Origin of the sequence: Kitasatospora sp. NPDC085879, assembly GCF_040686255.1 — a bacterium.
In the GTDB taxonomy this organism is placed as follows: domain Bacteria; phylum Actinomycetota; class Actinomycetes; order Streptomycetales; family Streptomycetaceae; genus Kitasatospora.
This window is the reverse complement of record NZ_JBFBJZ010000002.1, coordinates 56343-111524: the sequence shown is the minus strand read 5'-3', so window position 1 is coordinate 111524 and position 55182 is coordinate 56343. Positions and strand designations below refer to the sequence as shown.

Genomic DNA, 55182 nt, shown 5'->3' with positions numbered 1-55182 from the left:
GTGGGGGCAGGCCGAGGAGGCGTACCGGCAGTCCGGACAGTACGGCTGCGACGCCCAGCCGGGGCTGGCACTGCTACGGCTGGCGCAGGGCCGGCCGGAGACGGCGGCGGGCGGTGTCCGGCGGGCTCTGGCCGAGGCGGCGGACCGGCCGGCCCGGGCCCGGCTGCTGCCCGCCCTGGTGGAGATCGCCCTCGCGATGGGCGATACGGCCGAGGCCCGGGCGGCGGTCGAGGAGCTCGCCGGTATCGCGGCGGCCTTCCGGCGGCCCGCCCTGGACGCGCAGGCGGCGCAGGCCCGGGCGGCGCTGCTGCTCGCCGAGCGGACGACGTCCGGGGCGTCGCCCGGGGTGGAGGCGGAGGCGCTGACGGAGGCCCGCCGGGCCTGGCGGCTGTGGCGGGACCTGGACGTGCCGTACGAGACGGCGCGGGCGCGGATGCTGGTGGCGCATGCCTGCCGGGCGCTGGGGGACGAGGACACGGCGGCGGTGGAGCTGGACGCGGCGACGGCCGGGTTCGCCCGGCTGGGCGCCGCGCCGGACCTGGCGCTGGCCGGGGCGGCGGCCGCGGAACGGGACGGCGGCGGGGGCCCGGGCCCGGTGGAGGCGCCCGCCGGGCTGACCCCGCGCGAGGTGGAGGTGCTGCGGCTGGTCGCGGAGGGCGGCACCAACCATGCGATCGCCCGGGAGCTGCACCTCAGCGAGAAGACGGTGGCCCGGCACATCAGCAACATCCTCGGCAAGCTGGATGCCGGCTCCCGTACGGCCGCCGCCGCGTACGCCTTCGAGCACGGCCTCGCCGGGGCCGGGGCCCGCACCCCGGACCGCTGACACCCGTCGGCCGCCTGCGCACAACTGCCCATCGGCGCGGCCCCGGAACACATGGTTCTGCCGATGTGCCGCCCCACCCCCGCGTCCTAGCGTCGGAGTACGGCGAACGGCGAACGGCCACGGAAGGCGGCGACGACCGTGACGGCGCAGGCGCAGGCCCCGGACGCACAGGCCCGGTCACTCGCACGGGCGGGCGGCGCGGCGACGGCCCTCGGGACGGCGCTGGCGGAGCGCGGCGAGCACGCGGCCGCCGAGCGCGCACTGCGGCGAGCGGTCCGCACCTGCACGGCCGCCTACGGCCCGGAGGATCCGCGGCTGGCAGTGCCGCTGCGGGCGCTCGGCGCGGTCTGTGCGGCCCGCGGCCGACTGGCCGAGGCGGAGGACCTGCTGAACCGGGTGCTGGCGCTGCTCGCACGACCGGGGGCGGAGAACGGAACGGAGGAGGAGTCATGAACGGGGAGCTTCACGAGACGGTGGTGATCGGCGCGGGGCAGGCGGGACTCTCCGTCGGCCATCATCTGGCGCGTCGCGGACGGGAGTTCGTGATCCTGGACGGCAACGACCGGATCGGTGACAACTGGCGCTCGCACTGGGACTCGCTGCGGCTGTACAGCCCGGCCCGCTACGACGGGCTGCCGGGCATGCGCTTCCCTGCGCCCGGCTGGTCGTTCCCCGGCAAGGACCAGGTGGCGGACTTCCTGGAGGCGTACGCGGAGCGGTTCCGGCTGCCGGTGCGCTCCGGCACGCGGGTGACCCGGGTGTCCCGCGCGGAGGGCGGCTACGCCGTGGACACCGACCACGGCCGGCTGCTGGCCGAGAACGTGGTGGTCGCCACCGGCACCTTCGGCCGCGGCCCGTACGTCCCGCCGTTCGCGCCGCAGCTCGATCCGCGGATCCTGCAGCTGCACTCCTCCGCCTACCACAACGAACGGCAGCTGCGGGACGGTCCGGTGCTGGTGGTCGGCGCCTCGCACTCGGGTGCGGACGTGGCGTACGAGGTGGCCGGGCGGCATCGGACGGTGCTCTGCGGTCGGGCGACCGGGCAGATCCCGGTCACCCTGGAGGCCCGGTCGACGCGGCTGGTGTTCCCGGTGCTGTGGCAGATCGCCGACCACGTGCTCACGATGGGCACGCCGCTGGGGCGGCGGATGCGCGACGAGGTCCGCTCGCACGGCGGCCCGCTGCTGCGGGTGCGGGCCGAGGACCTGGCGCGGGCCGGCGTGGAGCGGGTGCCGGAGCGGATGACCGGGGTGCGGGACGGGATGCCGGTGCTCGGCGACGACCGGGTGGTTGAGGTGGCCAACGTGGTCTGGTGCACCGGGTTCCGGCAGGACTTCGGCTGGATCGACCTGCCGGTGGCCGGCCCGGACGGCTGGCCGCTGGAGCACCGCGGCGTGGCCGACGACGCGCCCGGCCTGTACTTCTGCGGGCTGTCCTTCCAGCGGGCGTTCAGTTCGATGCTGGTCGGCGGTGCCGGCAAGGACGCCGCGATCGTGGCGAAGCACATCGCCGCCCGCGAGCGCCGGCTGCACCAGGCGGACCGCAGGGAGCACGTCCTGACCCCCGCCTGACGACCGTCCGGACGGGCTTGACGCGGAAGATACTAAGCGCGCATAGTATTCACATGAAGCAGCTCGCCACGGCGCAGACCGTCTCCACCGCCCACCCGTCCGCGTTCTTCGCCCGCTGGGCCGACATGGCCACCTGGCCGGAGTGGAACGCCGACACCGCCTGGGTCCGCCTCGACGGCCCCTTCGTGCAGGGCGCCACCGGGGTGCTCAAGCCCAAGGGCGGGCCGAAGGTGCCCTTCACCGTCGAGGTGCTCGTCCCCGGGCGGGAGTTCACCGACGTCTCCCGCCTGCTCGGCGCCCGGCTGACCTTCCGTCACCTCGTGGAGCGCACCGCGGAGGGCACCACCCTCGTCCGGGTCGACGTCACCCTCGCCGGCCCGCTCGCCCCGCTCTGGAACGCGATCCTCGGCAAGGACATCCGGGCCACCCTCCAGCAGGACCTCGACCGGCTCGCGGCGGTCGCCGAGAGCAAGGCGGAGGCCCGCGCATGAGGGCCTGGCTCGGCGTCGTCTGCCGCGACCACGTGCAGCGCGGCACCGGGCGGGGCATCGCCCAGCTCAACCACGGCCGCCGGGACGCCGTCGCCCGCCTGGGCGCCGGCGACTGGCTGGTCTACTACTCGCCCCGGACGAGTCTCACCGACGGGCGCCCGCTGCGCGCCTTCACCGCCATCGGCACCGTCGCCGACGAGGAGATCTGGCAGGCCGACGAGGGCGCCTTCAAGCCCTGGCGGCGGCGCGTCGACTACCTGCCCGGCACCGCCGAGGCGCCGCTCGCGCAGTTCGACGGCGCCCTCGACCTCACCGCCGCCCCGTACTGGGGGTACCGGCTGCGCCGCGGCCTGGTCGAGCTGACGGCGCACGACCTCGACCTCGTCCGGGCCGCTATGGTCACCGCATGACCGACCACCCGCCGCGCCTGGCCAGCGGCTTCACCGACGCCGACGAGAGCCCCGGCCTGCTGCTCTGGCAGGTCACCAACCGCTGGCAGGCCGCCCAGCGCGCCGCCCTCAAGCCGCACGGGCTGACCCACGTCCAGTTCGTGCTGCTCGCCTCGCTGAGCTGGCTGCAGGCGGACGGCCCGGTCACGCAGAAGCAGCTCGCCGACCACGCCGCCACCGATCCGATGATGACCTCTCAGGTGCTGCGCGCGCTGGAGTCCCGCGGCCTGCTCCACCGGCTGCCGCACCCGCACGACCGCCGCGCCCGCGCCCTCGCCGCGACCGACGAGGGCCGGGCGCTCGCCGACCGCGCCGTCGCCGCGGTCGAGGCCTGCGACCGCGCCTTCTTCGAACCGCTCGGCGAGGACGCCGGCACCTTCACCACCGCCCTGCGTTCGCTCCGCCGCGCCCCGGGGCCGACCGGGGAGTGACCCCGCGGCCCACCCGAAGAACCGGCCCGCACCGACGGGGTGTCGGAACGGCCACCGGTCAACGGGTGGCCGACGCCGAGGCGGCAGCCCCTCCGGGATCTCCGCCACCGGACCGCCGGACGCGGCGAGTTCGACGAGGTTCGGCGGGGTGCGGCAGTGGGTTCGGCCGCCGCGCGCACCGGCGCACCCCTACGGCGGGGCGTCGGCGGCGGCCCGTACGATCGGGGCATGCTCACGGTCGCCACCTGGAACGTCCTGCACCGCGTCCACGCGGAGAACTGGGACAGTGACGTCCTCGACCGCTGGCCCGAGGAGTCCGCGCGGATCGCCGCGGTGACCGCCCGGGTGGCCGGGCTGGCCGAGCGGGTGGTGGCGCTGCAGGAGGTCAGCGGCGACCAACTCGCCTCGCTCCACTCGGCGTTGCCCGCGAGCCGGAGCATTCGCACGCTCGACTACCCGCGCGTCCCGACGCCCCGCCGGATCCCCACCCGGCTGGCCGACCGCAGCGAGCACCTGGTGCTGCTGGTCGACGGGCCCGCCGAAGTGGTGGCCGCCGAGGCCTTCGCGGACGATCCCGGCAAGGGCCTGCTCGCCGTCCGCACGGCCGGCCTGCTGGTCGTCGCCACCCATGTGAGCACCGGCCCCCGACGCCCCGGCCAACTGGCCCGGCTGGCGCGGGTGGTGGCCGAGGCCCCGGAGCGCACGGCCGTGCTGCTGGGCGACTTCAACGCCGACCGGACGACCGTGACGGCCGAACTCGGCCCCGGCTTCGCCGTCGCCGAACTCCCGCCCGCGGCACCGCCGACCAGGCCCCGCGAGACGGGCGCGCCCAAGTCCCAGTGGATCGACCACGTGGTCGTCCACGGCATCGGCGGCCGCGGCGCGGTGGTCGACGACGTGGCGGGGCTCTCCGACCACAACCCCGTCCGCGCCGAGGTCGGTTAGCACGCCGCCGCGGAGAACGGCGCAGGAAGGACACCATGGCACCGCAGGACCCGGTGGCGGGCTTCTACGACGGCCTCGCCGCCGACTACCACCTGATCTACGCCGACTGGGACGCCGGCATCCGTCGGCAGGGCGCGGCCCTCGACGGCCTGCTCGCCGCACACCTCGGGCCCGGTCCGGCGGACGTCCTCGACTGCTCCTGCGGCATCGGCACCCAGGCGATCGGGCTCGCCCTGCGCGGCCACCGGGTGGTCGGCTCCGACCTCAGCGCGGCGGCCGCGGCCCGGGCGGCCCGCGAGGCCGCGGCGCGGAACACCGAGCTGCCGACCGCCGCCGCCGACATGCGCCGACTGCCGTTCGCCGTCGGCCGGTTCGACGCGGTCGTCAGCGCGGACAACTCCCTCCCCCACCTGCTGACCGCCGTGGACGTCAGCACCGCCCTCGGCGCCATGCGCCGGGTGCTCCGCCCCGGCGGGCTGCTGCTCGTCAGCACCCGCCCGTACGACGAACTGCGCCGCACCCGGCCCGCCGAGACGCCCCCGCGGGTCGTCGAGACGCCCGGCGGCCGGACGACCACCTTCCAGCGGTGGCACTGGCACGAGGACGGCGAGCACTACGACCTCGACATGGTGCAGGAGCGCAGCGGGCCGGACGGCGTCCGCACCGAGGTGCGGCGGGCCACCTACTGGGCGATCGGCCGGCAGCAGCTGACGGCGCTCGTGGCCGAGGCCGGGTTCGTCCGGCTGGTGTGGGCCGAGCCGGAGGAGAGCGGCTTCTTCCAGCCCGTGCTGACCGCCGTCGCACCGTGAGCCGACCGGGCGGCTCCGGGAGGTTTCGCCGCCGTCGAGGCGGTCAGACGCCGTGCAGGGACGGCCCGCGCTCCTGACCTGCGGGCCGCCCGTCGGCGTCCACGCACTCCGGCCGTGCGGCGGGACGCTGCCGCCGCACCGAGGATGGGGACCATGGCACAGCAGCGGGATCCGGCCGACGGCCGGGACGAGAGCCCGGAGGAGCGGGCCGACCGGCTCTGGGCGGAGCTGCTCCAGGAGGTGCGGATCGCGCAGACCGGCGCGCAGATCATGTTCGGCTTCCTGCTGACCGTGGTGTTCACCGAGCGCTTCACCACGCTGCACGGCTTCGACCGCGCCCTCTACGTCGCCGTCGTGACGCTGGGCGCGGTGGCCACCGGCACCCTGATGGCGCCGGTCTCCTACCACCGGCTGCTGGCCGGGCGGCACGTCAAGCCGCGCATGGTCGCCGCCGCCGGCCGCCTGGTCTCGCTCGGGGTGGCGCTCCTCGCGCTGAACGTCGGCGCGGCGCTCCTGCTACTGCTCAAGGTCGCCGGCCTCACCTGGGGTGCCTGGGCGATCGCGGGCGCCGTGATGGCCTGGTTCGCCCTCTGCTGGGTGCTCCTCCCGGTCACGCTGCTGCGCCGGTACGGCTCACGGGAGAGGTGAGTCGCACCGGCGGCGGGCCGGCCGGGCGCGGGCCGGGCTCAGGTGTCGCGCTCGGGCGGCTGCTCGGTGTCGCGGCCGTCCTGGTGGTGGCGGTCGAACCGGTCATGGCGGTGCGGCCAGTGCCAGTGGTGCCGCGGGCGGCGTTCGTGCCGCTCGTGCGGCCTGCGGAGCGTGTCGGCCGGCGGCCCGGGGTTCACCGGGACGGTGGCGGAACCGGGAGGATCGTGCGGGCGCAGCTCGGGCGGGCCCGGATTGACGGTCATGGCGGCCTCCTTCCCCCCTTCACTGTGCTCCTGCCCGGCCCTCGAAGCCACACAACCGGGGTGGTGTGCCCGGCGCCGGACCGGGCAGACGCCGGTCACGGGGCCGATCGGCTGCGGCCGGACCCCGGTGGAGGTGATCGGCCGTGCTGTCCACGACCGGCGGTCCCGGCCGGCCGCTGTCCAGAGTGTCCGCGCCGCTCCTGGCACTGCTGACCGCCCTGTTCGCGTTCTGGGCGGTGGCCGCCGGGGACGGCGACCCGGCGGGCCGCACCGTGCCGGCCTGTCCCGCCCTGGCCTTCGGCGCGCTCGCCGTCCTCGCGGCGGCGGACCTGCTGGTGCTCGGCCGCCGCGGACGCCGTCGGCGCGATCGGTGAGACGTGATCGGTGAGACGTGATCGGTGGGGACGTGATCGGGGGGAGCCGCCCGGTTTCGCACCGGGCGCCCGGTGGGACGGTCGGGGACGGCCCGGACCCGAGTACGGAGGAAGGTGGCCGAGATGACCGGTCTGCAGGGCAGGGCGGTGGCGTTCCTGGTGGCGCCCAAGGGCGCGGAGCAGCTCGAACTGGAATCGCCGTGGAACGCGGTGGAGCGGGCCGGCGGCACGCCGCGGCTGGTGTCCACCAAGGGCGGGACGGTTCGGGCGTTCCGGCACCTCGACCCGGCCGACACCTTCCGGGTGGACGCGGTGGTCGCGGATGTCACGGCGGCGGACTTCGACGCCCTCGTCCTGCCGGGCGGCGTCGCCAGCCCGGACTTCCTGCGGATGGACCCGCGGGCGGTCGGCTTCGTCCGCGGTTTCTTCGACCTGCGCAAACCGGTGGCGGTGATCTGCCACGGCCCGTGGACGCTGATCGAGGCGGACGCCGTCCGCGGCCGGACCCTCACCTCCTGGCCGAGCCTGCGCACCGACCTGCGGAACGCCGGCGCACACTGGGTCGACCGGGAGGTGGCGGTCTGCCACGACGGCCCCAACACGCTGGTCTCCAGCCGCAGGCCGGCCGACCTGCCCGCCTTCGAGCGCACCCTGCTGGACGAGTTCGCCCGCGCCCCCGCCCGCACCTGAGAGGCATCCGCTCGTGCTGCCGCCGTTCCGGCCGCGGGGGTTGGGGCGGGCGGCATGGGGTACGCGCCGGAACGGGGGGAGATCGGCGCCCCGGGCCGGCCGGCCTGGGGGGCTGCGGTCCGGCGCGAGCCGTCGGACCATGGACGGGGTGCCCGGCCGCCCGAGGCGTCCGGAGTTCGCCCCCGTGACAAGGAGGACGCCATGACCGTCCCCGTTCCACCGGGACCGGATGTCGGACCGATTCCCGACCCGGCTTCGCCCGTCCCTCCCCCGCCCGTCCCGGTGCCCCCGGTGCCGCCCGAGCCGGAACCGGTGCCCCCGGGTCCCGCTCCGGTGCCGCCGGACCCGCCCGTGCCGGGGCCGGACCCCGCTCCGCCGGACCTGGCCCGCCCGGGCGGTTCGGCGGGCCCGGCGAGAGGCCCGGGCCGGTGACGGGCGGGGTGCGCCCCCACCGGGTGCTGGAGGTGCCGACGGTGGGTGTGGAGGAGGAGTTCCTCCTGGTCGACCGGCACTCCCGGCTGCCCGCCGGTCGCGCGCCCGGCGTCGTCAAGGAGGCCTCGGACGTGCTCGGCGAGCGGGTCCAGACCGAGTTCTTCACCTCGCAGGCCGAGGTGTGCACCCGGCCCGCGCACGGCCTGGCGGAGCTGCGGGCCGATCTGGCGCATGCGCGGGCGGTGCTGCGGGAGGCCGCCGCGGGCGCGGACTGCCGGCCGGTCGGCACCGGGATGCCGGTGATGGTGGAGGAGCACCCGCCGTCGATCACCGACACGGCCCGCTACCGGCGGATCAGCGAGCATGTCGGCGCGGTCGCCACCAGCCCGGAGGGCCTGGTCTGCGGGTGCCATGTGCACATCGGGGTACCGTGCCGGGCCCGGGCGCTGGCGCTGAACAACCGGATGCGGCCGTGGCTGCCGGTCCTCCAGGCGCTGGCCGTGAACTCGCCGTTCAGCGCCGGCCGGGACACCGGCTACGCGAGCTGGCGGCACGCGTTCTACCGGCGCTGGCCGACGGTCGGCCCGGCGCCGTGGCTGGACGAGCCCGCGTACCGGGCGACGGTGGGCGGGCTGCTGGAGGCCGGGGTGATCCTGGACACCGCGATGCTCTACTGGTACTCGCGGCCGTCCGAGCACGTGCCGACCCTTGAGATCAGGGTGGCCGACACCAGCGCGGACGTGGACACCACGCTGCTGCTCGCCGCGCTCGTCCGCGGCCTCGCCACCACGATGCTGGCCGAGCTCCCCGAGGACCCGGACGCGGCGGACGCCGGCCCGCCGGGCGCGGACACCACTGCGATGATCGACGCCGCGCACTGGTCGGCCGCGCAGTCCGGCATCCACGGCAACGGGCCGGACCCGGTGACCGGGCGGATCGTGCCGATGCGCCTGCTGGTGGACCGGCTGGTCGAGCGGGCCCGGCCGGGGCTGGAGGCCGCCGGTGACCTGGGTACCGTCCGCCTGCTGCTGTCCGGCCTGTGCGCGGCCGGGACGGGCGCCGAGCGGCAGCGGGCCGCCTTCGCCCGGCGCGGCCGGTACGGCGACGTGGTGGACGAGCTCGCCGCACTGACGGCCGAGGCCTGACCGCTGCGCAGGGCCCGGCCGGGTCAGCCCCCGGCCGGGTCCTGCGGGTCGGCGCGGACGGCGATCAGGCAGGTGTCGTCGTCGGTGTCGGAGCGGCTCTGTGCGAGCAGCGCGTCGAGGTAGCCGCCGAGGTCGGGGCCGGGCGGGCCGGCCGCCGCGAGCAGCTGGCGCAGCGACTCCTCGTCGGCGGTGCCGCGGCGCTCCACCAGTCCGTCGGTGTACAGCAGCAGGACGTCACCGGGTTCCATCGGCACCGCCTGCTCCTCGTAGCGGGCGTCGGGGGCCGCACCGAGCAGCAGGCCGTGCGGCAGCGGCAGTACCCGGGGGCGGCCCGCGCGCAGCAGGACGGGGGGCGGGTGTCCTGCGCGGGCCCAGTGCAGGGTGCGGGTGCGCGGGTCGAAGCGGGCGCAGACCGCGGTGGCGGTGGCCGGTTCGGGCAGGGCGAGGGCGGTGTGGTTGAGCCACTCCAGCAGTCGGGCGGGGCCGGCGCCGGTGACGGCGAGTCCGCGCAGGGCGTTGCGCAGCGCGACCATGCCGGTGGCGGCCTCGATGCCGTGCCCGGCCAGGTCGCCGACGGTGAGCAGCGCGCCGCCGTCGGGCAGCGGCAGGATGTCGTACCAGTCGCCGCCGACCCGGTCGCTCTCGACGGCGGGCCGGTAGCGGACGGCGGCGTGCAGCCGGGCCCGGGCCAGCGGCGGCGGTTCGGGCGGCAGGATGGCCTCCTGGAGCCGCAGCGTGAGGCGGTGCCGCTGGGCGGCCTCGAGTTCGCTGTCGGCGAGGCGTTCCCTGGTGGCGGCGAGGGCGACCTCGGTGCGGTGGTGGTCGGAGACGTCCTGGCCGGCGCCGCGGACGAGGACCACCCGGCCGGCGGGGTCGGTGACGGGTTCGGCGACGACCCGGGCCCAGCGGGTGGGCCCGTCCGGCGGCAGCAGCCGGAAGACCGCGGAGGAGGCCCGGCCCTCCCGGAGGACGCCGTGGACGAGCCGCCGGACGGCGCGGCGGTCCTCGGGGTGGACGTGGGCGGCGAGGGCGGCCAGCGGCACGGGGGTGGCGTCGGGCGGCAGGCCGTGCAGGGCGAACATCCGCTCGTCCCACAGGACGTCGCCGGTGGCCAGGTCCTCCTCGAAGCCGCCGACCCGGGCGAGGCGCTGGGCGGAGTGGAGCAGGCCGACGAGTCGGGCGTCGGCGTCCTCGATCTGCCAGCTGACCAGCAGGTGGCCGTCGGTGGGGGCGGCGCCGATCCGGGCGACCACGGGCAGCCGGGACAGGTCGTCGGTGAGGAAGGTGAGCACGAAGCGTTCGCGGACGGGTTCGCCGGTGGCCAGCACGGCCAGCAGCCGGTCGAGCAGGCCGCGGGTGGCGGCGAGCGGGTAGGCCTCCAGCAGGGTGGCGCCCTCGACGCGGTGCCGGGGGCGGCCGGCCGGGTCGCGGAAGCGGCGGTTGGTGCGCAGGATGCGGAGGTCGGCGACCTCGCCGTCGCGGCCCTCGACCGGGGCGAGCAGCAGCGCCGGGTCGAGGACGGCCTCCAGGGCGGCCGTGTCGGCGGCCGACGGCTCGCCGCCGGCCGGGTCCGCGGGCGTGGTGTCGACGGTGACGGCGCAGACCTCGGCGAGGGCCCGTAGCCGGGTGCGTGCGGCCGCGGGCAGCGGGCGCGGGGGTTCGGCCCAACCGAGTTCGAGGGCGCCGAGCAGGCGGCCGCGGCGGCGGATGGGCAGGACGAGCCGGTGCGGGGCGGTGGCCCGGCCGACGGTGGGGACGTCGGTGGCGGCGGGGCCGTCCGCGGGCCACAGCCCGTGGTCGCTGCGGGCGGCGAGCCGGGCCGGGGTGTCGATGCCCGGCGGGACGTGCCGCCAGGCGCGGACGTCCTCGGGGTCGAGGCCGGACTGTCCGAGCAGCGTGAGGCCGCCGCCGGGGGCGGTGCCCCAGATGACGGCGGCGTCGGCGGCCAGCAGGTCGGCGGTCTGGTGGAGGACGGCGCGGGCGGCGGTGTCCGCGTCGGTGGGCGGCCGGGGCGGGTCGTCCCGGGTGTCGGCGGTGGGGACCTCGCCGAGGGCGCGGCCGGGGGTGACGGCCGCGCCGACGATCTCGGCGGCGAGCCCGCGGACGGTGACGCCCGCGTCGGCGGCGAGTTCGGCGAGCTGGGCGGCGGCGTCCGACGGCGGGCAGCGGAACCGTTCGGCGAGCATGCCGGTGGCGACCTCGACGACCGGGCGGGTGGCGAGGTGTTCGCGCAGGGAGTCGCGCTCGGCCTCCAGCCGTTTGGCAACCCGGGCCAGCCTGTCGGCCGGGCCCTGCGCGGCGGCGTGGTTCCCGGGTTCGGCGGGGCGGGGCCGCTCCATCGCGGTCAGCCGTCCAGCCAGTGCAGGATCCGGCCGAGCAGGTGCTCGGTGTCGACGGGCTTGGTGATGTAGTCGTCGGCACCGGCGGCGAGGCTGCGGGCCCGGTCCTCGGGCATCGCCTTCGCGGAGACGGCGATGATCGGGACGTCCGCCAGGCCGGCCTCCTTGCGGATGGCGGTGGTGGCGGCGTCGCCGTCCATCCCGGGCATCATCACGTCCATCAGGACGAGGGCGGTCTCGGGGTGGCCGCGCAGCACGTCGAGGCCGGTGCGGCCGTTGTCGGCGTGCAGGACGCGGGCGCCGTGGAGTTCGAGCATGCCTGTGACGGCGAAGACGTTCCGGGCGTCGTCGTCGACGACCAGGACGGTACGGCCGGCCAGCCGGGCGTGGTGCTCGGGCTGCCCGTCCTCGGGGGCGGCGCCGGGGGTGGCCGTCGCCGTCGTGATCCGCTCCCGGAGGTCGTCCAGCCCGACGGCGGGCTCGGGGAGGCCGGTCGTGTCCCGGGCGGGGCGGTCGGAGTGGCCGATGACCGGGGGCCCTTCGGCACGCAGCGCGTCGAGGACGGGCCGCAGCCGCTCGGCGGGCAGGTCGAGATCGACGACGGCGCACCGCCACGGGCCCTGGTCGAGCGCGGTGCGCAGTTCGCGGGCGTCCCGGACGGTGCGGATCTCGGCGGGCGGGTCGTGGCGGGCGGTGGCGCTGGCTGCGACGGCGGTCAGCAGGCCCGGCGGGTGCGCCTCCACGACGAGCAGCCGGGCGGGGCTCGGCGGCGCGGCCGGCAGCTGGCCGCCGGCCGCGGCGGCGGGCAGGTGGAGGGTGAAGCAGCTGCCCTCGCCGAGGGTGCTGCGGGAGGTGATGGTGCCGCCGAGCAGGTGGGCGAGTTCGCGGCTGATGGAGAGTCCGAGACCGGTGCCGCCGTAGCGGCGGCTGGTGGTGCCGTCGGCCTGCTGGAAGGCGCCGAAGATGGACCCCAGGTGCTGTTCGGCGATGCCGATGCCGGTGTCGCTGACCCGGAAGGCCAGGCTGCCGGGCGGTACGCCGCCGTCGGCGGCGCTCTCCTCCGCGGTGGAGGGTTCGATCCGCAGTGCGACCCGCCCGCTGTCGGTGAACTTCACCGCGTTGGAGAGCAGGTTGCGCAGGATCTGCCGCAGCCTCGCCTGGTCGGTTTGGAGCACGTCCGGCACGCCGGGCGCGGCGACCACCGTGAAGTCGAGGCGCTTCTGTCCGGCCAGCGGCCGGAACGTCGACTCGACGTAGTCGAGGAGTTCGCGCAGCGGGAAGTGCTCGACGTGGATGTCCATCTTCCCGGCCTCGACCTTGGAGAGGTCGAGGATGTCGTTGATCAGTTGCAGCAGGTCGGAGCCGGCCGAGTGGATGATCTCCGCGTACTCGACCTGTTTGACCGTCAGGTTGCCGGCCGGGTTCTGGGAGAGCAGCTGCGCCAGGATGAGCAGACTGTTGAGCGGGGTGCGCAGCTCGTGGCTCATGTTGGCGAGGAACTCGGACTTGTACATCGAGGTGCGGGCCAACTGCCTTGCCCGTTCTTCGAGTTCGCGGCGGGCCTGCTCGATCTCCAGGTTCTTCGCCTCGATGTCGCGGTTCTGGGCGGCCAGCAGGTCGGCCTTGTCCTCGAGTTCGGCGTTGGATTCGCGCAACTCCTGCTGGCCGTTCTGGAGTTCCTCGGAGCGGGCACGCAGTTCCGCGGTGAGCCGCTGGGACTCCTCCAGGAGCTCGTCGGTGCGGGCGTTGGCGATCAGCATGCTGAGGTTGGCGCCCAGGGCCTCGGTGAACCGGCCGAGGAAGTCGCGGTGGACCTCGGTGAAGGAGTGCAGGGTGGCGATCTCGACGACGCCGAGCAGCTGGTCCTCGACGGTGATCGGCAGCACGACGAGGGCGCGCGGCGCGGCGGCGCCGAGGCTGGAGGAGACGGTGGCGTAGCCGTCCGGGAGGTCGGCGACGGCGAGCGGGCGGCGGGCCAGCGCGGCCTGGCCGACCAGCGACTCGCCCAGGCGCAGCCGCCGCGGGCGGTCGCCGGCCGGTCGGCCGTAGCCGCTGACGAGGACGAGTTCGGTGCCGTCCGCGGTGTCCTCGGCGAGGTAGAAGGCGCCGTACTGGGCTCCGACCAGCGGGGTGAGCTCGTTCATGATGAGGTCGGCGACGGCGGTCACGTCTCGGTGCCCCTGGACGAGTCCGGTGAGCCTGGCGAGGTTGGTCTTCAGCCAGTCCTGCTCCTGGTTGGCGCGGGTGGTCTCGCGGAGCGACCCCACCATGGCGTTGATGTTGTCCTTGAGGTCGGCGACCTCGCCGGAGGCGTCGACGGTGATGGAGCGGGTCAGGTCGCCCTCGGCGACGGCGCCGGTGACCTCGGCGATCGCCCGGACCTGCCGGGTGAGGTTGCCGGCGAGTTCGTTGACGTTCTCGGTGAGGCGCTTCCAGGTGCCGGAGACACCCTCGACCTCGGCCTGGCCGCCGAGCCGGCCCTCGCTGCCGACCTCCCGGGCGACCCGGGTGACCTCGGCGGCGAACGAGGACAGCTGGTCGACCATGGTGTTGATGGTGGTCTTGAGCTCCAGGATCTCACCACGGGCGTCGACGTCGATCTTGCGGTTGAGCTCGCCGCGGGCGACGGCGGTGGTGACCTGGGCGATGTTGCGGACCTGGTTGGTCAGGTTGTTCGCCATCGAGTTGACGTTGTCGGTGAGGTCCTTCCAGGTGCCGGCCACGTTGGGCACGGTGGCCTGGCCGCCGAGGATGCCCTCGGTGCCGACCTCCCGGGCGACCCGGGTGACTTCGTCGGCGAACGCGGAGAGCGTGTCGACCATGGTGTTGATGGCGTCCGCCAGGCCGGCGACCTCGCCGCGGGCGGCGACGGTGATCCGCTGCGACAGGTCGCCCTTGGCCACGGCGGCCGCGACCTGGGCGATCGAGCGGACCTGGTCGGTGAGGTTGGAGGCCATCACGTTGACGTTGTCGGTGAGGTCCTTCCAGGTGCCGGACACACCGCGGACGGTGGCCTGCCCGCCGAGGCTGCCCTCGGTGCCCACCGCCCGGGCCACCCGGGTGACCTCGTCGGCGAAGGCGGACAGCTGGTCGACCATCGTGTTGATGGTCTCCTTCAGCTCCAGGATCTCGCCGCGGGCGTCGACCCGGATCTTCTGCGTCAGATCGCCCCGGGCGACCGCCGTGGTCACCTCGGCGATCGAGCGGACCTGCGTGGTGAGGTTGCCGGCCATCGAGTTGACGGAGTCGGTGAGGTCCCGCCAGGTGCCGGAGACGTCGCGCACGGTGGCCTGCCCGCCGAGCCGGCCCTCGGTGCCGACCTCACGGGCCACCCGGGTCACCTCGCCGGCGAAGGCCGACAGCCGGTCGACCATGGTGTTGACGGTGTCCTTCAGCTCCAGGATCTCCCCGTGGGCGCCGACCTCGATCTTCTGCGTCAGATCCCCGTCCGCGACGGCGGTGGCCACCTGCGCGATCGAGCGGACCTGCGACGTCAGGTTGCGGGCCATCGAGTTGACGGAGTCGGTGAGGTCACGCCAGGTGCCGGCGACCCCCGGTACCTGCGCCTGGCCGCCCAGGCTGCCCTCGGTGCCGACCTCACGGGCCACCCGGGTCACCTCGCCGGCGAAGGCCGACAGCTGGTCGACCATGGTGTTGACGGTGTCCTTCAGCTCCAGGATCTCTCCGCGGGCGTCGACCTGGATCTTCTGCGTCAGGTCGCCCTGGGCCACCGCCGTGGTGACCTGGGCGATGTTGCGGACCTGGGTGGTCAGGTTGCCCGCCATCGCGTTCACCGAGTCGGTCAGTTCGCGCCAGGTGCCGGAGGCGCCCTCGACCTCGGCCTGGCCGCCGAGCCGGCCGTCGCCGCCGACCTCGCGCGCCACCCGGGTCACCTCGTCGGTCACCCGGGAGAGCTGGTCGGCCATGCCGTTGAACACCTCGGCGATCTCGCCGAGCAGCCCGGGCCCGCCGGTCGGCAGCCGGGTGCCGAAGTCACCGTCGCGGACGGCCGTCAGCCCGGCGAGCAGCTGCCGCAGCCCGTCCTCGGACAGCGCGGCGCCGACCGGTCGGGGGTGGGCGGTGCGGCGGGCGGGCCGGTCGGGGCCGGGGCGGCCTTCGGGGTCGGACGGCAGGGAATCGTTCATCGTCGTCCTCGTTACGGTGCGTCACCTGTGGACGGGTCTCTCTGCGGTCCACTCTCCCACCGCCGGCGGCCGGTCGACCTGCCGTGCGGCGCTGAGCGCCCGAGGGCGGCGCGTCCGGCACGCTCAGTCACCGGGCGGTACCTCCACCTCCAGCCAGACGGTCTTGCCGAGCGGCCGGGGCACACTCCCCCAGGCCACGGCCAGCCGGTCGACCACCCGCAGGCCGTGCCCGCCGGGCAGGGAGCGCGGCCGGTCCGTCTGCAGCACGGGCGGCTCCGCGCTGCCGTCCGAGACCTCGACCCTCAGTCCACCGCCGGTGCGGTGCAGCACGAGTTCGCGCGGACCGCCGGCGTGCAGGCAGGCGTTGGTGACCAGCTCGCTCACCATGAGCAGCACGTCCTCGGCCACCGCGAGCCGCTCGCCGTCCGCCGCGGGCAACCAGCCCCAGTCGCGCAGGGCCTCGTTGGTGAACTCCCGGCAGTGCTGCACCGCGCCGCGGGTCTCGTACAGGGCCAGCCGGCGGACCTGCTCGTCCGGAAATGCCGGGCCACCCGTCCCCGTCATCCATCACCGCCCGGTTCGGGCCCCGCCTCCGCGGCACTGTCGAACACCCGGAAGATCTCTCGGGCGCCGGTGATCTGCAGCATCCGCTGCACCATCGCCGTGGGGGCCGCCAGCACCACCTCGCCGCCCCGGGCCAGCGCCGACAGACGGGCCCGCAGCAGCAGGTTCAGGCCGGTGGAGTCGCAGAAGGACAGGCCGGAGCACTCGACGACCACCAGGCCCGGCGTGTCCGCCAGCGTCCTGTCCAGCGCCTCGCGGAACGGCCGGGCGCTGTCGTGGTCCAGCTCGCCGACCAGCCGCAGGACCCACCGTCCGGCCGACCCGTCCACGGAGACGGTCAGCTGGTCGGCGCCCGCGGGCCCACCGGGTGCCGCAGTGTCGGCGTCCATTCTCCGGCTCCTCCCGTGGAGGGGTGCTCCCTCCACCATAGGTCGGCACCGGCAGTCTCCCCCGGCGGCCGGGCCACGGCGGTCAGCCGAGGCTGAGGCCGACCAGGCAGGTGTCGTCGAGCGGGTTGGGGGCGCCGAGGCGGCGCAGCACGTGGTCGAGGCAGCCTTCGATGTCGTCCGCACGGTAGTCGCGCAGCGCCTCGACCAGGCTGTGGACGCCCTGGCCCAGGTCGGCGCCGCGGCGTTCGACCAGGCCGTCGGTGTAGAGCAGCAGGGTGTCGCCCGGGTCCAGGCGGAGTTCGGCCGGGCGGTAGCGGGCGCCGGCCACGGCGCCGAGGACGATCCCGTCGGGCATCTCCAGCAGCCTGGCCGCGCCGCCGCCGCTGGTCACCACCGGCGGGAGGTGGCCGGCCCGCGCCCAGGTGAGTGTCCGGGTGGCCGGGTCGAGGCGACCGCACACGGCGGTGGCGATGTAGTTGCCGCGCTCGTGGCAGAGCATCCGGTTGAGCCGGGCGAGGAGTTCCTCGGGCGGCGCCCCGGTGTAGGCGAGGCCGCGCAGGGCGTGCCGCAGGTTGGCCATGCCGGCGGCCGCGGGCAGCCCGTGCCCGGAGACGTCGCCGACCACGACGAGCACGGCGCCGTCGGGCAGCGCGAGGACGTCCCACCAGTCGCCGCCGACCTTGTTGCCGCGGCCGGCGGGCAGGTAGCGGGCGGCGGTCCGCAGGCCGGGCGTGGGCGGGCCGGCCGGGGCGTCCATCAGCGCGCGCTGGAGGGCGACGACGGCGCGGTGCTCGGTGTCGGCGCGGCGGCGCTGCTCGGCGAGCCGGGTGCGGGTGCCGGCGAGTTCCTGCTCGGTGCGGCGGCGGCCGGTGATGTCCTGCACGACGCCGCGGACGGCGACCGCGGCGGGCCCGGTGACGCCGCGGACGGCCGTGGCGAGCACCCGGAGGCTGCGGACGTCGCCCTCACCGCCCGCCCGGAGCTCGAGTGTGGCGTCGGAGGCACCGGTCAGGATCCGGGCGGCGGCGGCCCGGACCTCGGCCCGGTCGCCGGGCACCACGGCGGCCAGCGCCCGGGCGATGCCGATCCCGCCGCTGCCGTCGTCCGGCAGCCCGAGCAGGCGGGGAACCTCGGGCGAGCAGGTGAGCCGGGTGCTGCCCGGCTCCCAGCTCCACGTCCCCAGCCTGGCGAGCCGCTGGGCCTGTGCCAGCAGCGCGTCCTGCCGGTCCTGCTCGTCGTGGGCGCGCCAGCTGACGAGCACACCGTCCAGGAAGGGGGTGGCGTGCAGGGTCATCGCGGACGCCCGGACGGCGCCGCCGACGACCTCCTCGAAGCGCTCCGCCTCGCCCTCGTACGGGACGCCGGTGCCGGCGACCTCCAGCAGCCGGCCGAAGGTGCCGGAGGCCACCATGCCGGGGTAGAGCGCGGTGAGGCGGCGGCCGACCATGTCCTCGGCGGTCCGGCCCGCCAGGTCGACGGTCGCCGCGTTGGCGTGCTCCACCCGCAGGTCGACGGCGGTGCCGTCGGGCTCGCGGACGGCCCCGAGGATCAGTACGGGGTCGAGCAGCGCGTCCAGGACGGCCCGGAACCACGGCTCGGCGACCGGGGCCGCCCTGCCGGGCACGGTGCCCGCCACGACCCGCAACAGTTCGGCGGCGCAGAGGGCGGAAACCGCCGCCAGGTACCGCTCGGCCTCCGGGTCGGGCCGGTACTCCTCGTCCCAGCCGAGCTTCATCGCGCCGATCACCCGGCCGCCGGTGCGCAGCGGCAGCGCGCAGACCGTCCGGCCCGGGACGAGGTCCTCACCGGAGACGTCCGGGTAGCGGGCCGCGAAGTCGGTGCGGTCGGCGACCCAGACGGCGGTACCCGACTGGGCCGCCTCGGTGAGCGGCAGGGCGGTCATCGGCGGGATCCGCTGCCACTGGCTGAGCCGGCGTGCGGGGACGCCGTGGCTGCCGACCAAGCGCAGGGCGCCGTCGGGTTCGAGCAGGGCGAGCACGGCCGCGGTGACGCCCAGCGGGGCCAGCGCGGTCTCGTGCAGCAGCCTGGCGAGGTCCTCGGTGCTGCCGGCCGAGGCCAGCGCGGCCGCGGCGAGGTGGTAGCGGGCGGCGAGGCCCTGGGCGGTCGGTGCCGCGGCGAGCACGGGTGGCGGGTCGCCCGGCTCCGCCACGGTCCGCGTCGCGGGGGGCGCCTCCGGCGGCGGGGCCGCCCGCGGGCTCGCACCGTCGACGGATGCGCCGGCGGCCGGATCGGCGTGGCCGACCGGGGTCTCCAGGGGTGCTGCGACGCCCACCACGTCGGCGGCGATCTCCACCAGCTTCCGGTTGCGGTCCTGGGAGAGCCCGGCGAGCCGGTCGAACGCCTGGTCGGGCGTGCAGCCGTGGCGCTCCGCCAGGATGCCCTTGGCCTGTTCGATCACCGCCCGGGAGCGCATCGCGGTCCGCAGGCCATCGACCTCGGCCCGCAGCCGGTCGACCGTGGCCTGCAGCACGGACCGCTCGGCCGATCCGTCCAGCACCTCGGACGGCGGTCCGGGCGGCCCCGAAGCGGGATTCCCGTTGTGGCCTGCCACGGAGTCAGCGTAGCCCCGCGCCGTCGGGCCGACCGGTCGTGCCGGCCCGGCGGTGCACTGGTTCGACGGTGCACCGGTTCGACGGGCGCCGGGCCGGGCGTCCGGGCGCCCTACGAGGCCCGGCCCTCCAGGCGTTCCCGCAGGCCCGAGAGCGTGGCGGCGAGGATACGGGAGACGTGCATCTGCGAGACGCCGATCCTGGCCGCGATCTCCGACTGGGTGTGGTTGCCCCAGAACCGCAGCCGCAGGACGGTCCGTTCCCGCTCCGACAGCTCGGTCAGCAGCGGGCGGACGGACTCCCGGAAGTCGACCAGGTCGATGTCGGGGTCGCAGGCGCCGAGGCGGTCCAGCAGGGAGCTTCCCGCCTCGTCCGGGCCGTCCTCGCGGAGCGCGTCCAGCGAGTCCGACCGGTAGGCGCGGCCGGCGGAGAGGCCTGCGGCGACCTCGTCGGGGGTGAGTCCGAGCTCCGCGGCGAGCTCCTGCGGGGTGGGCAGCCGACCGAGGTCCTGCTCCATCCGGTCGGAGGAGCGGGCCACGGTCAGGTAGAGCTCCTGCAGGCTGCGCGGCACCCGGACGGGCCAGGTGGTGTCGCGGAAGAACCGCTTGATCTCGCCGGTGATCGTCGGGATGGCGTAGGTGAGGAACTCGACCCCGCGCGTGTGGTCGTAGCCGTCCACGGCCTTGATGAGGCCGACCGTGCCGACCTGGAGGATGTCGTCCATGTCGGCCGCACGGTGCCGGAAGCCGGCGGCGACGAAGCGGACGAGCGGCATGTTCAGCTCGATCACGGTGCCGCGGACGTAGCTGTAGTCGCGGGTGCCGGGTTCGAGGTCGGCCAGGCGTTCGAAGAGCGCGTCGCTCAGCGCCCGTGCCTCTGTCTTGCCCATCGACCGCATCTCCTGCGGGGTCGGACGCGGCTCCGACGCGACCCCCACCGGGGTCGTGCGGGCGTCGCGCAGCGGTACGTCGGCATGCGGGGTGGGAGCGGTGAACGGGGTGGAGGCGGCGTGGGCCGGGGAATCGGCGGACGCCGCGGCAGCGGTGGTCGTGGGAACGACGGCAGCGCACACGGGGAGTCATCTCCGCAGAACGGGGGAGCCGCAGGACGTGCGCGCACGGCGCAGCACGGTGCGGGGGTGGGACACCGGGCCGCCCGACGGCTTCAGGCGACGGTGTCCCGGCACATCGAGGTGCCAGGGGAATCGCGGCGGCCAGTGGCCGCCGGACCGGAGGCGGGTACAGGTCCCAAGGCCTCCGTCTGATCGTTATACCCGCTCGGCCGGCGCGTAACCCCGGATCGCCGGACGGCTCCGCCACGGGGCCGCGGCCGTTGAACGGACCGCCTCACGCGGCTGCGGGTTCACAAGGCCACGCGCCGCGGGCTCTCACCCCTGGCCGAGGGCACTGTCGTCCAGGGCGGCGAGCAGGGCCGCCGGGCCGGCATGCACCTCCAGCGCCCCGGCGGCGCGCAGCTCGCACTCGGCGACACCGCCGCAGGTGACGGCGATGCACGGCACGCCTGCCGCCGCGGCGGCCTGGATGTCCCACCGGGTGTCGCCGACGAAGAGTGCCTGGCCGGGGCCGGCCTCCGCCCGCCGGAGTGCCGCGTGCACCAGGTCGGGCGCGGGCTTCGACGCCTCGACGTCCTCCGCGCCGGTGCTCGCCCAGAGCACGTCCTCCGCACCGAGCACGCGTCTCACGACCTCCAGGTCGCGCCCGGAGGCGGAACTGGCCAGCACCACCCGGCGGCCCCGCGCCGCCACCTCGCGAAGCAGGTCGGCCGCCCCGTCGAAGGCCCGCAGACGTGGCCAGAACCGCGCGTACAGGGCCTGCTGAGCGGCACTGATCCCGCCGTCCTGCGCCCGGTCGCGGTCCAGGCCGAGCAGGTGGTCGAGCAGTTGGTCGCCGGCCATGCCGATCGCGCCGTGGACGCGTGCCATGTCCAGGTCGAAGCCGAACTGGGCGAGCGCCTCCGACCACGCCACGGTGTGCAGGTAGCTGGTGTCGAGCAGGGTTCCGTCGACGTCGAAGAGGGCTGCTGACGGCATGCCGACTCCCTCCAGAGGGCCGGCGGACGTCACGAAGGCGCGGACCGGCGCGGGCTCGGGCGGACATGCGCAGCGTACGGCGCAGGTCCGCGCCCGGCCGGTCCGCTCCGTCCCCTGGACGCGGTTCCGGTCAGTGGCCGAGGCGGTTCACCGGGCCGCGGTCGGGCTTCTGCGCCGCTTCCTGTTCGGCCGCCTGTTCGGCCGCTCGGTGGTGCTCCTGGTACTCGGCCGCCTGCCGGGCCTCGCTGGACTGCGCCCGGGTGTCCGTCGGACCGGTCGGAGCGGTGGCTCCGCCGCCCAGCGGTGCCCGGTCGGCGTACGGCTGGGCGGCGGCCGGCGCGGCGTGGGCCTGCGTGGCGGCCGGGTCCGCCGGAACGGCGCCTCCGGGTACTCCCCGGGCACCGGCCCGGCGGGACGCGCGCAGCTCTGCGCCACGTCGGCGGGCACGGCGGCGGCCCATCAGCACCATGAGGCAGGCGAGCACGAAGAGCAGGGTCAGCGCGATTCCCGCGAGGAAGATCGCGAGGCTGTTCATGGTGGCGAGGTCGTTGCCGAACATCGTCACGGTGGTGGTCGGTCCGCCGTCGAGGTTCTCGGCGATGAGCAGTCCGGTGAAGGCACCGGTCGCTGCCAGCAGCAGGAGTCCGAGCGCGAGCATGGGCTGTCTCCTTGTCAGTTCTGTGTTCTGTGTGAGCCGTTCGGGTCGGGGCGGGATCGTCCCGCGAGGCGGAGGTCGGCCCAGACGGTCTTGCCGTGCCGGTGCCGGACGACGCCCCAGTCGGTGCTCAGGCGGTCCACGATGTGCAGTCCGCGGCCGCCGGGCCGTCCGGACTCCCGGGGGTCGTGCGGTTCGGGGCTGCCGGGGCCGGTGTCGAAGACCTCGACCCGGATGGTGGGCCAGTTCCGTCTCAGGGTGAGTTCGACGGGCCCGCCGGCGTGCAGGAGGCCGTTGGACAGCAGCTCCGAGACCACCAGCAGCGTGTCGGCCCGGAATTCCTCGCCGCCCGGGCGGCCCCACTCACCGAGGACCCGGGTGGTGAACACCCGGCCGGCCCGGACGTCGCCCGCCCCGCCGGGGAAGCACCGGCGGCGCGGGGCGACGGGGCGTGCGAGCACGGCCCCGCCGGCCTGCCCCACCGGCACGAAGCCCTTCGCCATCTCCTCACCCCGTTGCGATCGGCGCACTGCTCGGACGTGTGCGCCCTCTCCTCCGTTCTGCCGCCCCCACCACGTTCGGTCGGCCTACCAGCGGTACCAGCGGCCGCCCGACCCGCTGCGGGCGAAGAACCCGACCACCCACACGATCAGCAGCACGATGGCCGCCCACCAGAGCACGTTCACCGCGAACCCCGCACCGAAGAGGACGAGGATCAGCAGAAGGACGAGAAGCAGTGCGATCATGGAAAACACCTCCAACAGCGCGTGTGCCCAGCACCGGCCGAACCGAACACGCCGAATCGAGGAAAGCCGCAGCTCACACCCGGGACTGTCCGGCCGTCGCCGGCTGCACCTGGCTGAGCGGTGCGGCGAGGGATTCGAGGCTGCGGCGCTCCGCCTTGACGCCGATCGCCGCCTCGACGCGCCCGGCGACCACCATCAGCGAGGCGCCGATGGAGAAGGCGAGCGTGGTGTCGGCGGTCCTGCCGCTGCTGACCAGGCCGTTGAGGAGCAGCGGACCGGTGATGCCGCCGATGGCCGTGCCCACGGCGTAGAAGAACGCGATGCACAGCGCCCTGGTCTCCAGCGGGAAGATCTCGCTGACGGTGAGGTAGGCGGCGCTGGCTCCGGCGGAGGCCAGGAACAGCACGCCTGTCCAGCACGCCGTCATGGTCGTGGCGTCGAGTGTGCCCTGCTGGAAGAGGTAGGCGGTGAGGAACAGCAGGACTCCCGAGCCGATGTAGGTGCCGGCGATCATCGGCTTGCGGCCGACCGAGTCGAAGAGGTGGCCGAGCAGCAGCGGGCCGAGGAGGATCGGCCTCCGTTCGCTGCGACGGGGCCGGGCGGGCCCGCGCCGCGGACGCGCCTGCCCCGCCGCGGCACCGTCACACGGTGGGACCGGCTCCGGGCACGGTGCCGTGGTCGTGCCGTGCCGCGTCGGGAGCCCCGCCCATCGCGCGCAGCATCCCCGTACCGCCGGTCCGGAAGAAGCGGTGGACCAGCACCGCGGCGAGGAGCAGGAAGAAGATGTTCAGCCAGGTGGTGTAGTTCCATGTCACGCCCTCGGAGGGAACCGTGGCGTCGGCCTGATCGGGGATCAGGCCGAGGGCGCCGAAGACGATCTCGACCGCGTATCCGGCGACCACCATGGCCGTGTAGAAGGTGCCCAGCAGGAAGAGGGTGGTCCGCCGCCCGTAGTACTTCCGGTAGATGTTGAGGATCGGCAGGATCAGCAGGTCGGCGAAGATGAAGGAGACCACGCCGCCGAAGCTGATGCCGCCCTTCCAGAGCACCACCGCGAGCGGGACGTTGCCGACGGAGCAGACGAACGAGGCGATCGCCACGACCGGCCCGATCAGCGGGCCCCAGATCTTGGCCGCCAGCGGGTGGCCGGTGAAGAAGAAGGCCTCCCAGAAGGAGTCCGGCACCCACGCGGCGACCGCGCCCGCGATGAGGAGTCCGAGGACCAGGTCGCGGAGGATCGCGGCCCACTCCATCACGAAGACGTGGGAGACGGAGGTGAATCCCTCGGGCGAGACGAGCCGCCGGGTGAAGCTTCCGCCGCGCCGTACGCTCATGTCCATCGCCGCGTGGCCCTCCATGGAGCCGGCCGCCCCGCGGTCGGCGGTCTCCCGGGCCTCCCGCACCATCGACGGGCGCAGCAGCCGGCGGAACAGCACGGCCAGGACGACGATCATGATCGGCCCGCCGGTGAACTCGGCCGCGGTGAACTGCCATCCCATCAGCAGTGCCAGGATCACGCCGAGTTCGACGACCAGGTTGGTCGAGGCGATCTCGAAGGCCATCGCCGCGGTGAAGTTCGCGCCCTTGCGGAAGAGTGAGCGGGCGAGCGCGACGGCGGCGTAGGAGCAGGAGGACGAGGCCATGCCGAGTCCGGCGGCGAGCGTGAGCGTCCGCGGGCGGTCGTCCCCCAGCGCCCGGGCGACCGTCTCGCGGTGGACCACGGCCTGGACGATCGCCGAGAGCAGGAACCCCAGGATCAGCGCCCAGGTGATCTCCCAGGTCATCGCGCCGGTGATCTTCAGGGCGTGCAGCAGGGCGTCCATTCGGCCTCGCAGGTGTCGGGCGACGGTCAGCGGGTGGGCGGCCGGCCGGTCAGTCGAGGCCGCGGCCCCGGCGCAGGCGGGTGGCGGTCTCGCCCGGGTCGACCAGTGGCGTCGGGTAGTCGGCCGGTGGCCGGTCCAGCAGCCAGGGGCGGTGGATCGCCCGGCCGGGGAGGTGGGCGAGTTCGGGCAGCCACCGCCGCACGTAGGAGCCGTCCGGGTCGAGCCGGTCGGCCTGGGTGAGCGGGTTGAGCACGCGGTTGGGCCGGGTGTCGGTGCCGGTGCCGGCCACCCACTGCCAGTTGAGCTGGTTGTTGGCGATGTCGCCGTCGACCAGGAAGTGCAGGAAGTGCCGGGCCCCGATCCGCCAGTCCTGGTACAGCGTCTTGGTGAGGAAGGAGGCGGTGAGCAGCCGGGCCCGGTTGTGCATCCAGCCCTCGTGGGCGAGTTGGCGCATCCCGGCGTCGACGACGGGGAAGCCGGTGCGGCCCTGCCGCCAGGCCTGCGCCTCGCGGTCGTCGGTGTGCCAGCCGTCGCCCTTGGCGCGGTAGTCCTGCCATGCGGCGTCCGGCCGGGCGGCGAGCACCTGGTGGTGGAAGTCCCGCCAGACGAGCTGCCGGACGAAGGCCTCGGCGCCCGGGCCGCCGCGCCGCTCGGCCAGGTCGACCAGTTCGGTGGCGGACAGGCAGCCGAAGTGCAGGTAGGGCGAGAGGCGTGACGTGCCGTCGGCCGCCAGGTCGTCGTGCGCCTCCTCGTACGCGGCGACGTCCCAGGCCTTCCAGCGGGTGCGGGCCTCGGTCTCACCGCCGGGCGGCAGTTGGGGCGAGTCGGCGCGCGCGTCGCGGAGGGTGGCGATGTCGATGCCGGAGGGGCCGTCCGGGGTGCGCAGGCTGCGCGGTGCGCGGTGCGGCGGGCGGCGGGTGCTCTGCTGCCAGGCCCGGAAGTACGGGGTGAAGACCGCGTAGTGGTCCTTGCCGTTGGGGGCGACGGCACCGGGCGGCAGGGCGGTGAGGGAGCCGTCGTGCACCTGGAGCCGGTCGGCGAAGTGTTCCCGCAGCCCGGCCTCGCGCCGCCGGGCGAAGGAGCTGACTCCGGCGGCGACGTGTACCGCGACCGCGTCGACCTCGTCCGCGAGCTTCGCCGTCTCCGCCACCGCGGAGCCCCGGCGGAGCAGCAGGCGGCTGCCGGCCCGGTGCAGGGAGGAGTCGAGATCGGCCAGACAGCCCGCCAGGAACGCCCGCCGGTTGGGGGCGGCGAATCCGGCCGCCTCGATGTCGGCGTCCAGGACGAAGAGCGGGACCACCTGGTCGGCGCTGCGGGCGGCCGCGTGCAGCACCGGGTTGTCGTGGAGCCGGAGGTCCTGGGTGAGCAGGGCGATGGCGATCGTCATGGCTCGGCCAGGCTAGGGCTTGTCCGACGGTTCGCGTCGCACCGGCGCGCGGCGTCGGGCGCCGGCCGGGTCCGGGAGGTCGTGGCGGCCGCCCGGTCAGAGCGAGCCGATACGGCGGCCGCTGACCTGGTCGGGCCGGATCCGGATCCAGAGCGGGTTGTCGCCGCCCGCCCACGGTTCGGAGCCCGGGTGGGCGTCGAGGCGCTTGACCTCGTCCCGCGCGGTCACGTGCTCGGCGGTGCCGACCAGCAGGACGCTCCAGCCGCGGCTGAGCTGTTCGTCGATCCGGTCGATCTGGAAGGAGAGGTTGCTGCCGGCGGGCGGCGCCGCGGCGCTGTGCGGGGCGGTGCGGTACGCGACCGTCCTGGCGACGACGATGTAGTTGACCGGGAAGACGGCCGGTCCGGGGCCGGCGGGGAGGGCGACGCGTCCGACGCCGTGGTCGCCGATCCGGTCCCAGCACTCGCGCACGGTGAGCTGGACCAGGACGGGGTGATCGGGCGCCCCGCCCTGACCGGGGGCCGGGTCGGTGCGGCCTTCCACGAGGTCGCGGTGGCTGAGGCCCAGGGCGGTGGCGAGGCGGAGGAACCCGGCCGGATCGAAGGCCGGCCCGGCTTCGGCGAGGTGCTGCAGGTAGCGGGCCGCCATGCCGGCCCGGGAGGCGAGTTCGGCCTCCGTCAGGCCGAGGGCTTCGCGCCGCTCGTCGATGCGCCGGGCGATGGCAGCGGGATCGGGCGCGACCGGGTCGGAAGTGCCCCGGCCGGGCGTACCCGGGCCGGGCGGCCGGTCACCGATCGGGGCGTGACCGGGCGCGGAATGGGCGTTGTCGTTCACGGCTGTCCTCCCGGCATGCGCGGCGGGCGCTCCCGGCCCGCGCGTTCAGCGGCGGGTCCGCGCAGCTGTCTCGTCCCCCAGTAGAGCCCGTGCCCGGCGGAACCGCCAGGTCTGCCGACCGGGGCCCCCGTACCCCTCCACCGCGTACCCGCGTGGGGTATGCCGGCAGGTCGCCCGCCGTTTCCCGGACGGCCGTCCGGGGAAGGGTCGGACGGCCCTGGCACGCAAGGGCGTAGAACTGGTGCGATGGAGCACGGACGGCGCGGGTATGCCCCTGCTGTCCACTCTGTGCGCCGCCTCTGCGCCGCCCGGCGCGTCGGCGGCACCGCGGGCCGGACCGCACAGCAGGAACAGCAGCGCTGCACGCCTCGGGAGGCTCCCGTGAACGAACCCATCGTGGTCGGCTACGACGGCTCGGCCGAGAGCATGGCCGCGCTGCACTGGGCGACCGCCGAGGCGAGGCTGCGCGGGGTGCCGCTGGAACTCCTCCAGGCCTGGCCGTGGCCCAAGCACCACGTGCTGGGCGGGGAGGACGCCGACCGGTGGGTGCGGCAGCAGCTGGCGGACCAGGAGGCCGCGGTGCGGGCATCGGCCGGTGACGTCGACGTGCAGGCCCGGCTGGTGCCGGACGCGCCCGCCGCGGTGCTGACGGCCGCCGCGGAGAAGGCCTCCGTGCTGGTGCTGGGTTCGCGCGGCCTGAGCACACTGCGCGGCTTCCTGGTCGGCTCGGTCAGTCAGGAGGTGCTGGCCCGCGCCGCCTGCCCGGTCGTGCTGGTCCGCTCCGGTGGCGCACCGCCCGGTCCCGGCGCGGGCTCGGGCGCGGCGCAGGGGACGGCCGAGGCGCCGGGGGCGGCCGTGGCGCTCGCGCTGGACCTGCGGCACGAGTGCCCCGAGGTGGTGGACTTCGCCTTCGGGACCGCCGCCCGGCGCGCGGTGCCGCTGCGGGTGCTGCACGCGGCGGGACCGCCTGCGGGCAGCGAGTACATGGCCTTCGGTGCGATCGCGGCGATCTCGGCCGACCTGACGACGGCCGAGCAGCAGGCCCTCGCCGACACCCTGGCACCCTGGCGGATCAGGTACCCGGAGGTCCGGGTGGAGTCGGCGGTGCTTCCCGGCAGTGCCGCCCACGCGGTGGTGGAGGCCGTCGGCGAGGACGTCGGGCTGCTGGTGGTCGGTCGGCACGACCGGCGGGTGACGTTCGGCGGGCACGTCGGACCGGTGGCCCATGCGGCGATCCACCACGTCACCTGCCCGGTCGCGGTCGTGCCGTACCGCTGACCGGAGCCGAGAGTACTGCTGGTGAGTAAGCGCGTTCCACGCCGACGGTCGAGCCGCACGCCCCGGTCGGCGGGCCGGCCGCCGTGACGGCGCCGGTGGCGGTCGGTGTCCGCCTGAAGGACCGCGGCACGGCTCGCCGACCCGGTCGGCGCATAGGGTCTGCGCATGACCGTCCTGCGCTCCGTCCTGCTGTTCCTGCTCGCCGCCCTGCTGGAGATCGGCGGCGCCTGGCTGGTGTGGCAGGGCACCCGGGAGCACCGGGGCCTGGCGTGGATCGGGGCCGGCGTGCTGGCCCTCGGCGCGTACGGCTTTGTGGCGACACTGCAGGACGACGCGAACTTCGGCCGCATCCTCGCCGCGTACGGCGGTGTGTTCGTCGCGGGTTCGCTCGCCTGGGGGATGGTCGTGGACGGCTACCGGCCCGACCGGTACGACGTGATCGGCGCGCTGGTCTGCCTGGTCGGCGTGGCCGTCATCATGTATGCACCCCGCGGGCGCTGACGGCACGTCCTACGGTCAGGACGGCCGGTGTGCGGCAGGGCCGCCCGTCAGACCGCGGCCGGGACGCCGTAGCGGGCGCGGGCGTCGGCGAGGGCTCCGGCCAGGGCGGCCGGGCGGCGGGTGGAGAGGTAGACGAACGGGCAGAGCAGGGACGGCTCGGTGATCTCGATCCGGACGGCCTGCGGAAGGAATCCGCGCATCAGCAGGCGCGCCTGCGGCCCGGCCCGCCGGGTGCGCCAGGCCAGCGCCTCGGCCTCGTCGAGGACCTCCACCCGGCCGAAGTGTTCGGCCCGCAGCACGATCGGCCCGGCCACGAGCACGCCGTCGCAGACCCGGATGCGCACCGCGCCGTACCCGCGCAGCGCCCAGGCGACCACCGCCGGCAGCAGCGCGCCGCCGGTCGCGGCGGGCAGTGGTCCGAGCGGGAGCAGCGCGGCCGCCGTCCCGGCGGAGGCTGCCAGCGTGGCCAGCCACCAGCGCAGCGGGACGGAGAGCCGTTCGTCGTAGATCACCACACCGCTGATGCTGCCATGTCCTTACGCCCGTGCGGCGGTCGGCGCGTGGGCCGGCTGCCGCGTGCGCGGTCGGCCGCTACGACCTGTGGCGGAGTTCGCCGGCGACCTGGTGGGTCCAGGCCCGGATCTGCTCGGCATTGCGGTAGTCGCCGCTGGTGCCGCGGCGGACCATGAGGCGGGCGAGCAGGCCGGGGGTGTCGGGGGCCATCCGGCCGCCGAAGGTGACGTGGCCGCGGGCATGGAGGCGTTCCATCTCGCGTGCGGCGCCGGGGACGGGGAGGAGGTCCTCGCGTTCGGCGGTGCTGTCGATCGGGCCGCTGCTGAACAGCCAGACGGGGCGTTCGTTGAGGGCGTCGGCGTTGCGGTGGGCGCAGCGCACGGCGTCGCGGTGCCAGTGTCCGGCGTAGAGCGAGCCGCCGAGGATGACGGCGTCGTACGGGGAGACGTCGCGGACCTCGCCGGCCGGGAGGACGGCGGCGTCGAAGCCGTCCTGTCTGAGGGTGATGCCGATCTCGGCGGCGATCCCGGCGGTGGCGCCGTGCTTGCTGCCGTAGGCCACCAGGACTTTCCGGGTCTTCGTCGGGGTCATCGCGTCCTCCCGTCGGCGGTCGGCCGGGTGCGGGGCCGTGGTGCCCGGGGGCGGGGCCGACACTTCCAGGGTGGGCCACCGGCGGCGTGCCGGCCAGGGGCGGCCGTTCGGGTGACGGCCTGTGCGCGCCCGAGGTGCGTCGAAGGAGCGGCGGGCGGCCCGGGCACCCGGCGGCGCGGGCCGGTCGGGTGCTGGGGCGGGTCGGTGCGGGGCCGCGGAGGGCCGGGGCTGTGGTGGCCGGGCGGCGGCGGTCAGCGTTCGACGACGAGGCTGTGGCAGGTCCAGCTGAGCCGGGCGGGGCCGTTGACGGGCGGGCGCGGGTGGTAGGTGCCGTCGGAGACGGAGAGGTTGACGATCAGGTAGGCGTGCCAGGCGGATCCGACGCCGCGGAGGTCGGAGTAGACGGCGACACCGTTGGCGTACCAGTCGACGGAGGTGCTGCCGAAAACGGTGCGGAGCTCGACGGTGGCGCCGGGGGCTATGCCGGCGGGGCCGCCGTGCCAGTAGCGGTAGCCGCCGCGGACGTGGTTGGAGACCTCCAGCAGGTCCGGGTTGTCCGGGTGGTACTCGAAGACGTCGATCTCGTTGCCGCCGTCCCGCCAGGTCCAGATGGCGGGCCAGGCGCCGAGCGCGGTGGGGAGGGTGACCCGGGCGAGCATGACGTCGCCGGGCAGCAGCTGGAAGCCGTCCGGGCTGCCTTCGGTGGTGAGCAGGTTGCAGTCCCACAGGTCGCTGCCGAGCCGCCGGGTGGCGGCGAAGACGCCTCCCGGGCAGTAGGCGGTGGTGAGGTGGTCGAGCTTGTGGTCGCTCCTGTTGGTGGGCCCCATCCGGGGATAGGCGCTGGTGCGCCCCGCCACCCACTGCCGTGCCGACGTGAAGTCCGCGCTGAAGACCGTTGCCATCGCCGCCTCCCGGTTGCAGGTCCGCCGCGTGTTGGACGGACGCCGTCAATCACTGGGAGTGCATTACCCGTTACGGTTCGTCATATGCGAATCGGAGGTTCCGAATCCGGACCGGCCTGCGCACCCCCGCCGGCCTGCGCAGCCACCCGCACCGCGCCGCCCCTCGCCGCATCGGCCCCGGCGGCCCCGGCGTCGTCGCGGCGGGTGCGACGCAGTTCCTCCAGGCCGGTGGTCATCCGGCCGAGGAAGCGGGCGACGGTCCGCAGTTCGTCCGGGCTGAACTCGGCGGCCACGGAGTCGGTGCAGGCGGCGACGGGGGCGAACCAGGCGGCGGCCATCCTGCTCGCGCCGGGGTTGTAGTGGACCTGGACCTGGCGGCGGTCGGCGGCGTCGCGGCTGCGGTGGATGTGTCCGGCGCGCTCCAGCCGGTCGAGGACGGCGGTCACCGCTCCGGAGGTGAGGGCGAGCTCCTCGCGCAGCCGGCTCGGGGTGACGGGGCCGGGGGTGATGCCGGTGGAGCCGCGCATGATCGCGAGCAGCGCCTGGACGTCGGTGGCGTGCAGGCCCTGGGCGGCGGCGAAGTCGTGGCCGAGCAGGTTCATCTCGGAGGCGAGCCCTTGCAGGAGGTTGCCGAAGGCCTTGCTGTCGGGCGGCCGGGGCGCTTCGGCGGTCGGCTCCTGGTCGGACAAGGGTCACCTCTCGACGGGTCGCGCACACGGGCGGACCGGGCGGGTCTCGCACGGGTCGCCCCCAGCCTAGGGCGTGACAGCCCCGCTCCGATTATCTCAATGGTCAAGTCTTTCAATGATTGAGATATCATCGCGCCGACCGTCGACCGATCCGGAGGACCCCCGTGCCACCTCGCCGTATCCGGTTCCTGCTGCCCCTGGCCCTCGTCCTCGTCTGGCTCGCGCTGGGCGGGGCCTTCGGCTCCTTCGCGGGCCGCCTGTCCGAGGTGTCCACCAACGACCGGGCCGCGTTCCTGCCGAAGAGCGCCGAGTCCACCAGGGTCGCCGCGCTGGAGAAGGGCTTCCAGGCCGAGGGCAGCCTCCCGGTGATCGTGGTCTGGGAGGCCCGCGAGGGCTCGGTCACCGCCGAGCAGCGCACCGCCGCCGACCGCGCGCTGCGGGCGGCCGCAACGGTGCCGGGCGCGACCGGCCAGGCCTCCCCCGCCCAGCCGTCCGCGGACGGGCGCGCGCTGGAGGGCGTGGTGGCGCTCCGCTCCGACCTCGGCCGGGCGACCGTGGACAGCGTGGACGCCGTCCGCGCCCGGGTCGCGCAGGTGCCCGGCACCACCGTCGCACTGGCCGGCCCGGCGGCGATCGCGGCGGACCTCGGCGGCGCCTTCGCCGGCGTCGACGGCCTGCTGCTGAGCGTCGCGCTCGGAGTGGTCCTGGTGATCCTGCTCGCCGTCTACCGCAGCGTGCTGCTGCCGCTGCTGGTGATCGTCGGCGCGGTCTTCGCGCTCGGAGTCGCCTGCGCCCTGGTGGCCGTGCTGGCGCAGCACGGCGTGGTCCGGGTGGACGGGCAGATCCAGGGCCTGCTGTCGATCCTGGTGATCGGCGCGGCGACCGACTACGCCCTGCTGCTGACCGCCCGCTTCCGCGAGGAGCTCCCGCTGCACCCGGACCGGTTCGCCGCGATGCGGACGGCCTGGCGGCGCTCCGCCGAGCCGATCGTCGCGTCCGGGCTGACGGTCGCCCTGGGCCTGCTGGTGCTGCTGCTCTCCGACCTGACGAACAACCGGGCGCTCGGCCCGGTCGGGGCGATCGGCATCTGCTGCGCGGTGGTCTCGGCGCTGACCTTCCTGCCCGCCGCGCTGGTGCTGTGCGGCCGCGCCGCCTACTGGCCGGCCCGGCCGCCGGCGGACGGCTCCGCCCCGGTGCACGGCATCTGGCGGCGGGTGGCCTCGCTGGTGGGGCGCCGGCCCCGGACGACCTGGGTGGCGGCCCTGGCCGCGCTGGTGGCCTGCGCCGCCTTCGCGCCCGCGCTGGACGCCCGAGGTGTCGCGCAGACCGACCTGTTCGTCAAGGAGCAGCCGAGCGTCGTCGCCCAGCGGGTGCTGTCGGCGCACTTCCCCGGCGGCTCCGGCAACCCCGCGGTGATCGTCGCGAAGGAGGACCGGGCGGCGGCGGTCACGACGGCCGCCCGCGCCGTCCCCGGGGTGAGCGCGGTCGCGGCCTTCACCGGCGGCGCGCCGGGCGGCCCGGCGAAGGTGGTCGACGGCCTCGTCCGGCTGGACGCCACCCTGGCCGACCCGGCGGACGGCGACGCCGCCGTGGCGGCGGTGCTCCGGCTGCGCACCGCCGTCCACGCGGTGGCGGGCGCGGACGCCCTGGTCGGCGGCTACACCGCGCAGCAGGAGGACACCCGGGCGACCGCCTCGCGGGACCGCGGCGTGATCGTCCCGGTGGTGCTGCTGTGCATTCTGCTGATCCTGATCGTGCTGCTGCGCTCGCTGGTGGCGCCGCTGATCCTTGCGGCGAGCGTGGCGCTGTCGTACCTGGCGGTGCTCGGCGTCTGTGCGGTGGTCTTCCCGCACGTGTTCGGCTTCCCGGCCACCGACCCGTCCGTCCCGCTGTACGGCTACGTCTTCCTGGTGGCCCTGGGCGTGGACTACAACATCTTCCTGATGACCCGGGCCCGCGAGGAGTCGCTGCGGCACGGCACCCGGGAGGGCGTGCTGCGGGCGCTCACCGCGACCGGCGGGGTGATCACCTCGGCGGGTGTGGTGCTGGCCGCGACCTTCGCCGCCCTCGCGGTGATCCCGCTGGCGTTCCTGGTGCAGATCGCCTTCATCGTCGCCTTCGGCGTGCTGCTGGACACCCTGCTGGTCCGCTCGCTGCTCGTCCCCGCGCTCGTCCACGACCTCGGTGCGCGGGCCTGGTGGCCGGCCCGGGTCGACCCCGCGGACAGCCCGGCGGAGCCGGTCGGCGAGCAGGTCCCGGCGGCCCGCTGAGCCGGGACGCCGTCCCGCTGTCCAAGCCGGGGGGGGGGGGGGGGCCGGGCGCCCCCCCCCCCCCCCCCCCCCCCCCGGCCGCGCCCGCCGTCCCCGCACCCTCCGGCTCCGCGCCCCCGGCCCCGCGCCGCCCCCTGCACCCGCCTCCGCAGTTCCTGCCCGACCCCCACCCTGACGCCCAGCGCCACGCCCTGACGCCCAGCGCCGAACCGCACCGCTGGAGGCCGACGATGGCCGACCCCAAGGCGTTCCTCACCACGCCGCGGCTGCTCCGCACCCGCCGTGCCGTCGCGGCCCGGGTGCACGACTGGGAGGAGGTGTACGAGCACCGGGCGCTGCTCCCGATCATCAGCGACCAGGCGGCGCGCTGCATGGACTGCGGCCTTCCCTTCTGCCACCAGGCCTGTCCGCTGGGCAATCTCGTCCCGGAGTGGAACCGGCTGGTCTCCGCGGACGACTGGCGCGACGCCGTCGAGCGGCTGGCCGCCACCAACAACTTCCCGGAGTTCACCGGCCGGCTCTGCCCGGCGCCCTGCGAGAGCGCCTGCGTGCTGGGCATCATCGCCGACCCGGTGACCATCAAGAACGTCGAACTGGCCATCGCCGACCATGCCTGGGAGCACGGGCTGGAGCCGCCCCGACCGCCCGGGCGCCGCACCGGCCGCACCGTCTCGGTGGTCGGCTCCGGCCCGGCCGGGCTGGCCGCCGCCCAGCAGCTCACCCGGGCCGGCCACACCGTCACCGTGTACGAGCGCACCGACCGGATCGGCGGCCTGCTGCGCTACGGCATCCCGGACTTCCGGCTGGAGAAGCACCGCCTGGACCGCCGGATCGAGCAGCTCCGGGCGGAGGGGACGCGGTTCCGCACCGGCGTGGCCGTCGGCCGGGACCTGCCCGCCGACCGGCTGCGGGCCGACAGCGACGCCGTCGTGATCGCGGTCGGCGCCACCGCCTGGCGCGAACTCCCGGTCCCCGGAAGGGAGTCGACCGGCATCCACCAGGCGATGGAGTACCTGCCACTGGCCAACCGGGTGGTGGCCGGCGACCTGCCGCAGTCCCCGGTCAGCGCGCACGGCCGGCATGTGGTGGTGATCGGCGGCGGCGACACCGCGGCCGACTGCGTCGGCACCGCGATCCGCCAGGAGGCGCTGGACGTCCGGCAGTTGGACATCAACCCGCGGCCGCCGGAGGACCGCCCGCAAACGCAGCCGTGGCCGGTCCACCCCAAGGTGCACCGGGCGACCACCTCGCACGAGGAGGCCGGCGAACTACGGCCGCCCGCACTGCCGGACCCTGACATCCGGGCCTACGCCTCGACCACCGTGTGCTTCGACGCGGACGGCGGCGGGCACGTCACCGCCGTCCGGATCGCCGACGCGGCGCCCGGCAGCCGCACGCCGGTGGCCGGCACCGAGCACGCGATCCCGGCCGACCTGGTGCTGCTCGCCCTGGGCTTCTCCGGCCCGGAGCACGGCACCGGTCTGGCGGAGCAGTTGGGCCTCGGCCTGGACGGCCGCGGCAACCTGGCGCGGGACGGGCGGTTCGCCGCCGGGCCGGAGGGTGTCTTCGTCGCGGGCGACGCGGGCCGCGGGCAGTCCCTGGTCGTCTGGGCGATCGCCGAGGGCCGGGCGGCGGCCGCGTCCGTGCACCGCTACCTCACCGGCCGGGACGAACTGCCCTCCCCGATCACCCCGGCCGACCACGCCATCACCGCCGAGGACCTGCCGCCGCTGCCCGCCTGAACCCGCACCGCCCGTCCGGCCGGTGACGCGGATGCCACCCGCGCCGCTCAGTCCCGCGTCAGCAACTCCCGTACGCAGGAGCGCAGCCAGGCGTGCGCCGGGTCGGCGTCGTGCCGCGGGTGCCAGGCCAGGCCGAACGGCAGCGCGGGCAGGTCCAGCGGGATCTCGACCGCCACCAGGCCGAGCGCCTCGGCCAGGTGGCGGCTGCGGGCGGTGGTCAGGCCGACCAGGTCGGTGGTCCGCAGCACGAAGAGCGCCGCCGGATAGGTCGCCACCGTGCCCACCACCGTGCGGGAGAGCCCGAGTTCGGCGAGCGCGGTGTCGATCGGCCCGTGCGGCCGGCCGCGCCGGGAGACTCCGAGATGCCGCCCGGCGGCGAACCGCTCCGGGGTCGACGGCCCGTCCAGCAGCGGGTGTCCGGGCCGGACGACGGCCAGCATGCGGTCCTCGTAGAGCTGTTCCACCCGCACCTCGGGCGCGGTGGTGTCGATCACGCCGACCTCCAGGTCCGCGGTGCCCTCACGCAGCGCCGGCGCGTCCACATGGCTCTCGCCGAGGAAGCGCAGCCGTACCCCGGGCGCCTCCGCCGCGGTGCGGGCGAACAGCGCCGCCCCGTGCGCGGCGGCGAAGGCGTCGTGCGCGAGGACGGTGAACGTCCGGTCCAGGGTGCGCAGATCGACCTGTCCGGCGGCGCTGAACAGCCCACGGGCGCGCTCCACCACTGCCCGCACCTCCGGGTGGATCGCGAGGGCGTGCGGGGTGGGGACCATCGACCGGCCCGCCCGGACGAGCACGGGATCACCGAGCGCCCGGCGGATCCTGCCCAGGGTGCGGCTCGTCGCCGGCTCGGACAGGTGCAGCCGGGCCGCCGCCCCCGACACACTGCGCTCCTCCAGCAGGACGTCCAGCGCGACCAGCAGGTTGAGGTCCATTCCCGATTGCATTCCGTGCATTCCTTCCGTGCGAAACATGCACTGGAAGCAATCCAAGCACCGGCCTACGGTGGACGGGAACCCACACACCCTCGCTCCGGAAGGAGCCCACCTGCCCATGCCCGAAAACACCCCGCCGGCCCTGCGCCGGTCCACCCTGCTCGCGATGTGCGCCTGCGTGCTCGTCGCCCAGAGCATGGTCGCGGCGATCAACCTGATGATCCCTCAGCTCGCCGCCTCCGCCCTGCACCCCTCCTCGGACGGACTGCTGTGGACGGTCGACGCGTACGTCATCGTCTTCGCCGGGCTGCTCATCCCGGCCGGCGCCTGCGGCGACCGCTGGGGCCGGCGGCGGGCGCTGCTCGCCGGCCTCGCCCTGTTCGCCGCCGGCGCCTGCCTGAGCGCGGCCGGTGGCTCCCTCGGCTCGGTCGCCGCACTGATCGCCGGGCGCGCGGTCTCCGGCGCAGGCGCCGCGCTGATCATGCCCGCCACCATGGCGGTCCTCGTCCACCTGGCCGGCCCGGAGCGGCGCGTGCAGGCCCTCGCCTCCTGGACACTGGCGGTCGGCCTCGGCGGCCTGGCGGGGAACGTCGGCGGCGGACTGACCGCCCAGTTCCTGCCCTGGCCGGCGCTGTTCTGGGCGATGCTCCCGCTCTCCGGGCTGCTCGCCGCGGCCGTGCTGCGCACCGTCCCCGATCTGCCGCGCCACGACTCCACGCCCGACCCGGCCGGCTCGGCCCTGCTCATCGGCGGTACCGCCGCGGTGCTCTACGGCATCATCGAGGGCCCCTCGCACGGCTGGGCCTCGGCTCCCGTCCTGGCCGGATTCGCGGTCGGCGCGGCGCTGCTGACCGCCTTCACCGGGTACGGCCTGGCGGCCCGGCGGCCGCTGATCGATCCGCGGGTGTTCCGCTCCCGGCGGCTGCGGGCCGCCGTTCTGGGCACGGCAGCATCGTTTTTCGGCCTTTTCGCGCTGTTCTTCGTCAACTCGCAGTTCCTGCAGTACGCCAAGGGGTACTCGGCGGCCCGCACCGGCTTCGCCATCGTGCCGCTGACCGTCGGCATGGCCCTGGTGCCGCGGTTCGCCGGGCGGCTGCAGGCCAGGCACGGGGTGCGGCCGGTGGCGGGCGCCGGACTGGCGCTGATCGGGGCCGGTCTGCTCGGTGTCTCCAGCGCCGGGCCCGGCACCCCGTACCCCGTCTACGCGCTGTGGCTGCTGCTGCTCTCGGCCGGTATGGGCCTGTCCGCGCCCGGCCTCACCCACGCGGTGGTCTCCGAACTCCCGCCCGGGCAGGCCGGTCTGGGCGCCGGGCTGAACACCGCGGCGCGGGAGCTCGGCGCGGCCCTCGGGGTCGCCGTGGTCGGCACCGTGCTCGCCTCCCGTACGGGCGGCGGCACCGCCCACGGCCCGGCCGAGTTCACCGCCGGCATGGCCGTCGGCCTGCGGGTGGTCGCCGTCCCCGTGCTGCTCGCCGCCCTCGCCGTCTTCCTCGGCCTGCGCGGCCGACCGGCGGCCGAGCAGGCGGTGCCCGCCCCGGAGCCGGCCGCGAAGGCGGTGTGACGGCCCACCGGGATCCGAGCGAAGCGGCCCGCCCGGGCCCCGCCGGCCGGGGGCGCCGGCGGCTTTGCCACCATGCGGTGCATGACCGTCATCGTCTCCGTGGCGGGCGCCGGCTGCGGCTGCACGCCGCGCCGCGCCTGGTCCGCCTCGCCCGTGCCGGAGTGGGCGGGCGCGGCCGGCACCACCCTCGTCCACTGGCCCGATCCCGACCCCACCGACTCGCCGTACGACGGCCGGGGCATCGTCCCGACCGACCGGCTGCCGGTGGCCGGCGAGCGGCGGATGATCGGCCTGGACGGGCCGCTGCTCGTGGACGGGCCGTTCTGGTGCCTGTTCACCCCGGCCGCGACGGCGGCGAACGGCACGCCCGACCATCCGGAGGAACTGCCGGCGCACGCCCTGGTCCGCTGCACCCCGCTGGCGGTGGCGGACGAACGCCCGGGCGCGGCCTGGGTGCGGGTCTCGGTCGACGAGGTGGTCCGGATCACGGAGGCGCCGGAGCGCTGGGCGCCCTCCTCGGCGGGGTCGATCGCCGGCCTGCTCCCGCCGGACGGCTCCCGGGTGGACCGGATCAGCGTCCGGTGCGGCCCGCTGCGGTACGTGGAGTGGTCCGCCCAGGGCGATCTGGGGCGCCGCGCGGTGCTGCGGGAGGAGGACGGCCGGTCGGTGCTGCTGCTGTACGCGGAGTGCTCCTTCGACGAGGACGACGTGGCGATCGGTCACCGGCCGCTGACCGCGGAGGAGGCCGCGGCGGTGCTGGCCTGCTGGCCCGCCGAGGGGTGAGCGGACAGTCGGCGCCCTCGGCCCGTTCCGACACGAACGAGGGCCGGGGTCGGACCCCGTGGCGGACCCGAACCTTCCACTCCGCCCCGGCGGGGCGATCCGTTCGTGCCGTGATCGTCCGGGCGGGGCACGGCGGCGGACCGCGGCGGGGCGGCAGTCGGCATTTCACCCCACCGACACCGGTCGGCGTCCGCGCATTTTCCCCGGAGGAATTCCCAGGGAATTCCCGGGAATTCGTCCGAGGCTCGCCGTCGCGGACACGTCAGGCCGGTACGGCATCCCCTCCGACCTGCGGCGGCGCCCCGGCGGGCGGTGGCGCACACCGGGGCGGGCGGCCGAAATACGCGCATGTGGCACCGAAGCACTCGTGATGATTGTGTGATGTTCGGGATGCTGGCTTGTTATCGCGGTGACGATCCCTCTAATGTCCACCTCAGCCCGACAGCACGGGCACCCAAGACGCGGCACGCCGAACCCTGCCCACCGCGTCCACCGGGTCACCGACCAGACCTTGGGCAGGGACGGGGGACCCACGTTTCGACGCCGGCCCCACACGGCTAGGGGTGAAGCCGCCTCAGCGCGGCCGGGCCACCTCCCGGTCCGAACCCGACAGCTCACCTCGCAGGCGTGCGGAGAGGGAACTGATGGGTTTCATCGGCTCGGGCCGTCACCGCCGCCCCACCCAGACCGAGCGTGCCGTCGCGGTCGCCGGCGTGGCAGGCGCAGGATTGGCGATCCCCCTGCTCACCGCCACGGGCGCCCACGCCGCCCCGGTCACCACCTGGGACGCCGTCGCCCAGTGCGCCACCGCCGGCAACTGGGGGAAGGCCGCCGGCAACGGCGAGTACGGCGGGCTCCAACTCGACCTCCGCACCTGGGTCGCGTACGGCGGCGACAAGTTCGCCTCCACGCCCGACCGGGCCAGCAAGGAGGAGCAGATCAGCGTCGCCGAGCGGGTCCTCTCGGACCGCGGCGCCAAGGCCTGGGGGCACTGCGCCACCACCGCGGGCCTCACCGGCGAGGGCAAGCCGGAGACGGTCGAGCCGACCGTCCCCACGACCCCGGCTCCGACCACCACCACGCCCGCCGAGCGCGGTGCCTCGGCGCCGGTCTTCACCGGCATGCAGGGCCGGGACGCGAACGGCGTGTACTGGTATCAGGTCGACGGGCAGTGGTACTGGACGACGAGCCAGGAGATCTACGACTACTACACCGGCCCGGCAGCCACCGCCCCCGGTCAGTCGAACTCCACCACGCCGACGCCGGGCCAGGTCCCGACCACGCCCCCCGCGCCGGGCACCGGCACCACCGCGCCGACCGTCCCGGGCGGCACCACGACCACGGCGCCGGGCACCACGGCCCCCGGCACCCCCGCCCCGGACACCACGACGGCACCGACGATCGACCCGATCACCGGCCTGCCGGTCACCCCGGCCCCGTCCACCGGCGCGCCGACGGCGACCGACCCGACCACCGCCCCGACCGGCCCGGCCGCCCCCGCCTCGACGAGCACCGCGACCGAGGCCGCCACGGCCACCCCGGCGCCGCAGCAGACCGAGCCCGCCACCTACACCGTGGCGCCCGGCGACACGCTCTCCGACATCTCCAACAAGAACAAGCTCGGCGGCTGGAAGTCCGTCTACGACGGCAACTCGGGCACCATCGGCCAGGACCCGGACCTCATCAAGCCCGGCCAGGTCCTGAAGATCAAGTAATCGCGGCACCGCACGCGCACAGGCGCCGGCGGCCCCGGGCGACGAGCCCGGGACCGCCGGCGCCGCGCTGTGCCGGGGCGTCAGATCCGGCCGGTGCCGGCACCCGCGGTGTCCACGGCCGCCACGGTGTCCGCGCCGGTCGGGTCGTAGCCGTAGGACGCGACGGTGAAGCCGCCGGTCCTGGTGATGCGGCGGTGGTCGCGCCGAGGTCGTTGCGGAACAGGTCGGCGCAGCCGTCCGTCTCGATGTTCACATCACTGAACACCGGTTGCATCCATGGCCAGACCGCAGCCGCGAACCTGACACCACGTCAATGCTACGGACGCGAGCGGACGGTGACGATAGAGCGGCCCTTGCGCCCGGCCCACGCTTCGTCGCGGTCGGCCCATAGTTCAGCAGGGTGAACGGCCTGCGCGAAGCCTTGACGCCGCGGACGGCTCCGACTAGAACTTCCCTCGCGCTTGGGAGCGCTCCCACGAGCGGCTCGCACCCTCACCCTGCGCAGCCCGCACGCCAGCCCTAGGAGCCGCACGTGTCCCGCCCACGCCGTCGAATCGCGGCCGCGAGCGCAGCCCTCGCCGCCGTCGCAGCGGTCTGCTGCCTGCCCGCGACCGCGACCGCCGCCACCGGCCACGACCGAAGCACCGGCCGCGTCCCCGGTCCCGGCGCCGGCTTCTACGTCGACCTCGACAGCAAGGCCCTGCACCAGGCCGCCGACGACCTGCGGGCCGGCGACTGGGGCAACGCGCTCGCCATGGCGAAGATGGGCTCGTACCCGGTGGCGCAGTGGTTCAACGGCACCGCCACCCCGCAGGAGAGCACCGCCGCGATGGCGAAGCTCCAGTCCAGGGCCGCCCTGCAGCACCAGACCCCGGTGGTCGTGGCGTACAACGTGCCGGGCCGGGACTGCTCGCAGTACTCCGCCGGCGGCGCCTCCAACTCCGCCGAGTACGCCGCCTGGATCGACGGCCTCGCCCGGGGCATCGGCGACCGCGGCACCGTCGTCGTCCTGGAGCCGGACGGCCTCGCCCTCAGCCCCGCCTTCTGCGGCGGCACCGCACAGCAGCAGGCCGACCGGCTGGCCGAGATCAACGGCGCCGTCGACCGGCTCGCCCGGCAGCCGCACGCAGCCGTCTACCTGGACGCCGGGCACAGCGGCTGGCAGTCCACCGGCACCATGGCGAAGCTGCTGGTGGACGGCGGCGTGGAGCGCACCCAGGGCTTCTTCCTCAACGTCTCCAACTACCAGCGCGACGCCGATCTGGTGCGCTACGGCACCCAGGTCGCCAAGTGCACCTGGTACCTGACCCACACCCCGGGCGCGGTGGCCGACGACTGCGCCAACCAGTACTGGCCGCAGGCCGACGCGGACGCCTGGTACACCGCGCGCGTGCCCGCGGACGCGAAGCTGCCGCACTTCGTCGTCGACAGCAGCCGCAACGGCCAGGGGCCCTGGACACCCACCGCGAGCTACCCGGACGCCCAGACCTGGTGCAACCCGCCCGGCCGCGGCCTGGGAACCCGGCCGACCGCGAACACCGGGACGCCACTGCTGGACGCCTTCCTCTGGCTCAAGGTGCCGGGCGAGTCCGACGGCAGCTGCACCCGCGGCACCACCGGCGGCACCGACCCCGAGTACGGCGCCGCCGACCCGGCCGCGGGCGTCTGGTGGCCGGCCCAGGCCCACACCCTGGCCGCCAACGCCTCCCCCGCCCTGAGCTTCAACCTGCCCGCCGGCGCCGACCGCTGACCATCCCCCGTCGGCGGCCCGGAACCACCCTCCGGGCCGCCCGCCGGGCGCCGCATGCCCACACACCCCCTGCGGCGCCCGGCCCTTTCGCATGCCCTCACGCGCGCATGCCCGCCTGCCGCCGAAACTTTTCGGTCGATCATTCTTCCCCTCGCTCACGCCTGGCCGCATCGGACGCTGGCGCGCACCGGTCGAGCCTCCGCTGATCTGCCGCGAGAGGCTCGCGAACCCCTATGGAAACTTTCGCCGTTGATATCGAAACTCAGTATTGACCAACCGTCGACAACGGCGACATACTCATCGGCGATCGACCTCCCGCCGCTGGCCGCGTGGCGGATGCACAGCACCGCAACAGGTCCCACCCAGCCTGTCCGGACGGTCTCCCCACGGCCGTCCGGCCGACGGAAGAAGAGGTTGTCGATGATCCACCGCTCCCCCGGTTCCCCGGGGATGCTCCGGCGTGCACTGCTCACCGGTACCGCCGGCCTGCTCGCCGCCGCCGGTCTGGCCGGCGCGGCCGGCACCGCCGACGCGGCGAGCACCCTCGGCGCGTCCGCCGCCGCCAAGGGCCGCTACTTCGGCACCGCCGTGGCCGCCGGCCACCTCGGCGAATCGGCCTACGCCGGCACCCTGGACACCGAGTTCACCGCGGTCACCCCCGAGAACGAGATGAAGTGGGACGCCGTCGAGGCCACCCGCAACTCGTTCACCTTCTCCGCCGCCGACCAGATCGTCACCCACGCCCGGGGCAAGGGCATGAAGGTCCGCGGCCACACCCTGGTCTGGTACTCCCAGCTGCCCGGCTGGGTCGGCGGGCTCTCCGCCACCGACCTGCGCACCGCGATGAACAACCACATCACCCAGGTCATGACCCACTACAAGGGCGGGATCTACGCCTGGGACGTCGTCAACGAGGCCTTCCAGGACGGCGGCAGCGGCGCCCGGCGCAGCTCGCCCTTCCAGGACAAGCTCGGCGACGGCTACATCGAGGAGGCGTTCCGCACCGCCCGCTCCGTCGACCCCAACGCCAAGCTCTGCTACAACGACTACAACACCGACGGGCAGAACGCGAAGAGCAACGCGGTCTACGCGATGGTGAAGGACTTCAAGCAGCGCGGCGTGCCGATCGACTGCGTGGGCTTCCAGTCTCACTTCAACAGCGCCTCGCCGGTGCCCTCCGACTACCGGGCCAACCTGCAGCGCTTCGCCGACCTCGGCGTCGACGTCCAGATCACCGAACTCGACATCGAGGGCTCCGGGTCGGCGCAGGCCACCAGCTACACCAACGTGGTCAACGCCTGCCTGGCGGTCTCCCGCTGCACCGGCCTCACGGTGTGGGGCATCACCGACAAGTACTCCTGGCGCAGCAGCGGCACCCCGCTGCTGTTCGACGGCAACTACGGAAAGAAGCCCGCCTACACGGCGGTCCTGACCGCCCTCGGCGGCTCGGGCGGCGGTGGCGGTGGCACGGCCTCGTGCGCGGCCACCTACAGCCTCACCCAGAGCTGGAACGGCGGCTTCAACGGCCAGGTGACGGTGCGGGCGGGCAGTACCGCGATCACCACCTGGACCGTCACGGTGACCGTCACCCCGCCGCAGAAGGTGTCCGCCACCTGGAACGGCAGCCCGAGCTGGGACGGCACGGGCAACGTCATGACGATGAAGCCGAACGGCAACGGCAGCCTGGCGGCCGGCGCCTCCACCAGCTTCGGCTTCACCGTGCAGACCAACGGCAACACCGCGGCCCCCGTGGTCGGCGGCTGCACGGCGGGCTGATCCCCACCCCCCGGCGGACGGCACGACAGCGGACGGCACGGCGGCGCACAGCCCGCCGTGCCGTCCCGCGCGCGTCAGCTCAGGCGCAGGGTGAGGAAGGGCACGGTGTCGCCCGGCAGCAGGTACTCCTCGACCTGGACGAAACCCCGGGCCAGCGCGAAGGCGAGCCCCTCGGTGTTGGAGGCCAGGACGATCGTCTCGATCCGCTCGGCGCCGAACTCACGTGCCCGGGCCAGCCCTTGGCGGTAGATGAGGCCACCGATGCCCCGTCCCCGGTGCTCGGGCAGCACCCGGGCGATCACCGTCGCCGCCGGCTCCTCCTCGGTGGGCGGACGGACGGTCGAGCAGCCCACGGCTTCGCCGCCCAGGCGGGCGACCTCCAGGTGGTACCGCTCCGCGTTCCGCCGCACCTCGTCGAGCGCGAGCGGTGCGGTCGGGATGATCGTGTTGTGGACCTGCCGCCACTCCTCGAGCGCGGCCTCGCCGTCCACCGGCCGAAAGTGCAGATCACTCACGTCATTCACGTCATTCACGGCAGTAGCCAAGCCGCGGCCCCGACGCACGGTCAACTCCGTTTCCGGGCCCTACCGGAGAGCCGGATCCGCGAGAGCAGGACCGGCCACTCACGTCGTCACGGGTTCCAGCCGCAGTCGCCGGGCCGGCCAGGGTGGTGGCTCCGCCGGGCCGAACCAGACCCGGACGACCTCCCCGGTGCGGACGGGCAGGAGGGGGTAGTCGTTCTCGGCGTCCTCGGTGCGGTGCAGCGCGTGGCCCGGGCCCAGGTGCCGGGCGGCGTACGTCTCGAAGGCAGCCTCGTCGGACGGGCGGCAGACGGTCGCCACCACCTCGCGGCTGCCCGGCACCGGCGTGAAGCCCGGACCCCGCAGCAGCAGGACGTCGTCACTGTCGACCATCGTGGCGTTGGCCGCGTCTCGGTGCTCCCGCCAGACCGGACCGGTGTAGAACGCCTCCAGCGAACGCCTGCGGTGCGCCATGTCGGGGAACGCGCGCAGCCAGACGAAGCGGTCCGGGTCGTCCAGGTCGCGAAAACGGCCGCCGACGGTGATGCCGACCGTCTGCTGGCCGCTCACGAACTCGCGCTCGAACAGCTCGATCAGCGCCTCCCGCGCTCCGGGGTGCAGGGTGTACTGCCGGAGTTCGACGATGCTCATGCACCGGCCGCCGCGGTGCGGGTGAGGTCCATGATCCAGTTGAGCTCCCAGGTACGGCCCTCGTCCGCGGAGAACTCCTGCTCCCAGCGGGCGGCGTCCGGGCCGAGACGGTGCCAGGTGAAGTGCACCCGGATCGGCAGGCCGTCGTAGGTGTCCTCGCCGTGGAAGTCGCCGCGGTCCCCGGTGAAGCCGCCGACCACGGGCGGATCCAGCCGGCCCACCCGGCTGTCGGACCAGTGGATCGACCAGCGCTCCGTCTCCCGGTCGAACAACCGCAGGGTCACGCCCTGCCGGCCGAGCGTGGGGAAGGTGATCTCGTCGATGTTGCCGGCGCCCCCGAACAGCGGCCGGACCACCGCATGCCCAGGGAACTCCACCCACGTGCGGGGGCCCGAGCCGAGCGGTGCGGTGAGACGGCGGTTGGCCACGTGCCAGGCGCCGTGCAGGAAGTCGAAGTCGTCCATGCGTCGCACGCTAGGGGCACTCCACTGACATCCACTGTCAGTGGATACTGGGCGGCATGCGCGCCAGCCGACTCGTCACCCTGCTCCTGCTGCTCCAGAACCGCGGGCGGATGACGGCCCAGCAGCTGGCCGACGAACTCGAGGTCTCCGTCCGCACCGTGTACCGGGACGTCGAGGCGCTCGGCGCCGCCGGCATCCCGCTGTACGGCGAGGCCGGCCACGCCGGCGGCTACCGGCTGGTCGAGGGCTACCGCACCCGCCTCACCGGACTGACCGCGGACGAGGCGCAGGCCGCCTTCCTCGCCGCACTCCCCGGCGCCGCCGCCGAACTCGGCCTCGGCGAGGCACTCGCCGCCGCCCAGCTCAAACTGCGGGCCGCCCTACCGGCGGAGCTGCGCGAACACGCCGGACGAATCCAGCAGAGCTTCCTGCTCGACGCCCCCGGCTGGTACGGCGACGCCGACCGAACGCCGCACCTGGCCACGGTCGCCGCCGCCGTGTGGACGCGGCGGGCCGTCGTACTCCACTACCGGCGTTGGCGGGCACCGGAGGAGATCGAGCGGCGAGTGGAACCGTACGGCCTCGTCCTCAAGGCCGGCCGCTGGTACCTGGTCGCCGGCGGGCCGTCCGGCATCCGCACCTACCGGGTCGACCAGATCCTCGAACTCCAGCCACTGGAAGACGACTTCACCATCCCGAACGGGTTCGACCTGGCCGCGCACTGGAACAGCTCGCTGGCCGACTTCCGAGCCCGCCTGCACACCGGAGAGGCCCTGGTACGCCTCACCCCGGAGGGCGCCCGCCGCCTCGGCGTGACACCCACGGGCGACGAATGGACACAGACCCGCGTACCCATCGAGTCGATCGACCACGCCCACGGCGAGTTCCTCCAACTCGGCACGGACATCGAGGTGCTGGCGCCGCCCGAACTCCGCGACCGCATCGCCGCGACGGTACGAACCCTGACCGCCCGCTACCAGGGACACCCCTGAACAACACGGCTGTCGGTAAGTTCCGCGAGTACGGACAGCGGTTGTGTCCACGAATCCGGCAGCAATGATGTGCAGGTGGCTGCCTCAAGGGGCGCCGAATCACGGTGGCTGCCAGCTGTCTAAGGTCGCATGCATGTCGAGGACCACGCCGCCGCGCCCGCTCGATGTCGAGGCGCTCTTCCCAGAGCTTTCGGCCCACCGAGGCACCACCACCCGGCTCCATCCACGCCCGGGGCGACCGGACATAGCGACGAGCTCGGTGGGCGGGCCGCTGTTGTGGCCGTCAAGCGAACCCTGGCCGGCATGCACCGAGCCTCACAACCACGCACGCGGCCACCGTCCGACCGACATCCACCGGCGACGGCAGATCCTGGCATCTGCATGGCGTCGTGAACCAAACCCCGGCCCCACCGACGAGGAACGACAGTTGCTCGATGAACTCGACCGGCGACACCGCGTCGAAGGGCCTGCCGCGACATATCCCCTGCCGCTGATCGGCCTTGCGCAGCTGTACCGGAGGGACATACCCGACCTGCCCGCAGGCCCGGACGACTGCGATCTGCTCCAGGTGTTCTGGTGCCCTTTCGACGCACATGGCCCGAGCCGCTCCGGGATGCTGCTCGACCTTCGCTGGCGCCGGTCGTGGGAGGTCACCGAGGTGCTGGCCGCACCGCCGCTGCCGGAGGTCGTCGGTCATCAGGGGTACGTGCCGGAGCCGTGCGTCTTGCATCCGGAGCAGGTGGCCACCTACCCGTTCGCCGGCCTCCTCCCGGAGGACCTGTGCGCTCGGATCGACGCCTGGGAAGAAGCGCTGGAGGAGGAGGCCGAGCAGTCGGAGGGCGAGGACGCCGAATCGGTGGTCGGCTACCAGTACGACCTGTCCATCCCGCCGGGCTGGCGCGTCGGCGGCTTCGCCTCCTGGCACGCCACAGATCCGGCTCCCATGGACTGTCACACCTGCGGGACACCTATGCACCTGCTGCTGACCGTCGACAGTTCGGAGTGGGACGGCGGCAGCGGCAGCTGGACGCCGCTGGAGGAGCAAGGCCTACCCCCTCACCCACACGCCAGTCCGACGCTGGTCACCGTGGGCCGCTGGGGCGAGCTCAACATCTTCGCCTGTCCCGACAATCCCGACCACCCGCACCGCTGGAGCATCCAGTAGACCTCTCATGATCGGCGAACGACATCCGCCGCACAAACAGTTCTGGTGGCTCCGGGACCCACCGATCCGCCGCTGACGGACTGATGCGAGCTGACGGTCAAGGAGTGCCGGGCGCATCCGTGGGCAGAGGACCAGAAGGGCCGCGCATCGTTCGGCCGCGGCTGACAGGCCGGGGCGCCGCATTCCAATGGCACGTTGTCTGCCACAAAGGCCGGTTCAGGGCCTGAATCTGATGGAGCGCCAGTTGAGCACCAATCGCCGGACTCCCGCAGCGGGCGGTGCCCGCCAGTCACGCGTCTGCTGCCGCTCCGTGAGCTCGATCCTCTGTTGACTACCACGTCACCCGGTGAGGCCGACACGGCCTACGTCAACGCCTCGGGCACGGCGGGTGAGCTGGTCCTCGCCTTCTACGGCCGCAGTCCGGTGGAGTCCCTGAAGCTCGACGGGGACCGCCGTGTCCTCGACCTCCTCGTGGCCTGGGAGCCGGGCGCCTAGGACGCCACGAAACGTCCCCTCGGCCCCGCCAGTGCCTGGCCGGGGCCGAGGGGATCACCACGTGTCCTCCCGAATCGCCTGGGATGATGCGGGGATGGACGTCGAGTTCTTCCTGGGCGGTCGCGCCTCCGAGTCGCTGACCTGTGAGTGCTTCTGTCCGGATGACGCCGTTCTCTTCTGGGAGAGCCGTCTCACCGGCCTCACGGTCGAAGAGCTCAGGACCCAAGGAGAACCGCGCGTCGCCGCGCCCATGGCGAACGACGGGTACCAGAAGTTTGCGCTCTCGGACCGCCTGTGCGTCGCCCTCGCCGCCGCCGGCCAGGATCGGCTGCACGGAATTGCCGCGGAATGGGCTGATCTGGAAGCCCAGGACGGAGATCCCGACTCCATCACGGCGGAGACGGCAGTCGAGATCCTGGAGGGGGTGGCCGCCCTCGCCCGGAAGCGTCGGCGCATCCACTGCCGATGGGGATAGGACACGACCGAAGCCGGAGATGCTGTTGAAGCCGACCGAACCGACTCCCGGTGGTGCCGTGACGCGCCCGGCGACCGGAGTGCTGCACCACGTCGAGATCTGGGTGTCCGACCTCGGCCGCGCCGTCGACTCCTTCGGCTGGCTGCTGGAGGCTCTCGGCCACTCGCTGTTCCAGAGCTGGAGCGACGGCCGCAGCTGGCGGCTCGGTGCGACCTACCTGGTCGTCGAGCAGTCCCCGGCGCTCACCGCTGACCGGCACGACCGGTGCCGGCCCGGGCTGAACCACCTGGCGTTCCATGTCGAGGGCCGGGACGCGGTGGACGCCTTGGTCGCCGAGGCACCGCGGCACGGCTGGACGCTGATGTTCCCCGACCGGCACCCGCATGCCGGCGGCGACCAGTCGTACGCGGCGTACCTGGAGAACACCGACGGCTTCGAGGTCGAGCTCGTCGCCGTCGACCCGGCCGAAGCGGACTGACGGCGACCAGCGGGCCGAAGCCGTGTACCAGGGACGGCATCTCGTCGTTGGGGCTCACCCGCCGGCGGGCCGGGGCGCCCGTGGGGTGACACCGCCGCCGGGGAGTGCGGGCTCCCCGGCGGCGGTGTCGTGCCGGGCGCGGGAGGGGGGGTCAGGTCACCGTCCCGCGCCGCGGGTCAGGAGGTGGCGGTGCAGGTGGGGACGGCGGTGGCGACCGCTCCGCTGTCGGTGCGGGTGGCCTGGACGCCGAAGGTGGTGGAGCCGGCCGGGGCGAGCACGCCGTTGTACGCGAGGTTGGCGGCGCTGACGGTCTGTCCGCTCTGCTGGACGTCCGCGCTCCAGCTGCCGGTGACCTTGAGGCCGGTGGGCCACTGCCAGACGACCTTCCAGCTCTTCGTGGGCGTGGTGCCGGTGTTGGTGACGGTGACGTTGGCGGTGAGGCCGGTACCCCAGTCGTTGAGCGTGAGTGCGGCGGTGCAGCCTGCGTTGCTCCCGGCCGGGGCCGTGGTGGCGGTGACGGCGGTGGAGGCGGCGGAGACGTTCCCGGCCGCGTCCCGGGCCCGCACGGTGTAGCTGTACGCGGTGGCGGCGGTCAGCCCGCTGTCGGTGTAGGAGGTGGCGGTGGCGGTGGCGACCTTGGCGCTGCCGCGGTAGACGTCGTACCCGGTCACGCCGGTGTTGTCGGTGGCGGCCGTCCAGGAGAGCGAGATGCTGCTCGCCGTGGTGCCTGTGACGGTGAGTCCGGCCGGTGTGCTGGGTACGGTGGTGTCGCCGCCCCCGCCGCCGGTGCCGCCGAAGCCGGGTGCCTTGATGTCGGCGAGGTAGCCGTCCTTGACGGTGTTGACGGTCGTCCAGTCGTCGTTGAGGATGCCGCCGGTGTCACCGGAGTTGGGGTTCCAGGACCAGAACGTCCAGCTGAGGCTGTCGGCGCCGTACTGGGCGGTCGGCCGCAGGTACTGCACAAGGGCCTTGAGCCACTGCTGGTCGGTCGTCGACTGCAGGGTGGTGCCGAACTCGCCGACCCAGACGGGGGCGATGTCCTGCTTGAACAGGTAGCCCCAGTTCTTGTCCCAGATCGCCGGCATGTTGGCGGGGAAGGACGGGTCGGAGAACCACGGCTGCTGCGCGACGCTGGTCGCGTAGTCGTGCGCGGAGTACACCACCCGGTTGGGGACGCTCAGTTGGACGGGGTACTGGCCGGCGCCCTGCAGGTTGCCGCCCCACCAGGTGGAGCTGCCGTTGAATGTCTGCACGCCCTCGACGAAGATCAGCAGCTTGGAGTTGGCGGAGAGCACCGCCTCGCCGCCGCGCTGGGCGGCGAGCCGCCAGTCGGTCGCGGTGTCGCCGCAGCCCCAGCAGGCCGGGTCGTGCGGCTCGTTGTGCAGGTCGATGCCGACCACGGCGGTGTTGCCGGCGTACCGGGCCGCGATGGACTTGAGGTTGGCGAGCCAGGTCGACTCGGGGACAGCCGAGGTGTACCAGAGTGCCGACTGGCCACCGGAGTCCGGGCGGTGGCGGTCGAGGATCACCTTGAGCCCGACCGAGCCGGCGTAGCCGACCAGCTTGTCCATCACCTGGAGCGAGTTCAGGCCCGCCAGGTCGGCGTTCATGCCGCCGGAGGTGTTGATGCTGGCGGGTTGGGTGCCCTTGAAGATGTCGTCGCTGTACGGCATCCGGATGGTGTTGTAGCCGAGCGACTTCATCTGGTCGATCATGCTCTTGTAGTCGCGGCTCCACAGGCCGTGCGCCACGTAGTTGCCGGTCTCGAAGCCGAACCAGTTGATGCCGGCGATCCGGACGGGCTGGTTCGCCTCGTCCAGGATCTGTCGGCCGTTGGTGTGCCAGTAGCCGGCACCGGCGGATGCGGCGGCGGGCGCGGTGGGTGCGGCGGCATGCGCGGCATGCAGGCCGGTCGGCGCGGCGACGACCGCGGTCGCGGCGGCCAGTGCCGCGGCACTGCGGCCGAGTCGGCGGGTCAGGCGCCGGCGCAGCTGAAGGCGCATGGGTCTCGTTCCTCTCTGGAGGCTGTCCGGGCGCCGCTGCCGGGGGAAGGCGGTCGCGGGCGCCCGGCGGGTGGGGGCGTTCCGTGGTACGAGAGTGCCGATGCCGGAGCGCTGCGGGAGCGCTCCCACACAGAGCGCGGCAGTCCGCCGGAATCGCCCTCATCAAAGCCAGCGACGCATCACCCGTCAATACGCCCCACAGTCTTCAACACTTGAAGGATTGGGGCATATAGAGCTGCTCCGGCCGACGAGGGCGCGCTGACCTGTACGACTAATGAAGTGTCAAGGGTCGGGCCTCTCTCTCAACTGGGAGCGCTCCCAGCAAGGTCCGACGTTCATGCGGCCCCGTCCCGTGCACCCGATCGGAGCGCGGCAGCCGCCACGCCGCGCCGGGAACCGCCGGGGCGGCGATGCCCTGCCTACCCTGGCCGGGCGGCCCCGCTCACGGATCTCCGTGTGGGCGGCGGCGGTCCGGGCAGACGGGACCGCGTCGGGTACGGCCGACGAGCGTGGGACCAGAGTGGAGGAGGGCCGAGGATGCACCGCAAACCGCGCCAGGTGCTGGAGGACGTCCGCCGGGAGCTCGCGCCGGGCGAGCGGGAGAACCGCCTCGTCCTCGAGATCGCGGCGGGCACCGCGCCGCTGACCGTCCTGTCGGAGCTCGCCGCGCAGCAGTACCGGATCATCGGGAGCGACCGGCGGAGCCTGCTGGTGCTCGCCGCCCGCTGCTCCGACGGCCCGGCCGGCGAGTACTTCGCCGGGCTCGCCGACGGGGAGGCCCAGGCCATGCGGCTGCTGGAGGCCTTCGCCGCCCGCTGCGGCCTCTCCCCGCGCGAGGCGGCGGCCCGCAGGCCGCTGCCGGGCTGCCAGGCGTACCCCGCCTACCTGGCCTGGCTCGCCCTGAACGGCGACCCGGCCGGGGTGGTGCTCGCGCTCACCGCCAACTTCGCCGCCTGGGGCGGCTACTGCGCCACGGTGGCGACCGGGCTGCGCCGGCACTACGGCTTCGACGACACCGACTGCGCCTTCTTCGACTTCTTCGCCCGCCCGGCCCCGGGGGCCGAGGACGCCGCGGTGGCCGTGCTGGAGTCCCTGTCCCCGGACGGCGGCCGGATCGGCGCGGGGCGCGAGTACGGGCAGCTGTTGCAGGCGTACGAGCTGATGTTCTGGAACAGCCTCGCCGACGCCCCGGCCCGCCGCCAGGGCAGATAGGCGGTGCGCCGGACGGCACCGGACGACCGCACGGCCGCCGGGGAGGTCCTCGTGTCCTGGCGAACACCCCGGCCGGACGGGCCGGGAGGCGGCTGAGCGGCGACCGGGCGGAGGAGGCGGGATGTGCTGGAGTGCGGAGGCGGACGCGGCGGCCGGGGTGCTGGTCGCCGGGCTCGGCACGGTCTGCCTGCTGCGGGTTCGTGATCCGCGGCGGCTGCCGCTGGCCGCGCTGCCGCTGCTGCTCGGCGTGCACCAGCTGGTGGAGGCGGCGGTCTGGCTGGGCGAGGACGGCCGGATCGGGGCGGGCCCGGCCCAGGCTGCGCGGACGGTCTGGGCGCTGATCGCACTGCCGCTGCTGCCCTTGCTGGTGCCCTTCGGGGTGTGGTGCGCGGCGGGGCCGGGCAGCCCGCGGCGCCGGACGCTCGGCGCGCTCGCCGTCTTCGGCGCCCTGGTGGCCGTTCCGCTCACGGTGGCGGTGCTGCGCCATCCGGTGGCCGCCGAGGTGCGCCACCACACCCTGGCGTACGCCGTCGGGGTGCCCTGGGCGCCGGTGCTGACCGCCGGCTACCTGCTGGCCACCGTGGGGCCGCTGCTGCTGGGCGGGGACGCGGCGCTGCGGCGGTCGGGCCTGGTCCTGGGCGCGGGCGCAGTGGTGTGCGCCCTGCTGTGGCGGCTGGCGTTCGCCTCCACCTGGTGCGCGCTGGCCGCGCTGGTGGCGGTCCTGCTGCTGGGCTGGTCGGGTGGTGTCGGTCCGCAGGTTCCGGCCGGGGCGGCGGGCGGTGGTCGGGAGGGGCCGAGTTGACGGCCTATCATCTCCCCCATGGCCGAACCGCTGCGCATTGTCACCCGTTCGTCACCGATGGCCCTCGCCCAGGTGGAGCGGGTCCGGGCCGAGCTCGCCGTGCTGCACCCGGGGATCCGGACGGAGGTCGTCCCGGTCACCACCTCGGGCGACCGTTGGACGGGCGACCTGGCCGCGCTCGGCGGCAAGGGTGCCTTCACCAAGGAGGTCGACGCGGCGCTGCTGGCCGGCGAGGCCGATCTGGCGGTGCACTGTCTGAAGGACGTCCCGGCCGACCGTCCGCTGCCGGCGGGCACGGTGTTCGCGGCGTACCTCGCGCGTGACGACATCCGGGACGCGCTGGTGCACCCGGGCGGGCTGACCCTCGACGAGCTCCCGGCCGGCACCCGGATCGGCACCTCCTCGGTGCGCCGGGTCGCCCAGTTGGCGGCCTCGCACCCGGACCTGGTCTGTGTGCCGATGCGCGGCAACGCCAACAGCCGGCTGGCGAAGCTGGACGCGGGCGAGGCGGACGCGCTGCTGCTGGCCGTCTCGGGCCTGGAGCGGATCGGCCTCACCGAGCGGATCAGCGAGGTGCTGGATGTGGCGGCGATGTGCCCGCCGATCGGCGCCGGCATCCTCGTCCTGCAGTGCCGGGAGGACGACACCGCCACCATGGACACCGTGGCCGGCCTCAACGACCCGCGGACCTGGCGGGAGGCGGCGGCCGAGCGGATGTTCCTGCACGTGCTGCAGGGGCACTGCAACGCGCCGATCGCCGGCTACGCGCGGGCCGAGGCCGACGGGCGGCTCTCCATGCGCGGGCGAGTGTTCTCGCCGGACGGCAAGCGGGTGCTGGACGCGCACGAGTGGGCCGGCGCGCTCACCCCGGAGGACCTCGGCACGTCGACCGCCCTCGCCCTCAAGCGCCAGGGCGCGCAGGAGCTGATCGACGGCATCGCGCACTGACTTGGCACTCTCAACGGCCGCACCGTCCGCGGGCGGCGCGGCCGTTGACAGTGCCCCGGCGGGCTCCTAGCGTGACGCAGTCGATTACCCACGAGTAGGGACTGTTGATGGCCGCGCCGCGCCCGTACGACCTCGTCCTGTTCGGTGCCACCGGGTTCACCGGCGGGCTGACCGCCGAGTACCTGGCCCGGGCCGCGCCGGAGGGCTGCCGCTGGGCGCTCGCCGGGCGGGACGCCGGGCGGCTCTCCGCCGTCCGGGACCGGCTGGCCGCGATCGACGCGCGCTGCGCGGACCTGCCACTGCTGGTCGCGGACGCGGCGGACCGGGACGCGCTGCGCGACGTGGCCGCGTCCGCCCGGGTGGTGGTGTCCACGGTCGGCCCGTACCTGCGGCACGGCGAGCCGCTGGTGGCGGCCTGCGCGGAGAGCGGCACGGACTACGTGGACCTCACCGGGGAGCCGGAGTTCGTCGACCGGATGTACCTGCGGTACCACGAGCGGGCGGTGGCGACGGGGGCGCGGCTGGTGCACGCCTGCGGCTTCGACTCGGTGCCGCACGACCTCGGCGTGCTGTTCACGGTGGAGGAGCTGCTGCGCCGCGGCGGCCCGGCGGGGCGGCTCTCGGTGGAGGGCTTCGTCCGGGCCGGCGGCACGATCTCCGGCGGCACCTTCGCCTCCGCGATGACGGCCTTCTCCCGGCCGCGGGCGATGGCGCAGGCGGGCAGGGCGCGGCGGGCGGTGGAGCCGCGTCCCAAGGGCCGGCGGGTGCGCATGCCGATCGGCCGGCCGCACCGGTCGCGGGCGGCCCGGGCCTGGGTGGTGCCGATGCCCGCGATCGACCCGCAGGTGGTGGCCCGTTCGGCCGCCGCGCTGGACGCCTACGGCCCGGACTTCGGCTACACGCACTATGCGGCGGTGCGGCGGCTGCCGATCGCGCTCGGCGGCGTCGCGGCCGTCGCGGCTCTCGCCACTGCCGCCCAACTGCCGGTGCTGCGGCGGGCGCTGGGCCGGCTGCGGAAGCCCGGCGAGGGGCCGGGTGCGGAGCAGCGGGCGCGGTCCTGGTTCGCCGTCCGGTTCGTGGCGCGGGCCGCGGGCGGGCGGACGGTGTTCACGGAGGTGTCGGGCGGCGACCCCGGCTACGGGGAGACGGCGAAGATGCTCGCAGAGTCGGCGCTCTGCCTGGCGTTCGACGAGCTGCCGCCCGTCGCGGGGCAGTCGACCACGGCGGTGGCGATGGGGCGGCCGCTGATCGACCGGCTGGTCGCGGCGGGCCTGTCCTTCCGGGTGCTGGACGCCCCGCCGAGCGCCGCCCCGGGGCGGTAGGTCACGGGGCGGGAAGGCCCACCACGGAGGCCGCCGGCCGCCGGTCGGCTCACTGGTCGACGGTGAACACGGCGG

General features: G+C 74.7%; 54 protein-coding genes, 1 pseudogene and 1 riboswitch (2 of these 56 running past the window's edge). Of the genes and pseudogenes, 30 read left to right on the top strand and 25 right to left on the bottom strand.

What is annotated here, in order from left to right; translation table 11 throughout:
- From AB0P35_RS02225 to AB0P35_RS02185, 9 genes are all read left to right on the top strand, one after another.
- A protein-coding gene (locus AB0P35_RS02225) for a response regulator transcription factor (RefSeq protein ID WP_363505243.1) crosses the window boundary here: on the top strand, positions 1-826 show its 3' portion. The gene continues 890 nt to the left of window position 1, outside the view; 826 of the gene's 1716 nt are visible here — the last part of the coding sequence; its start codon lies off the left edge, out of view; the stop codon is at positions 824-826.
- A gap of 138 nt (positions 827-964) precedes the next feature.
- Positions 965-1279, top strand: a complete 315-nt coding sequence (locus tag AB0P35_RS02220; RefSeq protein WP_363505240.1) for a tetratricopeptide repeat protein — start codon at positions 965-967, stop codon at positions 1277-1279.
- Positions 1276-2397 carry an NAD(P)-binding domain-containing protein gene (locus tag AB0P35_RS02215; RefSeq protein ID WP_363505237.1) on the top strand — a complete coding sequence of 374 codons (1122 nt, stop codon included), beginning with the start codon at positions 1276-1278 and terminating at the stop codon, positions 2395-2397. Before AB0P35_RS02220 ends, AB0P35_RS02215 begins: the two co-directional genes overlap by 4 nt.
- A gap of 53 nt (positions 2398-2450) precedes the next feature.
- Positions 2451-2888, top strand: coding sequence for an SRPBCC family protein (locus tag AB0P35_RS02210; protein WP_095871706.1), 438 nt, complete (start codon positions 2451-2453; stop codon positions 2886-2888).
- Entirely contained in the window at positions 2885-3298 is a 414-nt protein-coding gene (locus AB0P35_RS02205) for an EVE domain-containing protein (RefSeq protein ID WP_363505234.1), read from the top strand. Before AB0P35_RS02210 ends, AB0P35_RS02205 begins: the two co-directional genes overlap by 4 nt.
- On the top strand, positions 3295-3768 hold the full coding sequence (locus AB0P35_RS02200) for a MarR family transcriptional regulator (RefSeq protein WP_363505231.1): 474 nt from the start codon (positions 3295-3297) through the stop codon (positions 3766-3768). The genes AB0P35_RS02205 and AB0P35_RS02200 overlap by 4 nt, the downstream gene beginning before the upstream one ends.
- Positions 3769-3996: 228 nt before the next feature.
- A complete protein-coding gene (locus AB0P35_RS02195; RefSeq protein WP_363505228.1) occupies positions 3997-4713 on the top strand; it encodes an endonuclease/exonuclease/phosphatase family protein in 717 nt (238 codons plus the stop codon).
- A gap of 35 nt (positions 4714-4748) precedes the next feature.
- On the top strand, positions 4749-5522 hold the full coding sequence (locus tag AB0P35_RS02190; protein ID WP_363505225.1) for a class I SAM-dependent methyltransferase: 774 nt from the start codon (positions 4749-4751) through the stop codon (positions 5520-5522).
- Positions 5523-5675: 153 nt separating this feature from the next.
- Complete coding sequence (locus AB0P35_RS02185) at positions 5676-6170, top strand: DUF6328 family protein (protein WP_095871710.1); 495 nt, start codon at positions 5676-5678, stop codon at positions 6168-6170.
- A gap of 38 nt (positions 6171-6208) precedes the next feature.
- On the opposite strand, the gene AB0P35_RS02180 is transcribed toward AB0P35_RS02185, so the two are convergent.
- A complete protein-coding gene (locus AB0P35_RS02180) occupies positions 6209-6433 on the bottom strand; it encodes a hypothetical protein (RefSeq protein WP_363505222.1) in 225 nt (74 codons plus the stop codon).
- A 143-nt stretch (positions 6434-6576) separates the two neighbouring features.
- Between AB0P35_RS02180 and AB0P35_RS02175 the strand changes: the two genes are divergently transcribed.
- From AB0P35_RS02175 to AB0P35_RS02165, 3 genes are all read left to right on the top strand, one after another.
- The gene (locus AB0P35_RS02175) at positions 6577-6807 is read left to right on the top strand and encodes a hypothetical protein (protein ID WP_363505219.1); all 231 of its coding nucleotides are present in this window, start codon (positions 6577-6579) and stop codon (positions 6805-6807) included.
- 123 nt (positions 6808-6930) lie between these two features.
- Complete coding sequence (locus tag AB0P35_RS02170) at positions 6931-7497, top strand: type 1 glutamine amidotransferase domain-containing protein (RefSeq protein WP_363505216.1); 567 nt, start codon at positions 6931-6933, stop codon at positions 7495-7497.
- 428 nt (positions 7498-7925) lie between these two features.
- Complete coding sequence (locus AB0P35_RS02165; protein WP_363505213.1) at positions 7926-9074, top strand: glutamate--cysteine ligase; 1149 nt, start codon at positions 7926-7928, stop codon at positions 9072-9074.
- Positions 9075-9097: 23 nt separating this feature from the next.
- Here AB0P35_RS02165 and AB0P35_RS02160 read toward each other — a convergent pair whose 3' ends face one another.
- The 14 genes and pseudogenes from AB0P35_RS02160 to AB0P35_RS02095 form a co-directional block, all read right to left on the bottom strand.
- Positions 9098-11413 (bottom strand): SpoIIE family protein phosphatase, encoded by a 2316-nt coding sequence (locus AB0P35_RS02160; protein WP_363505210.1) that lies wholly within the window; start codon positions 11411-11413, stop codon positions 9098-9100.
- A gap of 5 nt (positions 11414-11418) precedes the next feature.
- Positions 11419-15558 carry a HAMP domain-containing protein gene (locus AB0P35_RS02155; RefSeq protein WP_363505207.1) on the bottom strand — a complete coding sequence of 1380 codons (4140 nt, stop codon included), beginning with the start codon at positions 15556-15558 and terminating at the stop codon, positions 11419-11421.
- 123 nt (positions 15559-15681) lie between these two features.
- Positions 15682-16122 (bottom strand): ATP-binding protein, encoded by a 441-nt coding sequence (locus AB0P35_RS02150; protein WP_363505204.1) that lies wholly within the window; start codon positions 16120-16122, stop codon positions 15682-15684.
- The gene (locus tag AB0P35_RS02145) at positions 16119-16511 is read right to left on the bottom strand and encodes an STAS domain-containing protein (RefSeq protein WP_363505201.1); all 393 of its coding nucleotides are present in this window, start codon (positions 16509-16511) and stop codon (positions 16119-16121) included. Before AB0P35_RS02145 ends, AB0P35_RS02150 begins: the two co-directional genes overlap by 4 nt.
- An 82-nt stretch (positions 16512-16593) precedes the next feature.
- A complete protein-coding gene (locus AB0P35_RS02140; RefSeq protein WP_363505198.1) occupies positions 16594-19083 on the bottom strand; it encodes a SpoIIE family protein phosphatase in 2490 nt (829 codons plus the stop codon).
- 110 nt (positions 19084-19193) lie between these two features.
- Positions 19194-19970, bottom strand: a complete 777-nt coding sequence (locus tag AB0P35_RS02135) for a SigB/SigF/SigG family RNA polymerase sigma factor (RefSeq protein WP_363505195.1) — start codon at positions 19968-19970, stop codon at positions 19194-19196.
- Positions 19971-20468: 498 nt separating this feature from the next.
- Positions 20469-21131, bottom strand: coding sequence for an HAD family hydrolase (locus AB0P35_RS02130; protein ID WP_363505192.1), 663 nt, complete (start codon positions 21129-21131; stop codon positions 20469-20471).
- A gap of 130 nt (positions 21132-21261) precedes the next feature.
- Positions 21262-21789, bottom strand: a complete 528-nt coding sequence (locus AB0P35_RS02125; RefSeq protein ID WP_363505189.1) for a hypothetical protein — start codon at positions 21787-21789, stop codon at positions 21262-21264.
- Between the two features lie 14 nt (positions 21790-21803).
- Positions 21804-22289, bottom strand: coding sequence for an ATP-binding protein (locus AB0P35_RS02120; protein WP_363505186.1), 486 nt, complete (start codon positions 22287-22289; stop codon positions 21804-21806).
- An 84-nt stretch (positions 22290-22373) separates the two neighbouring features.
- Positions 22374-22532, bottom strand: coding sequence for a hydrophobic protein (locus tag AB0P35_RS02115; protein WP_363505183.1), 159 nt, complete (start codon positions 22530-22532; stop codon positions 22374-22376).
- A 73-nt stretch (positions 22533-22605) separates the two neighbouring features.
- Positions 22606-23097, bottom strand: a pseudogene (locus AB0P35_RS02110) (MFS transporter); the annotation flags it as partial.
- Between the two features lie 76 nt (positions 23098-23173).
- Positions 23174-24355 carry a permease gene (locus tag AB0P35_RS02105; protein ID WP_363505180.1) on the bottom strand — a complete coding sequence of 394 codons (1182 nt, stop codon included), beginning with the start codon at positions 24353-24355 and terminating at the stop codon, positions 23174-23176.
- Positions 24356-24404: 49 nt separating this feature from the next.
- Positions 24405-25742: a deoxyribodipyrimidine photo-lyase gene (locus tag AB0P35_RS02100; protein WP_363505177.1), complete on the bottom strand. Its 1338-nt coding sequence runs from the start codon at positions 25740-25742 to the stop codon at positions 24405-24407.
- Between the two features lie 96 nt (positions 25743-25838).
- Complete coding sequence (locus AB0P35_RS02095; protein ID WP_363505174.1) at positions 25839-26576, bottom strand: pyridoxamine 5'-phosphate oxidase family protein; 738 nt, start codon at positions 26574-26576, stop codon at positions 25839-25841.
- Positions 26577-26957: 381 nt separating this feature from the next.
- Here AB0P35_RS02095 and AB0P35_RS02090 point away from each other — a divergent pair, with 381 nt between their 5' ends.
- Together AB0P35_RS02090 and AB0P35_RS02085 are read left to right on the top strand one after the other, a co-directional pair.
- Positions 26958-27854 (top strand): universal stress protein, encoded by an 897-nt coding sequence (locus AB0P35_RS02090; protein WP_363505171.1) that lies wholly within the window; start codon positions 26958-26960, stop codon positions 27852-27854.
- 165 nt (positions 27855-28019) lie between these two features.
- A complete protein-coding gene (locus tag AB0P35_RS02085) occupies positions 28020-28355 on the top strand; it encodes a YnfA family protein (protein WP_363505168.1) in 336 nt (111 codons plus the stop codon).
- 47 nt (positions 28356-28402) lie between these two features.
- On the opposite strand, the gene AB0P35_RS02080 is transcribed toward AB0P35_RS02085, so the two are convergent.
- The 4 genes from AB0P35_RS02080 to AB0P35_RS02065 form a co-directional block, all read right to left on the bottom strand.
- Positions 28403-28870 (bottom strand): DUF3093 family protein, encoded by a 468-nt coding sequence (locus tag AB0P35_RS02080; RefSeq protein WP_179419283.1) that lies wholly within the window; start codon positions 28868-28870, stop codon positions 28403-28405.
- Between the two features lie 76 nt (positions 28871-28946).
- Positions 28947-29459 carry a flavodoxin domain-containing protein gene (locus tag AB0P35_RS02075; RefSeq protein ID WP_095871725.1) on the bottom strand — a complete coding sequence of 171 codons (513 nt, stop codon included), beginning with the start codon at positions 29457-29459 and terminating at the stop codon, positions 28947-28949.
- 251 nt (positions 29460-29710) lie between these two features.
- Positions 29711-30361, bottom strand: a complete 651-nt coding sequence (locus AB0P35_RS02070; protein ID WP_363505164.1) for a beta-glucanase — start codon at positions 30359-30361, stop codon at positions 29711-29713.
- A gap of 80 nt (positions 30362-30441) precedes the next feature.
- Positions 30442-31050 (bottom strand): MarR family winged helix-turn-helix transcriptional regulator, encoded by a 609-nt coding sequence (locus AB0P35_RS02065; protein ID WP_363505161.1) that lies wholly within the window; start codon positions 31048-31050, stop codon positions 30442-30444.
- A gap of 164 nt (positions 31051-31214) precedes the next feature.
- Here AB0P35_RS02065 and AB0P35_RS02060 point away from each other — a divergent pair, with 164 nt between their 5' ends.
- Both AB0P35_RS02060 and AB0P35_RS02055 read left to right on the top strand, forming a co-directional pair.
- A complete protein-coding gene (locus tag AB0P35_RS02060) occupies positions 31215-33320 on the top strand; it encodes an MMPL family transporter (RefSeq protein WP_363505158.1) in 2106 nt (701 codons plus the stop codon).
- A gap of 230 nt (positions 33321-33550) precedes the next feature.
- Entirely contained in the window at positions 33551-35062 is a 1512-nt protein-coding gene (locus AB0P35_RS02055; protein ID WP_363505155.1) for a glutamate synthase subunit beta, read from the top strand.
- A 47-nt stretch (positions 35063-35109) separates the two neighbouring features.
- On the opposite strand, the gene AB0P35_RS02050 is transcribed toward AB0P35_RS02055, so the two are convergent.
- A complete protein-coding gene (locus tag AB0P35_RS02050; RefSeq protein ID WP_363505152.1) occupies positions 35110-36015 on the bottom strand; it encodes a LysR family transcriptional regulator in 906 nt (301 codons plus the stop codon).
- Positions 36016-36112: 97 nt separating this feature from the next.
- On the opposite strand from AB0P35_RS02050, the gene AB0P35_RS02045 reads away from it, so the two are divergent.
- From AB0P35_RS02045 to AB0P35_RS02025, 5 genes are all read left to right on the top strand, one after another.
- Positions 36113-37555, top strand: a complete 1443-nt coding sequence (locus AB0P35_RS02045) for an MFS transporter (protein WP_363505149.1) — start codon at positions 36113-36115, stop codon at positions 37553-37555.
- Positions 37556-37636: 81 nt separating this feature from the next.
- On the top strand, positions 37637-38338 hold the full coding sequence (locus AB0P35_RS02040; protein ID WP_363505146.1) for a hypothetical protein: 702 nt from the start codon (positions 37637-37639) through the stop codon (positions 38336-38338).
- Positions 38339-38829: 491 nt separating this feature from the next.
- A riboswitch (cyclic di-AMP (ydaO/yuaA leader) is annotated at positions 38830-38982 on the top strand.
- A complete protein-coding gene (locus AB0P35_RS02035; protein WP_363505143.1) occupies positions 38983-40053 on the top strand; it encodes a transglycosylase family protein in 1071 nt (356 codons plus the stop codon).
- A 532-nt stretch (positions 40054-40585) separates the two neighbouring features.
- The gene (locus AB0P35_RS02030) at positions 40586-41803 is read left to right on the top strand and encodes a glycoside hydrolase family 6 protein (RefSeq protein WP_363505141.1); all 1218 of its coding nucleotides are present in this window, start codon (positions 40586-40588) and stop codon (positions 41801-41803) included.
- Positions 41804-42223: 420 nt separating this feature from the next.
- On the top strand, positions 42224-43579 hold the full coding sequence (locus tag AB0P35_RS02025) for an endo-1,4-beta-xylanase (protein WP_363505139.1): 1356 nt from the start codon (positions 42224-42226) through the stop codon (positions 43577-43579).
- 74 nt (positions 43580-43653) lie between these two features.
- On the opposite strand, the gene AB0P35_RS02020 is transcribed toward AB0P35_RS02025, so the two are convergent.
- From AB0P35_RS02020 to AB0P35_RS02010, 3 genes are all read right to left on the bottom strand, one after another.
- Entirely contained in the window at positions 43654-44094 is a 441-nt protein-coding gene (locus tag AB0P35_RS02020; protein WP_363505137.1) for a GNAT family N-acetyltransferase, read from the bottom strand.
- Between the two features lie 108 nt (positions 44095-44202).
- A complete protein-coding gene (locus tag AB0P35_RS02015; protein ID WP_363505134.1) occupies positions 44203-44751 on the bottom strand; it encodes an NIPSNAP family protein in 549 nt (182 codons plus the stop codon).
- Complete coding sequence (locus AB0P35_RS02010; protein WP_363505131.1) at positions 44748-45215, bottom strand: hypothetical protein; 468 nt, start codon at positions 45213-45215, stop codon at positions 44748-44750. The genes AB0P35_RS02015 and AB0P35_RS02010 overlap by 4 nt, the downstream gene beginning before the upstream one ends.
- A 56-nt stretch (positions 45216-45271) precedes the next feature.
- Here AB0P35_RS02010 and AB0P35_RS02005 point away from each other — a divergent pair, with 56 nt between their 5' ends.
- The 5 genes from AB0P35_RS02005 (at position 45272) to AB0P35_RS01985 (ending at position 48820) form a co-directional block, all read left to right on the top strand.
- A complete protein-coding gene (locus tag AB0P35_RS02005) occupies positions 45272-46207 on the top strand; it encodes a YafY family protein (RefSeq protein ID WP_363505128.1) in 936 nt (311 codons plus the stop codon).
- Between the two features lie 133 nt (positions 46208-46340).
- Positions 46341-47372, top strand: coding sequence for a hypothetical protein (locus AB0P35_RS02000; protein WP_363505125.1), 1032 nt, complete (start codon positions 46341-46343; stop codon positions 47370-47372).
- A 327-nt stretch (positions 47373-47699) separates the two neighbouring features.
- Positions 47700-47867, top strand: coding sequence for a hypothetical protein (locus AB0P35_RS01995; RefSeq protein WP_363505122.1), 168 nt, complete (start codon positions 47700-47702; stop codon positions 47865-47867).
- Between the two features lie 94 nt (positions 47868-47961).
- Complete coding sequence (locus AB0P35_RS01990; protein ID WP_363505119.1) at positions 47962-48342, top strand: hypothetical protein; 381 nt, start codon at positions 47962-47964, stop codon at positions 48340-48342.
- 58 nt (positions 48343-48400) lie between these two features.
- Positions 48401-48820: a VOC family protein gene (locus AB0P35_RS01985; protein WP_363505116.1), complete on the top strand. Its 420-nt coding sequence runs from the start codon at positions 48401-48403 to the stop codon at positions 48818-48820.
- Between the two features lie 176 nt (positions 48821-48996).
- Here AB0P35_RS01985 and AB0P35_RS01980 read toward each other — a convergent pair whose 3' ends face one another.
- Positions 48997-50823: a cellulase family glycosylhydrolase gene (locus tag AB0P35_RS01980; protein ID WP_363505113.1), complete on the bottom strand. Its 1827-nt coding sequence runs from the start codon at positions 50821-50823 to the stop codon at positions 48997-48999.
- A 537-nt stretch (positions 50824-51360) separates the two neighbouring features.
- Between AB0P35_RS01980 and AB0P35_RS01975 the strand changes: the two genes are divergently transcribed.
- The 4 genes from AB0P35_RS01975 (at position 51361) to AB0P35_RS01960 (ending at position 55107) form a co-directional block, all read left to right on the top strand.
- Positions 51361-52035, top strand: a complete 675-nt coding sequence (locus tag AB0P35_RS01975; protein WP_363505110.1) for a transcriptional regulator — start codon at positions 51361-51363, stop codon at positions 52033-52035.
- Positions 52036-52156: 121 nt separating this feature from the next.
- Complete coding sequence (locus tag AB0P35_RS01970) at positions 52157-52837, top strand: DUF6629 family protein (RefSeq protein WP_363505107.1); 681 nt, start codon at positions 52157-52159, stop codon at positions 52835-52837.
- Between the two features lie 18 nt (positions 52838-52855).
- Complete coding sequence (gene hemC / locus AB0P35_RS01965) at positions 52856-53785, top strand: hydroxymethylbilane synthase (RefSeq protein ID WP_363505104.1); 930 nt, start codon at positions 52856-52858, stop codon at positions 53783-53785.
- Between the two features lie 107 nt (positions 53786-53892).
- Positions 53893-55107, top strand: a complete 1215-nt coding sequence (locus AB0P35_RS01960) for a saccharopine dehydrogenase NADP-binding domain-containing protein (RefSeq protein WP_363505101.1) — start codon at positions 53893-53895, stop codon at positions 55105-55107.
- A gap of 49 nt (positions 55108-55156) precedes the next feature.
- Here the strand turns inward: AB0P35_RS01960 and AB0P35_RS01955 are convergent, their stop codons facing one another.
- On the bottom strand, positions 55157-55182 hold the end of the coding sequence (locus tag AB0P35_RS01955) for a DUF1877 family protein (protein WP_363505098.1). 466 nt of this gene lie beyond the right edge of the window; only the last 26 of its 492 coding nucleotides appear in the window; its start codon lies beyond the right edge, outside the window; its stop codon occupies positions 55157-55159.

Coding starts and splice junctions, on each gene's coding strand:
- AB0P35_RS02215 (WP_363505237.1), top strand. CDS start 1,276: ATGAACGGGGAGCTTCACGAGACGGTGGTGATCGGCGCGGGGCAGGCG.
- AB0P35_RS02210 (WP_095871706.1), top strand. CDS start 2,451: ATGAAGCAGCTCGCCACGGCGCAGACCGTCTCCACCGCCCACCCGTCC.
- AB0P35_RS02205 (WP_363505234.1), top strand. CDS start 2,885: ATGAGGGCCTGGCTCGGCGTCGTCTGCCGCGACCACGTGCAGCGCGGC.
- AB0P35_RS02200 (WP_363505231.1), top strand. CDS start 3,295: ATGACCGACCACCCGCCGCGCCTGGCCAGCGGCTTCACCGACGCCGAC.
- AB0P35_RS02195 (WP_363505228.1), top strand. CDS start 3,997: ATGCTCACGGTCGCCACCTGGAACGTCCTGCACCGCGTCCACGCGGAG.
- AB0P35_RS02190 (WP_363505225.1), top strand. CDS start 4,749: ATGGCACCGCAGGACCCGGTGGCGGGCTTCTACGACGGCCTCGCCGCC.
- AB0P35_RS02185 (WP_095871710.1), top strand. CDS start 5,676: ATGGCACAGCAGCGGGATCCGGCCGACGGCCGGGACGAGAGCCCGGAG.
- AB0P35_RS02180 (WP_363505222.1), bottom strand. CDS start 6,433: ATGACCGTCAATCCGGGCCCGCCCGAGCTGCGCCCGCACGATCCTCCC.
- AB0P35_RS02170 (WP_363505216.1), top strand. CDS start 6,931: ATGACCGGTCTGCAGGGCAGGGCGGTGGCGTTCCTGGTGGCGCCCAAG.
- AB0P35_RS02160 (WP_363505210.1), bottom strand. CDS start 11,413: ATGGAGCGGCCCCGCCCCGCCGAACCCGGGAACCACGCCGCCGCGCAG.
- AB0P35_RS02155 (WP_363505207.1), bottom strand. CDS start 15,558: ATGAACGATTCCCTGCCGTCCGACCCCGAAGGCCGCCCCGGCCCCGAC.
- AB0P35_RS02150 (WP_363505204.1), bottom strand. CDS start 16,122: ATGACGGGGACGGGTGGCCCGGCATTTCCGGACGAGCAGGTCCGCCGG.
- AB0P35_RS02145 (WP_363505201.1), bottom strand. CDS start 16,511: ATGGACGCCGACACTGCGGCACCCGGTGGGCCCGCGGGCGCCGACCAG.
- AB0P35_RS02135 (WP_363505195.1), bottom strand. CDS start 19,970: ATGGGCAAGACAGAGGCACGGGCGCTGAGCGACGCGCTCTTCGAACGC.
- AB0P35_RS02130 (WP_363505192.1), bottom strand. CDS start 21,131: ATGCCGTCAGCAGCCCTCTTCGACGTCGACGGAACCCTGCTCGACACC.
- AB0P35_RS02125 (WP_363505189.1), bottom strand. CDS start 21,789: ATGCTCGCGCTCGGACTCCTGCTGCTGGCAGCGACCGGTGCCTTCACC.
- AB0P35_RS02120 (WP_363505186.1), bottom strand. CDS start 22,289: ATGGCGAAGGGCTTCGTGCCGGTGGGGCAGGCCGGCGGGGCCGTGCTC.
- AB0P35_RS02115 (WP_363505183.1), bottom strand. CDS start 22,532: ATGATCGCACTGCTTCTCGTCCTTCTGCTGATCCTCGTCCTCTTCGGT.
- AB0P35_RS02105 (WP_363505180.1), bottom strand. CDS start 24,355: ATGGACGCCCTGCTGCACGCCCTGAAGATCACCGGCGCGATGACCTGG.
- AB0P35_RS02100 (WP_363505177.1), bottom strand. CDS start 25,742: ATGACGATCGCCATCGCCCTGCTCACCCAGGACCTCCGGCTCCACGAC.
- AB0P35_RS02085 (WP_363505168.1), top strand. CDS start 28,020: ATGACCGTCCTGCGCTCCGTCCTGCTGTTCCTGCTCGCCGCCCTGCTG.
- AB0P35_RS02075 (WP_095871725.1), bottom strand. CDS start 29,459: ATGACCCCGACGAAGACCCGGAAAGTCCTGGTGGCCTACGGCAGCAAG.
- AB0P35_RS02070 (WP_363505164.1), bottom strand. CDS start 30,361: ATGGCAACGGTCTTCAGCGCGGACTTCACGTCGGCACGGCAGTGGGTG.
- AB0P35_RS02055 (WP_363505155.1), top strand. CDS start 33,551: ATGGCCGACCCCAAGGCGTTCCTCACCACGCCGCGGCTGCTCCGCACC.
- AB0P35_RS02050 (WP_363505152.1), bottom strand. CDS start 36,015: ATGCACGGAATGCAATCGGGAATGGACCTCAACCTGCTGGTCGCGCTG.
- AB0P35_RS02045 (WP_363505149.1), top strand. CDS start 36,113: ATGCCCGAAAACACCCCGCCGGCCCTGCGCCGGTCCACCCTGCTCGCG.
- AB0P35_RS02040 (WP_363505146.1), top strand. CDS start 37,637: ATGACCGTCATCGTCTCCGTGGCGGGCGCCGGCTGCGGCTGCACGCCG.
- AB0P35_RS02035 (WP_363505143.1), top strand. CDS start 38,983: ATGGGTTTCATCGGCTCGGGCCGTCACCGCCGCCCCACCCAGACCGAG.
- AB0P35_RS02025 (WP_363505139.1), top strand. CDS start 42,224: ATGATCCACCGCTCCCCCGGTTCCCCGGGGATGCTCCGGCGTGCACTG.
- AB0P35_RS02015 (WP_363505134.1), bottom strand. CDS start 44,751: ATGAGCATCGTCGAACTCCGGCAGTACACCCTGCACCCCGGAGCGCGG.
- AB0P35_RS02010 (WP_363505131.1), bottom strand. CDS start 45,215: ATGGACGACTTCGACTTCCTGCACGGCGCCTGGCACGTGGCCAACCGC.
- AB0P35_RS02005 (WP_363505128.1), top strand. CDS start 45,272: ATGCGCGCCAGCCGACTCGTCACCCTGCTCCTGCTGCTCCAGAACCGC.
- AB0P35_RS02000 (WP_363505125.1), top strand. CDS start 46,341: ATGTCGAGGACCACGCCGCCGCGCCCGCTCGATGTCGAGGCGCTCTTC.
- AB0P35_RS01990 (WP_363505119.1), top strand. CDS start 47,962: ATGGACGTCGAGTTCTTCCTGGGCGGTCGCGCCTCCGAGTCGCTGACC.
- AB0P35_RS01980 (WP_363505113.1), bottom strand. CDS start 50,823: ATGCGCCTTCAGCTGCGCCGGCGCCTGACCCGCCGACTCGGCCGCAGT.
- AB0P35_RS01975 (WP_363505110.1), top strand. CDS start 51,361: ATGCACCGCAAACCGCGCCAGGTGCTGGAGGACGTCCGCCGGGAGCTC.
- AB0P35_RS01970 (WP_363505107.1), top strand. CDS start 52,157: ATGTGCTGGAGTGCGGAGGCGGACGCGGCGGCCGGGGTGCTGGTCGCC.
- hemC (WP_363505104.1), top strand. CDS start 52,856: ATGGCCGAACCGCTGCGCATTGTCACCCGTTCGTCACCGATGGCCCTC.
- AB0P35_RS01960 (WP_363505101.1), top strand. CDS start 53,893: ATGGCCGCGCCGCGCCCGTACGACCTCGTCCTGTTCGGTGCCACCGGG.